Source organism: Hymenobacter qilianensis, from assembly GCF_014489555.1.
In the GTDB taxonomy this organism is placed as follows: Bacteria; Bacteroidota; Bacteroidia; order Cytophagales; family Hymenobacteraceae; genus Hymenobacter; species Hymenobacter qilianensis.
In genome coordinates this window covers 1-57,090 of sequence record NZ_CP060787.1, presented here as the reverse complement: position 1 = coordinate 57,090, position 57,090 = coordinate 1, and the positions used below count along the sequence as shown (strand labels likewise).

57 protein-coding genes and 2 pseudogenes (1 of these 59 only partly in view) are annotated in these 57,090 nt (G+C 55.4%); 32 read left to right on the top strand and 27 right to left on the bottom strand.

Features of this window, described 5'->3' with window-relative positions:
- From H9L05_RS22540 to H9L05_RS22490, 11 genes are all read left to right on the top strand, one after another.
- Positions 1 to 223 carry the 3' portion of a hypothetical protein gene (locus H9L05_RS22540; RefSeq protein WP_187734639.1) on the top strand. 167 nt of this gene lie to the left of the window's left edge, so only the last 223 of its 390 coding nucleotides appear in the window; the start codon falls outside the window, past its left edge; it ends in the stop codon at positions 221 to 223.
- Positions 175 to 822: an efflux RND transporter periplasmic adaptor subunit gene (locus tag H9L05_RS22535; RefSeq protein WP_262892738.1), complete on the top strand. Its 648-nt coding sequence runs from the start codon at positions 175 to 177 to the stop codon at positions 820 to 822. The genes H9L05_RS22540 and H9L05_RS22535 overlap by 49 nt, the downstream gene beginning before the upstream one ends.
- Positions 823 to 854: 32 nt before the next feature.
- Positions 855 to 1,031: a hypothetical protein gene (locus tag H9L05_RS22530; RefSeq protein ID WP_187734637.1), complete on the top strand. Its 177-nt coding sequence runs from the start codon at positions 855 to 857 to the stop codon at positions 1,029 to 1,031.
- Between the two features lie 63 nt (positions 1,032 to 1,094).
- Positions 1,095 to 1,400 (top strand): YnfA family protein, encoded by a 306-nt coding sequence (locus H9L05_RS22525; protein WP_187734636.1) that lies wholly within the window; start codon positions 1,095 to 1,097, stop codon positions 1,398 to 1,400.
- A gap of 51 nt (positions 1,401 to 1,451) precedes the next feature.
- Positions 1,452 to 1,934: a Fur family transcriptional regulator gene (locus H9L05_RS22520; protein ID WP_187734635.1), complete on the top strand. Its 483-nt coding sequence runs from the start codon at positions 1,452 to 1,454 to the stop codon at positions 1,932 to 1,934.
- 30 nt (positions 1,935 to 1,964) lie between these two features.
- Complete coding sequence (locus H9L05_RS22515; protein ID WP_187734634.1) at positions 1,965 to 2,579, top strand: hypothetical protein; 615 nt, start codon at positions 1,965 to 1,967, stop codon at positions 2,577 to 2,579.
- 50 nt (positions 2,580 to 2,629) lie between these two features.
- On the top strand, positions 2,630 to 4,822 hold the full coding sequence (locus H9L05_RS22510; protein ID WP_223285045.1) for a heavy metal translocating P-type ATPase: 2,193 nt from the start codon (positions 2,630 to 2,632) through the stop codon (positions 4,820 to 4,822).
- 108 nt (positions 4,823 to 4,930) lie between these two features.
- Complete coding sequence (locus tag H9L05_RS22505; protein WP_223285044.1) at positions 4,931 to 5,323, top strand: hypothetical protein; 393 nt, start codon at positions 4,931 to 4,933, stop codon at positions 5,321 to 5,323.
- Between the two features lie 57 nt (positions 5,324 to 5,380).
- Positions 5,381 to 6,277 (top strand): cation diffusion facilitator family transporter, encoded by an 897-nt coding sequence (locus H9L05_RS22500; protein WP_187734632.1) that lies wholly within the window; start codon positions 5,381 to 5,383, stop codon positions 6,275 to 6,277.
- Positions 6,278 to 6,323: 46 nt separating this feature from the next.
- Positions 6,324 to 7,745 carry a dihydrolipoyl dehydrogenase gene (gene lpdA, locus H9L05_RS22495; protein WP_187734631.1) on the top strand — a complete coding sequence of 474 codons (1,422 nt, stop codon included), beginning with the start codon at positions 6,324 to 6,326 and terminating at the stop codon, positions 7,743 to 7,745.
- Positions 7,746 to 7,851: 106 nt separating this feature from the next.
- On the top strand, positions 7,852 to 8,559 hold the full coding sequence (locus H9L05_RS22490; RefSeq protein WP_187734630.1) for a DUF305 domain-containing protein: 708 nt from the start codon (positions 7,852 to 7,854) through the stop codon (positions 8,557 to 8,559).
- 74 nt (positions 8,560 to 8,633) lie between these two features.
- On the opposite strand, the gene H9L05_RS22485 is transcribed toward H9L05_RS22490, so the two are convergent.
- Positions 8,634 to 9,020 (bottom strand): hypothetical protein, encoded by a 387-nt coding sequence (locus H9L05_RS22485; RefSeq protein ID WP_187734629.1) that lies wholly within the window; start codon positions 9,018 to 9,020, stop codon positions 8,634 to 8,636.
- A gap of 569 nt (positions 9,021 to 9,589) precedes the next feature.
- Between H9L05_RS22485 and H9L05_RS22480 the strand changes: the two genes are divergently transcribed.
- Both H9L05_RS22480 and H9L05_RS22475 read left to right on the top strand, forming a co-directional pair.
- Entirely contained in the window at positions 9,590 to 9,952 is a 363-nt protein-coding gene (locus tag H9L05_RS22480; protein WP_187734628.1) for a DUF3703 domain-containing protein, read from the top strand.
- A gap of 295 nt (positions 9,953 to 10,247) precedes the next feature.
- Positions 10,248 to 10,970 carry a porin family protein gene (locus H9L05_RS22475; protein ID WP_187734627.1) on the top strand — a complete coding sequence of 241 codons (723 nt, stop codon included), beginning with the start codon at positions 10,248 to 10,250 and terminating at the stop codon, positions 10,968 to 10,970.
- 235 nt (positions 10,971 to 11,205) lie between these two features.
- Here the strand turns inward: H9L05_RS22475 and H9L05_RS22470 are convergent, their stop codons facing one another.
- The 17 genes from H9L05_RS22470 to H9L05_RS22395 all read right to left on the bottom strand — a co-directional run bounded on the left by H9L05_RS22470 (position 11,206) and on the right by H9L05_RS22395 (position 22,982).
- Positions 11,206 to 11,760 carry a hypothetical protein gene (locus tag H9L05_RS22470; protein WP_187734626.1) on the bottom strand — a complete coding sequence of 185 codons (555 nt, stop codon included), beginning with the start codon at positions 11,758 to 11,760 and terminating at the stop codon, positions 11,206 to 11,208.
- A 313-nt stretch (positions 11,761 to 12,073) separates the two neighbouring features.
- Positions 12,074 to 12,379 (bottom strand): hypothetical protein, encoded by a 306-nt coding sequence (locus H9L05_RS22465; RefSeq protein WP_187734625.1) that lies wholly within the window; start codon positions 12,377 to 12,379, stop codon positions 12,074 to 12,076.
- Between the two features lie 214 nt (positions 12,380 to 12,593).
- Positions 12,594 to 12,848: a hypothetical protein gene (locus tag H9L05_RS22460; protein ID WP_187734624.1), complete on the bottom strand. Its 255-nt coding sequence runs from the start codon at positions 12,846 to 12,848 to the stop codon at positions 12,594 to 12,596.
- Positions 12,849 to 12,954: 106 nt separating this feature from the next.
- A complete protein-coding gene (locus H9L05_RS22455; protein ID WP_187734623.1) occupies positions 12,955 to 13,338 on the bottom strand; it encodes a hypothetical protein in 384 nt (127 codons plus the stop codon).
- Positions 13,335 to 13,844 carry a hypothetical protein gene (locus tag H9L05_RS22450; protein ID WP_187734622.1) on the bottom strand — a complete coding sequence of 170 codons (510 nt, stop codon included), beginning with the start codon at positions 13,842 to 13,844 and terminating at the stop codon, positions 13,335 to 13,337. Before H9L05_RS22450 ends, H9L05_RS22455 begins: the two co-directional genes overlap by 4 nt.
- 34 nt (positions 13,845 to 13,878) lie before the next feature.
- Positions 13,879 to 14,370 (bottom strand): conjugative transposon protein TraM, encoded by a 492-nt coding sequence (gene traM / locus H9L05_RS22445; protein ID WP_187734621.1) that lies wholly within the window; start codon positions 14,368 to 14,370, stop codon positions 13,879 to 13,881.
- A 53-nt stretch (positions 14,371 to 14,423) separates the two neighbouring features.
- Positions 14,424 to 15,317 (bottom strand): hypothetical protein, encoded by an 894-nt coding sequence (locus H9L05_RS22440; RefSeq protein WP_187734620.1) that lies wholly within the window; start codon positions 15,315 to 15,317, stop codon positions 14,424 to 14,426.
- A 14-nt stretch (positions 15,318 to 15,331) separates the two neighbouring features.
- Positions 15,332 to 16,033 (bottom strand): DUF4138 domain-containing protein, encoded by a 702-nt coding sequence (locus H9L05_RS22435; RefSeq protein ID WP_262892743.1) that lies wholly within the window; start codon positions 16,031 to 16,033, stop codon positions 15,332 to 15,334.
- Positions 16,034 to 16,118: 85 nt separating this feature from the next.
- Positions 16,119 to 16,961 (bottom strand): hypothetical protein, encoded by an 843-nt coding sequence (locus tag H9L05_RS24505; RefSeq protein ID WP_223285043.1) that lies wholly within the window; start codon positions 16,959 to 16,961, stop codon positions 16,119 to 16,121.
- 104 nt (positions 16,962 to 17,065) lie between these two features.
- Positions 17,066 to 17,266 (bottom strand): hypothetical protein, encoded by a 201-nt coding sequence (locus H9L05_RS22430; protein ID WP_187734618.1) that lies wholly within the window; start codon positions 17,264 to 17,266, stop codon positions 17,066 to 17,068.
- Positions 17,267 to 17,465: 199 nt separating this feature from the next.
- Positions 17,466 to 17,714 (bottom strand): hypothetical protein, encoded by a 249-nt coding sequence (locus H9L05_RS22425; RefSeq protein WP_187734617.1) that lies wholly within the window; start codon positions 17,712 to 17,714, stop codon positions 17,466 to 17,468.
- 18 nt (positions 17,715 to 17,732) lie between these two features.
- Entirely contained in the window at positions 17,733 to 18,530 is a 798-nt protein-coding gene (locus tag H9L05_RS22420; RefSeq protein ID WP_187734616.1) for a hypothetical protein, read from the bottom strand.
- Between the two features lie 23 nt (positions 18,531 to 18,553).
- A complete protein-coding gene (locus tag H9L05_RS22415) occupies positions 18,554 to 18,868 on the bottom strand; it encodes a hypothetical protein (protein ID WP_187734615.1) in 315 nt (104 codons plus the stop codon).
- Positions 18,865 to 21,474, bottom strand: a complete 2,610-nt coding sequence (locus H9L05_RS22410) for a TraG/VirB4 family ATPase (RefSeq protein WP_187734672.1) — start codon at positions 21,472 to 21,474, stop codon at positions 18,865 to 18,867. Before H9L05_RS22410 ends, H9L05_RS22415 begins: the two co-directional genes overlap by 4 nt.
- On the bottom strand, positions 21,446 to 21,766 hold the full coding sequence (locus H9L05_RS22405) for a hypothetical protein (protein WP_187734671.1): 321 nt from the start codon (positions 21,764 to 21,766) through the stop codon (positions 21,446 to 21,448). The genes H9L05_RS22410 and H9L05_RS22405 overlap by 29 nt, the downstream gene beginning before the upstream one ends.
- Before the next feature lie 15 nt (positions 21,767 to 21,781).
- Positions 21,782 to 22,156: a hypothetical protein gene (locus H9L05_RS22400; RefSeq protein ID WP_187734670.1), complete on the bottom strand. Its 375-nt coding sequence runs from the start codon at positions 22,154 to 22,156 to the stop codon at positions 21,782 to 21,784.
- A 151-nt stretch (positions 22,157 to 22,307) separates the two neighbouring features.
- Positions 22,308 to 22,982 (bottom strand): hypothetical protein, encoded by a 675-nt coding sequence (locus H9L05_RS22395; protein WP_187734669.1) that lies wholly within the window; start codon positions 22,980 to 22,982, stop codon positions 22,308 to 22,310.
- Between the two features lie 373 nt (positions 22,983 to 23,355).
- Between H9L05_RS22395 and H9L05_RS22390 the strand changes: the two genes are divergently transcribed.
- The 6 genes from H9L05_RS22390 to H9L05_RS22365 all read left to right on the top strand — a co-directional run bounded on the left by H9L05_RS22390 (position 23,356) and on the right by H9L05_RS22365 (position 28,502).
- Positions 23,356 to 23,751 carry a hypothetical protein gene (locus H9L05_RS22390; protein WP_187734668.1) on the top strand — a complete coding sequence of 132 codons (396 nt, stop codon included), beginning with the start codon at positions 23,356 to 23,358 and terminating at the stop codon, positions 23,749 to 23,751.
- A gap of 68 nt (positions 23,752 to 23,819) precedes the next feature.
- Positions 23,820 to 25,670, top strand: a complete 1,851-nt coding sequence (locus tag H9L05_RS22385; RefSeq protein WP_187734667.1) for a toprim domain-containing protein — start codon at positions 23,820 to 23,822, stop codon at positions 25,668 to 25,670.
- Positions 25,671 to 25,771: 101 nt separating this feature from the next.
- Positions 25,772 to 26,479 carry a hypothetical protein gene (locus tag H9L05_RS22380; protein WP_187734666.1) on the top strand — a complete coding sequence of 236 codons (708 nt, stop codon included), beginning with the start codon at positions 25,772 to 25,774 and terminating at the stop codon, positions 26,477 to 26,479.
- Positions 26,480 to 27,064: 585 nt separating this feature from the next.
- The gene (locus H9L05_RS22375) at positions 27,065 to 27,529 is read left to right on the top strand and encodes an ArdC-like ssDNA-binding domain-containing protein (RefSeq protein WP_187734665.1); all 465 of its coding nucleotides are present in this window, start codon (positions 27,065 to 27,067) and stop codon (positions 27,527 to 27,529) included.
- A 47-nt stretch (positions 27,530 to 27,576) separates the two neighbouring features.
- Entirely contained in the window at positions 27,577 to 28,086 is a 510-nt protein-coding gene (locus H9L05_RS22370; protein WP_187734664.1) for a zincin-like metallopeptidase domain-containing protein, read from the top strand.
- 110 nt (positions 28,087 to 28,196) lie between these two features.
- Positions 28,197 to 28,502 carry a hypothetical protein gene (locus H9L05_RS22365; RefSeq protein WP_187734663.1) on the top strand — a complete coding sequence of 102 codons (306 nt, stop codon included), beginning with the start codon at positions 28,197 to 28,199 and terminating at the stop codon, positions 28,500 to 28,502.
- A gap of 255 nt (positions 28,503 to 28,757) precedes the next feature.
- Here H9L05_RS22365 and H9L05_RS22360 read toward each other — a convergent pair whose 3' ends face one another.
- From H9L05_RS22360 to H9L05_RS22345, 4 genes are all read right to left on the bottom strand, one after another.
- A complete protein-coding gene (locus tag H9L05_RS22360; protein WP_223285049.1) occupies positions 28,758 to 29,702 on the bottom strand; it encodes a replication initiation protein in 945 nt (314 codons plus the stop codon).
- A 661-nt stretch (positions 29,703 to 30,363) separates the two neighbouring features.
- Positions 30,364 to 30,711 (bottom strand): hypothetical protein, encoded by a 348-nt coding sequence (locus H9L05_RS22355; protein WP_187734662.1) that lies wholly within the window; start codon positions 30,709 to 30,711, stop codon positions 30,364 to 30,366.
- Positions 30,712 to 30,751: 40 nt separating this feature from the next.
- Positions 30,752 to 31,045, bottom strand: coding sequence for a type II toxin-antitoxin system HigB family toxin (locus H9L05_RS22350; protein WP_187734661.1), 294 nt, complete (start codon positions 31,043 to 31,045; stop codon positions 30,752 to 30,754).
- 791 nt (positions 31,046 to 31,836) lie between these two features.
- Positions 31,837 to 32,625, bottom strand: coding sequence for a ParA family protein (locus H9L05_RS22345; RefSeq protein WP_187734660.1), 789 nt, complete (start codon positions 32,623 to 32,625; stop codon positions 31,837 to 31,839).
- Between the two features lie 945 nt (positions 32,626 to 33,570).
- On the opposite strand from H9L05_RS22345, the gene H9L05_RS22340 reads away from it, so the two are divergent.
- From H9L05_RS22340 to H9L05_RS22325, 4 genes are all read left to right on the top strand, one after another.
- Positions 33,571 to 34,035: a BfmA/BtgA family mobilization protein gene (locus tag H9L05_RS22340; protein ID WP_187734659.1), complete on the top strand. Its 465-nt coding sequence runs from the start codon at positions 33,571 to 33,573 to the stop codon at positions 34,033 to 34,035.
- A 10-nt stretch (positions 34,036 to 34,045) separates the two neighbouring features.
- Complete coding sequence (locus tag H9L05_RS22335) at positions 34,046 to 35,065, top strand: DUF5712 family protein (protein ID WP_187734658.1); 1,020 nt, start codon at positions 34,046 to 34,048, stop codon at positions 35,063 to 35,065.
- 93 nt (positions 35,066 to 35,158) lie between these two features.
- Complete coding sequence (locus H9L05_RS22330; protein WP_187734657.1) at positions 35,159 to 37,378, top strand: type IV secretory system conjugative DNA transfer family protein; 2,220 nt, start codon at positions 35,159 to 35,161, stop codon at positions 37,376 to 37,378.
- Between the two features lie 862 nt (positions 37,379 to 38,240).
- Complete coding sequence (locus tag H9L05_RS22325) at positions 38,241 to 38,714, top strand: hypothetical protein (RefSeq protein ID WP_187734656.1); 474 nt, start codon at positions 38,241 to 38,243, stop codon at positions 38,712 to 38,714.
- Here the strand turns inward: H9L05_RS22325 and H9L05_RS27135 are convergent.
- Positions 38,707 to 38,793: pseudogene (locus tag H9L05_RS27135) on the bottom strand (DUF4113 domain-containing protein); the annotation flags it as partial. The gene H9L05_RS22325 and the pseudogene H9L05_RS27135 overlap by 8 nt on opposite strands.
- A 178-nt stretch (positions 38,794 to 38,971) precedes the next feature.
- On the opposite strand from H9L05_RS27135, the gene H9L05_RS22315 reads away from it, so the two are divergent.
- From H9L05_RS22315 to H9L05_RS22295, 5 genes are all read left to right on the top strand, one after another.
- On the top strand, positions 38,972 to 42,322 hold the full coding sequence (locus H9L05_RS22315; protein ID WP_223285048.1) for a class I SAM-dependent DNA methyltransferase: 3,351 nt from the start codon (positions 38,972 to 38,974) through the stop codon (positions 42,320 to 42,322).
- Positions 42,323 to 42,345: 23 nt separating this feature from the next.
- Positions 42,346 to 42,705, top strand: a complete 360-nt coding sequence (locus tag H9L05_RS22310; RefSeq protein ID WP_187734655.1) for a hypothetical protein — start codon at positions 42,346 to 42,348, stop codon at positions 42,703 to 42,705.
- Positions 42,706 to 42,772: 67 nt separating this feature from the next.
- Entirely contained in the window at positions 42,773 to 44,671 is a 1,899-nt protein-coding gene (locus H9L05_RS22305; protein ID WP_187734654.1) for a Piwi domain-containing protein, read from the top strand.
- Between the two features lie 10 nt (positions 44,672 to 44,681).
- Positions 44,682 to 45,746 carry an SIR2 family protein gene (locus H9L05_RS22300; protein WP_187734653.1) on the top strand — a complete coding sequence of 355 codons (1,065 nt, stop codon included), beginning with the start codon at positions 44,682 to 44,684 and terminating at the stop codon, positions 45,744 to 45,746.
- 437 nt (positions 45,747 to 46,183) lie between these two features.
- Positions 46,184 to 46,912 carry a toll/interleukin-1 receptor domain-containing protein gene (locus tag H9L05_RS22295; RefSeq protein ID WP_187734652.1) on the top strand — a complete coding sequence of 243 codons (729 nt, stop codon included), beginning with the start codon at positions 46,184 to 46,186 and terminating at the stop codon, positions 46,910 to 46,912.
- A 538-nt stretch (positions 46,913 to 47,450) separates the two neighbouring features.
- Here the strand turns inward: H9L05_RS22295 and H9L05_RS22290 are convergent.
- The 4 genes from H9L05_RS22290 to H9L05_RS22275 all read right to left on the bottom strand — a co-directional run bounded on the left by H9L05_RS22290 (position 47,451) and on the right by H9L05_RS22275 (position 51,692).
- Positions 47,451 to 49,583 (bottom strand): hypothetical protein, encoded by a 2,133-nt coding sequence (locus tag H9L05_RS22290; RefSeq protein ID WP_187734651.1) that lies wholly within the window; start codon positions 49,581 to 49,583, stop codon positions 47,451 to 47,453.
- Between the two features lie 260 nt (positions 49,584 to 49,843).
- Entirely contained in the window at positions 49,844 to 50,488 is a 645-nt protein-coding gene (locus H9L05_RS22285; RefSeq protein ID WP_187734650.1) for a P63C domain-containing protein, read from the bottom strand.
- Positions 50,489 to 50,493: 5 nt separating this feature from the next.
- Positions 50,494 to 50,877, bottom strand: coding sequence for a hypothetical protein (locus H9L05_RS22280; protein WP_187734649.1), 384 nt, complete (start codon positions 50,875 to 50,877; stop codon positions 50,494 to 50,496).
- Positions 50,878 to 50,936: 59 nt separating this feature from the next.
- Positions 50,937 to 51,692, bottom strand: a complete 756-nt coding sequence (locus H9L05_RS22275) for a hypothetical protein (protein ID WP_187734648.1) — start codon at positions 51,690 to 51,692, stop codon at positions 50,937 to 50,939.
- Between the two features lie 422 nt (positions 51,693 to 52,114).
- Between H9L05_RS22275 and H9L05_RS22270 the strand changes: the two genes are divergently transcribed.
- The 4 genes and pseudogenes from H9L05_RS22270 (at position 52,115) to H9L05_RS24490 (ending at position 56,242) form a co-directional block, all read left to right on the top strand.
- Positions 52,115 to 52,522 (top strand): transposase, encoded by a 408-nt coding sequence (locus H9L05_RS22270; protein WP_187734647.1) that lies wholly within the window; start codon positions 52,115 to 52,117, stop codon positions 52,520 to 52,522.
- Positions 52,519 to 53,406, top strand: coding sequence for an IS3 family transposase (locus H9L05_RS22265; RefSeq protein ID WP_187734646.1), 888 nt, complete (start codon positions 52,519 to 52,521; stop codon positions 53,404 to 53,406). The genes H9L05_RS22270 and H9L05_RS22265 overlap by 4 nt, the downstream gene beginning before the upstream one ends.
- Before the next feature lie 247 nt (positions 53,407 to 53,653).
- Positions 53,654 to 54,243 (top strand): annotated as a pseudogene (locus H9L05_RS22260) (recombinase family protein); the annotation flags it as partial.
- 454 nt (positions 54,244 to 54,697) lie between these two features.
- Positions 54,698 to 56,242 (top strand): carboxypeptidase-like regulatory domain-containing protein, encoded by a 1,545-nt coding sequence (locus H9L05_RS24490; RefSeq protein WP_223285047.1) that lies wholly within the window; start codon positions 54,698 to 54,700, stop codon positions 56,240 to 56,242.
- Positions 56,243 to 57,090: the final 848 nt, after the last annotated feature.

Here is a 57,090-nt window from a genome sequence, read left to right as displayed (position 1 = left end):
TTCCACCGCCGAGCAGCAGGCTGGCGGGCTGAAAACCGGTCCCCTGGCCTCCCGCCCCATGGGCGCGGGCCTGGCCGTGAACGGCACGCTGGACGTGCCGCCGGAAAGTGCCGTCAACATCACGGCCCCCTGGGCGGCTTCGTGGACAATACCGAACTACTGCAGGGCGCCCGGGTGCGCAAGGGTGAAGTGCTGGCCACTATCCGCAACCCCGAGTTTGTGACCCTGCAGCAGGACTACCTGGAAACCCGCGCCCGCTTGGAGTATGCCCGCACCGAGCTGGCCCGCCAGAAGGAGCTCTACGAGCAGGAAGTAGCGCCCCAGAAAAACTACCAGCGCGCGCAGGCCGACTACCAGGCCCTGCAGGTGCAAACCAATGCCCAGGCGGCCCGACTGCGGCTGGCGGGCCTGCCGGTAGGAGGAAAGATAGTCACCACGGCTAGCGTCCGCGCCCCGCGGGCCGGCTTCGTGCGGGCCGTGAACGTGACGGTGGGCCAAGCCGTGACCGCCACCGATGCCCTGTTTGAAATCGTGGACCCCGAGCACCTGCACGTGGAGCTCACCGTGTTTGAGCGCGACGTGGCCCGGGTGCAGAACGGGCAGCTCATTCGCTTCACCCTGGCCAGCGACTCCACTGGCTCCCGCCGCGAGCGCACGGCCCGGGTATACCTGGTGGGCAAAGCCATCGGGGAGGACCGCACCGTGCGCGTGCACGGCCACCTCGACCAGGAAAACGACCCGGCCCTGCTGCCCGGCCTCTACGTGCGGGCCCTGATTGAAACGGGCCGCACCCAGGCCCCACCCTGCCCGACGCCGCCCTAGTACGCTTTGAGGGCCAGAGCTACGCCTTTGCCGTGGAAGCCTCCGGCCGCTACCGCCTGGTGCCCGTGACACTGGGGCGCAGCGAGGACGGCTACACCGAAGTCACCCTGCCGGAGACCGTGCCGGCCACCTCTACCTTCGTCACGGACGGCGCCTACTCGCTGCTAGCCAAGCTGAAAAACGCCGAGGAGGAAGGTGAGGGCCATTGAGGCCTTTCTCCTCCAGCAACCAACCTTCTTCCCGGAACCAGGCAGTACCTACAACCCCTGACCATGGTTATTCTGGCGGGACTCTACGAAATCGGGGGTAGCTCCCGCTTCTGGCAGTGGCTGAAGGCTGACCGACCCGGGTGGATGGGGCTCCTGGGCGCCATCCTGCTCGTACTCTACGGCTGGGTGGCGACGTGGCAACCCACTGCCTTCGGCAAAACCTACGCCGTCTACGGCGGCATTTTCGTGGTCATGTCCAGGGCGAGGGGCTGGTACTTTGATGGCTTCCGAGCGGACCGGTCCGACTTGCTGGGTGGAGCCATCCTGCTGCTGGGCCTGGCCGTAATCTTGTTTTGGCCCCGGTCCTGACCGGCCCTTTGGTAGTAGCTTAATCCTATTCCCCACCGCTGCGCTTTTACTATGGCTCATCCCCTCGAAGACACCCTGATCGCCAAGCAGATAACGCCCACGGCCATGCGCCTGCTGATCTTAGACGTGCTGGTCCAGCAGTCGGCGGCGCTGAGCTTGGCCGACGTGGAGGCGTTGCTCCAGCCCGCCGACCGCATCACCGTGCACCGCACCCTGAAAACCTTCACCGACAAAGGGCTGGTGCACCGCATCGAGGACGGCAGCGGCGCCGTCAAGTTCGCCCTGTGCGAGCCCCGCTGCACGCCCCAGCACCACCAGGACTTGCATGTGCATTTCTTCTGCACCCGCTGCCGGGAAACCGCCTGCCTGCCCGCGGTGGCCGTGCCGGTCATTGCCCTGCCCGAGGCCTACCAGGTGCAGGAAACCAGCCTGGTGATGAAAGGCCTCTGCCCCGCTGCGCGGGCGACTCGCCAACCGCTGCTTAAACAATGCAATAGCATTGCATCGCCCGGAGCCCGAGGTTTGTCCTCGTAACCGGCGGTGCCTCTTTCCTGACCGCTTCCCATGCTTGAACTACTTACCGGTGCCTTTGTGCTAAGCCTCCTCCACGCCGCCATTCCCAACCACTGGGCCCCGGTGCTGGCCGTGGCGCGGGCCGAAGGCTGGCCTTTGCGGCGGGCGGTGGGCGTGACGCTGGTGGCCGGGCTCGCCCACGTGCTCAGCACGGTAGGCATCGGGGTGGCGCTGGGTTTGCTGGGGTGGCGCCTCTCGGCCCGCTTCGAGCAATTTGCCAGTTGGATTGCGCCGCTACTGCTCATCGCCATCGGCCTACTCTACGCCTTTTCCGGCCCCGGTCATACCCACCCTGACCCGCGGCCCGTGCGCCGGCGCACCCCGCGCCGGCGCCTAGTAGTTGGGCTGGCCGCGACGATGTTTTTGGCCCCGTGCCTGGAGATTCAGACCTTCTTTTTAGCGGCCGGCACCCACGGCCCGGCGGCCCTGGCCCTGCTGATGAGCGTGTATTTGCTGGCCTCCGTGTCGGCCATGTGTACGCTGGTAGCGCTGGCCCATCGCAGCCTGCAGGGCCTCAACGTCGATGGACTGGCCCGGCACGAGCGGCAGCTGACGGGCGCGGTGCTCGTGCTGGTGGGCGTGGCCGGCTTTTTCGTGGACTGGTAGCCGCCGGCGGACCGCTCCCATATTTTTTTTAACCAGACGCTTCTTTTCCTATGCCTGATCCAACCTCCTCCAACACCGACGAAGAGCTCAACACCGCCAAGCAGGTGCAGCTCGAAAACGTGGGCGCCCTCACCCGCGAGCAGCTCACGCCCGACGCGGCCGCCAATCCCGAAGGCCACGACGTGCCCGGTCACGACCACACGGGCCACCACCACCCCGCCGGCAAAAAGATGGTGGACCTGGCCGGTAAGGCCGCCGACGAGCACGCCGGCCACGACCACGGCGACGGGGAACACGACCACGGCCCGGCGGGGGACAACCCCTACCTGTGGCCGGGCGTGAGCCTCGTGCTATTGCTCAGTGGCCTGGCGCTGGACTATTTCGACGTGGCCTGGTTTACCGACTACGTGCGCCTGGGCTGGTACGGGGTGGCCTTCCTGCTCGTGGGCTGGAAGGTTATCCGCTCGGCCCTGCAGAGCATCCCCTCGGGCAACATCTTCAATGAGTTTCTGCTCATGAGCATCGCCACGCTTGGGGCCTTTGCCATCGGCGAGTACCCCGAGGGCGTGGCCGTCATGCTGTTTTACACCGTGGGCGAGCTGTTCCAAGACGCGGCCGTAAACCGGGCCAAGCGCAGCATCCGGGCCCTGCTCGAGATTCAGGCCACCGAAGTCACCGTTATCCGCGATGGGCAAACGGTGGTCCTGGACCCCAAGCAGGTAGTGGTGGGGGACACCATCGAGGTCAAGCCGGGCGAGAAAGTAGCCCTGGACGGCACGCTGACCAAAGGGCCGGCTTCGTTCAACACGGCAGCCCTTACGGGCGAATCGGTGCCGCAGACCAAGCAGGCCGGCGAAGTCGTACTGGCCGGCATGGTCAACCTGGAGTCGCTGATTCAAGTGGCCGTGACGGCCACTTACCAGGATACCAAGCTGGCCAAGATTCTGGCTATGGTGCAGGACGCGGTGGGCCGCAAGGCCAAGACCCAGCAGTTCATCACCCGGTTTGCCAAGGTCTACACGCCCATCGTGGTGGCCCTAGCGGTGCTGCTGGTGCTGGTGCCCTACTTCGTGGTGGACGACTACGTGTTCCGCACCTGGCTCTACCGGGCCCTAGTATTCCTGGTCATTTCCTGCCCCTGCGCGCTGGTCATTAGCATTCCGCTGGGTTACTTCGGCGGCATCGGCGCCGCGTCCAAAAACGGCATCCTGTTCAAGGGCTCCAACTTCCTGGATTTGATGCGCGAGCTCGACACGGTGGTCATGGACAAGACCGGCACGCTTACCCAGGGCGTGTTTGCCGTGCAGCAGGTGCAGCCGGCCGCCGGCCTCGACGCCCCGCAGCTGCTGCGCCTGGTGGGCGCGCTGGAAACCAAGTCCACCCACCCCATTGCCAAGGCGGTCGTGCTGCATGTGGGCGCGGCGGCCACCGGGGTACCCGTCGAAAACGTGGAGGAAATCAGCGGCCACGGCATGCGCGGCCGCGTGGACGGGCGCGACGTACTGGCCGGCAATACCAAGCTGCTCACCAAGTTCAGCGTAGCCTACCCGCCCGAAGTCGATCAAATCGTTGACAGCATCGTGGTAGCGGCCGTGGACGGCCAGTACGCCGGCTACCTGACCGTGGCCGACGCGCCGAAGGAAGATGCCGTCCGCACGGTGCAGGAGCTGCGGGCCGACGGCATCACCAAAATCGTGATGCTCTCCGGCGACAAGGACAGCATCACCCAGCGCGTGGCCAAGGAGTTAGGCATTGACGAAGCGCACGGCGGCCTGTTGCCCGAAGACAAGGCGCGCTACGTGCAGCAGTACAAGGACGGGGGCCGCAAGCTGGCCTTCGTGGGTGACGGCGTGAACGACGCCCCCGTGGTGGCGCTGGCCGACGTCGGTATCGCCATGGGCGGCCTGGGCTCCGATGCCACCATCGAAACGGCCGATGTCGTCATTCAAACCGACCACCCGAGCAAGATTGCGACGGCCCGCCGCATTGCCCGCGCCACCCACGCGGTCGTGTGGCAGAACATCTGGCTGGCCTTTATTGTAAAGGGCATTGTCCTCATTCTCGGCGCCGGCGGCCTAGCCACCATGTGGGAAGCCGTCTTTGCCGACGTGGGCGTGGCCCTGCTGGCCATCCTCAACGCCGTACGCATCCAGCGCATGGACTACGCCACGCCGGGCACGGGCGGCACGCCCCGGGCGCGGCGCCCCCGGTGGCCGCCCTGCGCCCGGAAAACGAGTCGGTAATAGAAAAAATGCCGGAGGAGCTACGACAGGGCCCCCACCCCCGCTAAGCCCGTGCGCATCCACCGCTCGACACTGTTAGACTGCTCCTTGGAACAGGCCTGGCAGGCCGTGCTCCAGCCCCGGCTGCTGTTTTACGTGGCCTGGCCCGTGCTGCGCTTCCGTCCCGTCACGCCCCCGCAGCTGCCGGACACGTGGCAGGACGGCAACTACCTGGTGCGCCTGTACCTGGGCGGCTGGCTGCCCCTGGGCACCCAGTGGATGGTGATTTCGCAGGATGCCACGCGTTTCTGGCTACGCGACAACGGCCACGGCCCCCTGGCCCGCGGGTGGGACCACCACATTACGCTGCGGCCGACCGGCGCGGGGCAAACCTGGTATACCGACGAGGTTACCATCCACGCGGGCCTCTTGACGCCGCTGGTGACGGGCTTTGCCGCCGGGTTTTACTGGTGGCGCCAGCGGCGGTGGGTCCGACTCGTGCGCCGTGGGTTCGCCTTTTAATTTTTCGCGCAGCATCCGCTGCCTTAGTAAGTAATTCACTTTCCTACCCCACACCCCATGAGCAGTAGCCACGGCATGAGCGGCAGCGCCGCCGGACGCAACAAGCGCCAGTTGACCATCGTGTTTTTCCTGACCCTGGCCTACCTGGTCGCCGAAGTCGTGGGCGGTTACCTCACCGGGAGCCTGGCACTGCTGGCCGACGCGGGCCACATGCTCACCGACGTGGCCGGCGTGGGCCTGGCGTTGCTGGCCATCCGCTTTGCCGAGAAGCCCGCCACGCCCGAGCGCACCTACGGCTACTACCGCTTCGAGATTCTGGCGGCCCTCACCAACGCGGTGGTGCTCATCCTGATTTCGCTCTACATTCTCTACGAGGCCTATTTTCGCTTTCTCGACCCGCCCAAAGTGGAAAGCACCTCCATGCTCTGGGTCGCCAGCGTGGGCCTAATTATTAATCTGTACTGCATGTACCTGCTGCGCCAGGGCAAGAGCGAGAGCCTGAACATGAAGGGCGCCTACTTCGAGGTGCTCTCGGACATGCTCACCTCCATCGGCGTCATCGCGGCGGGTATCATCATGCTCACCACCGGCTGGTACTACGCCGACCCGCTGCTCTCGGCCTTCATCGGCCTGTTTATCCTGCCCCGCACCTGGACCCTGCTCAAGGAAGCTGTGGGCGTACTGCTGGAAGGCACCCCGGCCGACGTGAACCTGGAAGCCCTGCGCCAGGGCCTGCTGGCCGAGCCGGGCGTGGCCGCCGTGCACGACCTGCACGCCTGGTCGCTCACCTCCGGCGTCAATGCCCTCAGCGCCCACGTGGTGCTGGCCGACGGGGCCCTGCACGACGAGGTGCTGGCGCGGGCCCATGCCTACGTGACGGGGAAGCACGCCGTGCAGCACGCCACCATTCAGGTGGAGCGCGGCGACTTTGCCCGGCACGAAACCCACTTGTAAAAGTCCCCAGCTCCTTTCCCACCCTTCATTCGCTCCCACTCCGCTCATGCCCGCTACTTCCTACGACGTTCTCATCATCGGCTCCGGCCCCGGCGGCTACATCGCGGCCGTGCGCTGCGGGCAGCTGGGCCTGAAAACGGCCCTCATCGAAAAGTATCCCACCCTGGGCGGCACCTGCCTCAACGTGGGCTGCATCCCCAGCAAGGCGGTGCTCGAATCCACGGAGCTCTACCAGAAAGCCACCCACCAGTTCGCCGAGCACGGCATCGACGCCGATAACCTGCGCGCCGATTTGCCCCGCCTGATGGACCGTAAAGACAAAGTCGTGAGCAAGGTATGCGACGGGGTGGTGTACCTGATGAAGAAAAACAAGGTGGACGTCATTCACGGCGTGGCTTCCTTCGTGGACGCCACCACCGTGCAGGTCGTGCCCGCGGCAGGGAACGGTGGGGAAGCGCAGCAGCTCACGGCCAAAAACATCATCATCGCCACCGGCTCCAAGCCCAGCACCCTGCCCTTCATCACCCTGGACAAGGAGCGCGTCATCACCAGCACCGAGGCGCTAGCCCTGCGCGAGCTGCCCCGGCACCTGATTATCGTGGGCGGCGGCGTCATCGGCCTGGAGCTGGGCTCAGTGTACGCCCGCCTGGGCAGCCAGGTGTCGGTCGTGGAATACACCGACGCCATCATCCCCACCATGGACCGCACCCTGGGCAAGGAGTTGCTGCGCTCTTTGAAAAAGCAGGGCCTGGAATTCTACCTGTCCCACAAGGTCACGGCCGTGACGCGGGAAGGCGAAACGGTGAAGCTGACGGCCACCCCGGCCGCCGGCGGCGCCGACCTGCAGCTGGCGGGCGACTATTGCCTGGTCTCGGTGGGCCGCCGACCCTACACCGACGGCCTGAACCTGGCCGCGGCCGGCGTGGAAGTGGACGAGAAGGGCCGAGTGAACGTCAACGACGAGCTGCAAACCAACGTGCCCGGCATCTGGGCCCTGGGCGACGTGGTGCGCGGGGCCATGCTCGCGCACAAGGCCTCCGACGAGGGCGTGTTCGTGGCCGAGCGCATTGCTGGCCATGCCCCGCAAGTCAACTACCTGCTCATTCCGGGCGTGGTCTATACCTGGCCCGAGGTGGCCGGCGTGGGCTACACCGAGGAGCAGCTGAAAGACCAGGGCAAGGCCTACCAGGTGGGCACCTTCCCCTACTCGGCCTCGGGCCGGGCCGTGGCCGGGTCGGACACTGAAGGGCTGGTGAAGGTGCTAACCGACGCGCAGACCGACGAAATTCTGGGCGTGCACATGATCGGCGCGCGCATCGCCGACATCATCGCCGAAGCGGTAGCTGTGATGAGCTTCCGTGGGGCGGCGGAGGACGTGGGCCTGATGTCGCACGCCCACCCCACCTACGCCGAAGCCTTCAAGGAAGCCTGCCTCAACGCGGCGGGCATCGGGGCCCTCAATATGTAAGCTGCCCGCGTCCCTTCTCCCCCTCGCGCGCGCCGGCAGCCCCCGACGGGGTGTTGGCGGTTTTGGTTGTTCCCGTCGGCGTTCTCCTAACTAAGCCCTGTCATTCATGTTGCGCCTTCGCTTCGCTCCGCTTCCTTTCCTTTGTTTACTTTCCACGCTGGCCCTGAGCGGGTGTGACCAAAAGCCAGCACCCGAAGCCACGCCGCCCGCGCCCCTCCCGCCCCCGTCGCACGGGGACGCCCGCGAGCCGGTAACCCACTTCGATCCGCCGGGAGAACCGGCCACGGCCCGCCGCATTGTGGCGGCCCTGGGGGACGAGGTGCGCCACAACAACTCGGTGGAAAACTCCGACCACATCTTCCTCCACCTGCTGGAGGTGTACCACCACAGCGGCCTGGACCTGGCACAGGCGTACCTGCGCGGGGGTAAAAATGCGGCGCTGCGCCTGGCCGCGGATACCTTGCGCCACCGCAGCGAGCGCAATCTACAGGAGCTCGAAGCCCTACGCGTAAACCAGCACCGCCCGGGAACCGACTTCCGGGCGACGTCTCCTACCCAGGTGCGCGCCCTGCAACAGGCCCTGCAACGCGTTCACCGCCCGCTGGCAACGCCCGTGCCGGCGGGCACACCCGACGAGGAGTTTGCGGCCCTGGCGGCCTTGTTTTACCAAAGTGGCCTGGTGCTGGCCCAAACCGAGCTGCGCTACGGCCGGCAAGCCCAACCAAAAACCCTCGCCGCGCACTGGTTGGCCGCGCAGCAGCGGGAGCTGGAAGCCTTGACCGCCGGGCAACGGGCGGCCCGGCCCACGCCCTAGCGGCCCAGCCGGGGGTTAGCTTCGCGTAAAGACAATGAATTTCTGGCCCGGCAGCACCCCCATGAAGCGGGCTGTTACGGCTTGCCGGGGGCGTCGCCCCGGCTCACCTTCCACTGGGGCCACAGGCCGAGCCAGCTGTTTTTCCAGGCGGCCCCGGTTTTGGGAACCGACGCCAGGGCTTGGGCGTGCGCTTTTATCTGCGCATAGGCCGCCGGCGTCAGCCGGGCCGTGACCTGGTAGAGGTCGAAGGTTGGCTTCTCAAACGTGGCGGTTAACTGGAAACCGGGTCCCTGCGTGATGAGAAACTTGCGCCCCAGCCGATCAGGCTCTGGGCGGCTTGCGCGGACGAAGGGCTTGAGGCGACTGGCAACCAGCTTCTCCGGCACGTCCTTGCTTAGTAATAGCTCTACCAGCAGGTCAAAGAGCTGAACGGGTGACTTCTCGACGGGGGAACTGCTCATGGGGGCACGGTAAAGCGGGGGCGCGCAAGCTACGCACTGGCTCGTTTCCAGAAAACCACTGCCGCCCTCCACCATCCCCCGTCCGAGCACGCCCCCACCCGGGGGGGGGAACTATGAATACCCGCGTTACCGGAGCGCTCCCCCGACTTGTTTGTTGGGGGAGTAGCAGGTACTGCACAAGTCCCAGTCAGGGTTCTATTCGATGGCCGGTGAGCGGGGCTTGAGCTGCTCTGGTAGCTGACCATGTTTCGCCACCTTTACCGTCAGCTGCTCATCAACGGCTAAGGAGGTGACATCATACGGAAGAAACTGCCAGGCAACGGCTTCGAGTTGGCACGTAAACAACTGGCACCCCCTGTTGAGCATGGAGAAAGCTCCGTCGCGTCACTTGGCCGTGCCAGTCGTTTACGTGCCGCACAAACACAATTTGGCCCCCTTGAGACTCACGCTGTTGGTGACGGGCATTGCCGCCGGGTTCTACTGGTGGCGCCAGCGGCGGTGGCACCGGCTCGCGCACCAAGCCGGGTCGAAAAAGAATAAATTGCTACCTGATTTCTAAGCCTAAGCCCATGTTTTACCTTCGCCTCCCGGTCCGCTTACGGCCGCACTTCCAAGCCGAGTTGCACGCCGCCCGCCTGGCCACCGCCCGACAGGACCTGCCGACGGCTTTTAAGCACCTCGAGCGGGCCCACATCCTGGGGCAGCGCTGGGCCCTGCCGCACACATACACCCACCTGCTCATGCTGCGTCACGGCTGGCGCACCGGCGACCGGCGCGAAATCCTGGGGCAGCTGCCGCGCATTGTGTTCGGATTCTTCATGTCCTTATTCGGCCGCGTGCCCACCGGCAATACCGGCGGGGCCAACGTCTCGCCCGAGCAGCCCATGCCCCTTCCGGCCGACCTGCAGCACTTATTGAATGACTCAGTCTAAGCTTAAAACAACCCATTTTGACATAATGGCATTTATAAGAGCGATCTCGGAATAAAAACATTCTTCGCCTACTCGCCTACTCGCCTACTCGCCTACTCGCCTACTCGCCTACTCGCCTACTCGCCTACTCGCCTACTCGCCTACTCGCCTACTCGCCTGAGTGCCTGAGTGCCTGAGTGCCTGCAGTGTGGTAGTATTAGAGGAGAAGCCCAAGCCTCCCTTACTGCTGGGAGATGTGCAACCTTTTGGGGGCGCACCGGCTCCTCTGCTCACGGGTTATTCACCCGGGCTTCTTATGCGCTACGCTACTCTCCTGGTTGGCCTATTCGTGCTGGCCGCCACCCGCCCCTGCCGGGCGCAACAACTGCAACTAGGTCTGAAAGGAGGTCTAATGGCCAGCACTTCTAAACAACCCTCCTCTAGCACTGCCCGCCTGGGTGGGGTGGCCGGCGGCTGGCTGCGCTACCCCGTCGCAACGAGGGTAGGCTTGCAAACGGAATTAGTATATGAGCAGCGCGGGGTAAAGACCACGGAGGAAGGGCAGTTAGGCTGGGAAGGAAGCTCTGGGGCCTACACGCGCCGGGAACGTACCCGCCTTCACTATGTGAGTCTACCGCTGCTGGTGCGGGGGCAAGTCGGTAAGTTCTTCGGCTTGGTGGGGCCGCAGCTGAGCTACTTGGTGGCCGCGCGCCAGCAAGCGCGGACGGAATACATCTTGCGGCCAGGCACTAGCCCCGAGACCAGCCAAGAGTGGTTGCCTTACCCCGTCACGGAAACGGACCGGGGTACCGGCGACTTTCGGCGCTGGGAACTGGGCTATACGGCCGGCGTGGGTTATCAGCTCGGCGCGCGCCTCGGCCTAGAGGTCCGCTATGCAGCGGGGTTGACCAAGTTGCACCAGCCGTATACGTTTACTCCGGAGCGCTATGAGCCCGCTAGTCCGCTGACGTCCGCGCGCAATCGCACGTGGCAGGTGCAACTTAGCTATCAGCTGAGTGCTCTTAAGCTGGCGAAGTAGAGGGAGCACTACTTCTGCTACGTCGGATAACATATAGTAAAGGACCTTCTACAAGTTGTGAAAACGGCTGCATAGGGTCCGATAAGCCGGCCTTATCGTCCCTAAACTAGCTTCCTCGCTGCCCATTCATGGTCTTTTTACTTAGTGTCTAATGTGAGTGTTGTTAAATAAATAGGGAGAAGCTTCGACTCGGAGCTTCTCCCTATTTATTTAACAACACCCTGCTTATTCGTTGCTACTTAATAGCCGACCGATAGCCCAAGCGGTAGGCCCACAGGGTAAATGTGGGGGCGTAGTCCTGCGTAAAGCGGTAGCGGTTGTACGTTAACAAGGCAAAGCCCACCGGCACCAACCACGCCACCAGTACGCTGGTGGTTGGGACCGCATACAGAATAAGCAGATGCAGCAGCACCGCTGGCACCAGGCATACCACGGTTAGGCATACCGCAAAGGGCAGCAGCCATAAGCGGCCACCGCGCCGGCGCAGGGCAATAGCCACTCCTTTAAGCCAGTAAAGCAGGGCGAGGCCCGCGTAGGTTATAGCGGCGATGCTCAGCATTCGAACCTCACTATACCGCGACCCTAGAAAGTCTAGCGGGTAAGTAACAGCCAGGGCCAACAGGATAAATGGGACCGATACGATCGTTTCCATCAGCAGGCGCAGGGCCAATGGTACTAGGCGTACTACAGCCAGTGCACTGAGGCCCACTAGCACACCAGTTGCTTTCGCTGAGTGGCGGTTGCCGTGCGCGTTTTGGGCGGCTAGATAACCTTCTTCGTAATCAGCCATAGCACTGAAGTTGAAGGGTGGATAGAAGGCCCCCTTTACTTGTCGAACCCAAAGAGCCTGACGAAGTAGTTGCCCACGGCTGGAAAGTAGGAGCAGAGAATAAACGTAACGTAAAACGTGCCCCCGCGACAAGTAATGTCTTGAAGAGAACCGCGAGCAGCGATAGGAAACTACTAGAAAGCAGCATAAGATAAAAGGTTTGAGGAGATGAAATGTCCAAGCGGCTATTGCCCAATTACCCATACTGGCACCGCTTGCGCCCGGTCACCAGTGCCGGTTTCCTTCTTAACCTCTTTGCCATCCAGCAGGATAGCTACCGTGATGTTCGAGGCAGCCGTGCCCCGGCTGGGAGGCTGGCTAGTAGCGTAGCGCTATCCCCTTGTTTCATCGTGCGCGTGAAGCTGTAGCTAACGGGCAGCGCCACATTCGTAAGAGTAGTCGTCCCACCCGTAGCGTTAGTGTAGGAAATGTAGTCTGATACCAGGTTGCTAGTGGAGCTAACCCGGTACTCCACTGTATAGTCCTTAGGCCCGACAGGGGTGACGCCGTTATCATCTTTGGAGCAGCTGGTAGCCACGAGGGTAGCGCAGTTCAGCAGCAGGGTAGCAAGTCGTTTCATTGGTTAGAATTGATTGGATGGGTAAAAGGATTAGCGGAAGTGATACCGGACGCCGGCACTCAGATAACCGGGCCACTGGTCGATAGAAGACTGGTCGATCTGATAGCCTTTCGTGCCGGTAGCCACCAGGGAAAGGCGGTTCCCTAGAAATACGTCTGCTTCGGCCCCGCTTGCGGGCCAAAACTAAAGCGTTGGGGTTTGGTGCCATTGGGGGCTAGTTCCCTCGTTCCCCTTGATTCGTTCGCTCGTAGTGGCCACCAGCGCCCAGGAGCAGATGCACGTAGATTACTTCCCCGATTTGGAAGAGTTGGGGAGCTAGCAGGACGCGGCCCTGATAGGCGGCATAGTCACCCGCTTTCTTACCTAGGTTGCCCGCTTCGCGCAGGCCGCTAAGACGGATTCCCAGCCGGTCGGTGAGCAGGGAGTAGTAGCTAAGCTCGTAGTAGGTGCCTTGTTCGGAACGGCCCATATGTGCCCCCAGGCTGATATATGTTTGACGTGGCGTTGGGCCAGAGCGGGCGATAGGCCAGCCCCCACCGTAACGAGCGCCACTAGCAGCAGCTTTCTCATCGCAGTTACCGACGCGGCCGGGCGCGGTCCATTTTAAGTAGTGATTGCTGCACCAGCACATCCGCATACACCGCCTCGGCGGCCTGCTGGGAGGGACTGGCTTGCGAGGCTTCCGACAGCAGCCGGTCAGCTTCCAAGCGCAGCTGCATCGCCTTAATTAGATTCTCATTGGACGTATTAAGCGCCGCCATCCGTTCGCCTTCCGTCATCGCGTAGCGTCCCGGATTCTTCAACGTGGCATTCAATTCGACGCTTTGCTGCGTCATTTCATCCGCAATCTTGTAGTACCCAAACGCCGTATCAATCTTGCGCTTGTTGGCCATTTCTTGATAAGCAAACGAGGACACCGTAGATTCTTCGCGCTTCGCCTGGTATTGGGCCGACGTCATCCGGTTGCTGCCCCGGAAGAGGAGGAGCCAAAGCGGGAGAATACATCATACACCGTGTTCAGGTCCTGCTGCGGGTTGGTTAGTTGCAGCGCTTGCCGCAGCCGCGCTGCTTTCTGGTAGACGGGCATATACTGATTGCTTTGGGCCCGGCCATTCATAGCCAGGGCGCGCACAAACAGCTCCTGGGGGTTGGAAAGGCGCAAATCGGTAATGCTTTGCACTTTGCGCAAGTCAGCCTGCACCTGCCGCTGCAGCGCTAGCCCTTCCTGCGTCAGGTCCTTTACCTGACCGGTAATGTCCTTGGTTACGCCCGCAATCTGCTTGGCGTCGGCTACTACCTGATAGTTCTGCACGGTGCTGGACCACTGTTGCAGTTTCTTGGCGAATTCGCCAATCTGTACGCCCATGTGCAGCGGGTCATTTACCACCATCTGAGCGGATGCTTTCCTAGGGGGAGCTAGTACCAGCGCAACCGCTACGAAAGCGGGCAAAAAGAGCTTTTTCATTGTCGTAGGGGGTAAGATGAAGGAAAGGCGAGGATTAGCGACTACCGATAGAAGCCGAGGGGTCCAGCTGCCCCGCCGCCGCCGTCGTGATCAGAATGGGGTAGCCATCCGGCAATAACACGTCCCGGAGCCGGCTGCGGGTTTTCGGACGAGACAGGACGTTCGACACGATCCGGCCCCCGACGCCAACCACTGAATTCGCCGCGGAAGCCGAGCGATCGATAGCGGTGCTAAGTTCCTGCGTTGTTTGCCGTTGCAGGTCATTGCCAGCCATCATCGCGTCCTTTTGTATCTTTTTGGCCGGGTCTATCATAATGCCGGGCATATAGTTGAAGTCGTAGATTTGGGCTGCTACTCGCGTTGGCCCCAGACGATCTACTGTCAGGTTGACACTGTTGGTACCCACCTCAGCTACCGCCGCAAAGACCAGGTTCCTGGGGAAGGTTACGCCACTTATTACTGCATCTTCCAGGAGGCGCAGAATCACCACCGAGCCAGCGCGCACCTTCTGTTCGCCATGGATCACACACTTGAAAAACACGTCCGGGACGAGCGCTGGCTGCGGGCCACCTTGGGCCATCATCCGGGACGAGTTGTTACCCACTTTAACCGTGTTAAAGCCATCCGCACCCCGGCAGCGGTAGTGCGGGCTGCTATCTGTTGGGCGGCCAGGGCAGGGTCCCGATACCGCCTCCCCGTCATGCGCTCATACGAGGCGCGGGTTTCCGGGGGCGACGTGCTGAGCATGGCCAGCACGTCCGGGTCCGTTTCAAAAGGGGTACCGTCCGTATCGGTAGCCGGGAGCTGGCTCGTAGACCGACGAGCTCCACGAGCAGCACCGGAGCGCCGCGAAGGGGAGGCACCAGCGCTATACCGCCGCCGGGGTACTACCACCGTGCGAGCGGAGTAGGTGCCCGTTTGCGGGTCCTGCACGGTTGTTTCTATCGTATCCACGTCCTGAGCCGCGAGGCGCTGCTGCTCCCCTTGCCGGCGAGCGGCTGCCTGCGCCGCCGCCCGATTCTTTAGCCGCTGGCTGCGGCCGGCAGTATCGACGGCAAATACGGCTACTACGTCTTCCTCGGTGGGACGGGCAGGAGCCGCCGCCGCGTCCAGTTCCGCCCGCCGTTGCGCCTCTAGTTGCGCCGTCGGGGAGGCAACGCGAACCGGGGGCTTATCAGCTACCGAGCTGATCGCCGGCTCAATGTTAGCGGAAGCTGCCGCCACCGGTTCTGCCTGTTGGCGGGCGGCTTCCTTAGCAGACTGCAACCACAGAAATAAGCCACTAAAGAGCAGTACCACCAGCAATACGCTAAGCGGCACCCAGTTCTTTAACAACGTCTGACCAGGTGTGAGCGTAGCCGGAGCTGATTCTGGCTGGTGCTGTTGTGGCGGGATATTGTCCGTAGCGACAGCAGGTTCGGTATCCGGGCGGGGCGCGGCCTCGTGCCGGTCAGGGGGCATGATAGGTTCCATGCGATTGAGAGCTATTAAATGGGTGAGGCCCGATTGATAACCCGGGAAGGCACCGGCAGCACTAGTACCCGCGCGCCATTGAGTTCACGCAGGGTTACTTCCAGGTAGCCCCGTTCCGTGGCAGCATACAAGGGAATGGCATAGGTCAGGTAACCGGTCGTGCGGCCCGTAATCGTCTGATTAGCAGCCCCACCCGAAGGCGCCAAGGGGCGGCGCGCTTCATTCTTTTTCTTCGCCAGAAACTTCTTTTGGGCGTTTTCTACCAATTGGAAATCAGTGAAATCGACGTTGTAATCAATGGCGGAGTGATTGATAACCTTGAAGCGCAGATACGTGAATTCCTTGTCGTTGCGCACATTGGCCAGCGACAGTACCAGGTCATTATCGATCACGGCGACTGCCTGATGCTCTTCTTTTACTTTGCGCAGCTTGGTTAACTTCCCCTCCACGTCGCTTTTCAGTTCCTGCTCTTTGTCCATCGCCAGCTGATTCTCCGGAACCGAGCCAGCCGAGCTGCTATTGCTGAAGCCCAGCGCGCCATCTTTCTGGAAATCGTAGAGTTGAAGAACCGGCCGGTTACTATAGACCAACCGCCCCATCCAGTACTTGGAGCCGTAGCGAATGAGCAGGGGGGTAGGCGGCGCGTTTTTGCGCTTAGCGCGCACGAATACGGCGTTGGCTTCGATCTTAACCAGATAGTTGCCTGCCATGCCCACGTCTACCAAGGACACCGGGCCACCGAAAACGAGGTAGGTAGTAGAACTATCCGATACGGCCACGTCCAATAGGTTCTCGTTGGACTTAGCCGCCGATACGGGCCGTTGCGCCCGGATCGACTGTTGAGCAATCGGGCGCACGGTTTGCGCCGACGTAACCGAGACAGGTAGCAGGGGCAGCACCAGGCTCAGCAGCACCGCAGGGAGGAAGGAAGGACGCATGATGGAGACTGATTAGAGGGTTATTGAGCCGGAGCCGCAAGTGCAGGAGCAGAAACTGGAGCTTGTGCCCCCGTTGCGCTTCGAGGAGGCGGCGCTGGCGGTCGGCCTCCTGGGCTTCGAGTAGCTCCCTTTCCTGGCGGGATAGATTCGGCTGATAAGGGATATAGTCGAAGTTGGTAATTAGCAACCCGTAAGGGTTCTGATCCGAGCGGTTGGTTTCTTCCAGGTTAAACTTAGCGGCCAGGGGCAGCGGCTCTTTCTGTTCACCCCCAATGAAGATGCGCTGCTTGATGTACACGGAACCCGACCAAGGGCGGCGGCTCATATCGACCAGCACACTATCTACCGTTACCACGTTGCGGGCCGCGTACCGCTCATAGTTTTGGGGTACCTGGCCCCGCACAAAGCCATCGTAAATACGCCGGCCCCCGCGACCCTCAATAAGCGGCAGGGCAGCATCCAAGTTGGCCTTGAAAGTGTATTGGTCGTGGCCAAACATGGTTTGCATGAAGTTGCGCACCAGGTTACGGGCCTCATAGCTGCTATGCGATTCGGTAGCCGGAGCAGACAGCGCCGCCACCGAGCCAGTAGAGCTGACCACGTACACCCGTTGTCCGGCTTTCTCACTGATACAATAGACTATGTAGCCCGCGCCCAGAGCGACGAGCAGCAGCGCCAGGATACTTCCCATGGCGATATTCCGCATGGTAGAGAAGGAGGTACTAAGATTGGTTGCAGAGTCCATTTCACTTACTGGTTAGAAGGCAACAGTTGGTCAATTTGACAGCAGTCATTTCTTCCCCACCGCCCCTATTGCGGTAGGGAAAGAAAAGTCATTTTGCTCGGGTCAGCTACCCCACCCTTATTGCGATAGGGGTACACCACTAGGGCGGGCTTATTCTGGTTGTTCTGACCGGCGAAAGCGTACAGCACGCCCCGCACGGTGACGGGCTTGTTCGGTTCTATTTCCGATACCGTGTACTTCTCCTGACCCGGAATATTGTAGTTCATTCCACCTAGATTGTACCGTGCTAGGCTGTCCTTGCCGTTGGGGCATAGAGCGTCATGGTTGCAGGTACTTTTCCACTTCCATACCCTTTAGGCACCCACTGAATAACTGCCTCATAACTAATCCGGTAGCCAGGAGCCGTTCGCGGTGCTCCCGGTTCCAGGGAGCCCCACAGCGGTGGTAGAGCTACGGCTATTGGTTCTACTTTGAGCGTTTTAGCTGATACCGTTTCCAGGTATCCCTCAGGGGCAGCAGCTGCTCGACGGCGGGCCGTACGTCTAGGGCCGTAGTGGGCAGTGGGGCGGAAGAGTTGGCTTGGGAAGAAGTAGCGGCAGCAGCTGGTGCCGCCGCCGGAGCCTCAGTTCCTGCCGCTTGCTGGTCGCTCGACTGGCACCCACTAACTAGGCCCAGACCGAATAGCCACGCGAAAGTTTGGGATGGGATTTTCATAGGGAGGGGAGGAAGTTGTTAAGAAGTCCAGAGACCGGAGGGCCGTTGCCGGTAAGATGGATTCAGCGCATCGGACATGGTAATGGAGGGTAAGCCAGCCGCAGCCGAGCTACTAGAAGTTTCCCCAGTGCCAGCACTACTACCCCCGCCACCACTACTGCCGCTGCCACCGCCAGCACTTATGCCGCCACCGCCAGAGCCACCGTTGCCCATTGCCCGGCCAATAGCCGAAGACAACCCCCCACCACCCGGAGCCGCGACACCCGCTGCAAATGTGGCCGCGCCTACTGCTGAACCAATCATTTGCCCAGCGAAGCCTTGCGCGGCGGAGGAGCCGATAAACAAGGAGGTTAGCCAGGGCACCATTCCGTACAGCAGCACGAAGCCCACGGACATGAGCATAAACTTGGAATCCTTCACTGATTGGTCTAGCCCACCGCTGGCCAGGATACCGCCAGCTACTTGCTGCGTTTGAGCAAAGAAGCTATACATCGTATCCAGCAGCACGAACGTAAGGCCCCAGAGCTGCACCGCGAGGAAGTTTTGCAGCCACTTTATCGCTAGCTGTCCAAAAGCCGGAATGACGGAAAGGGTCATCGCAATTGGCCCGCAGACGTAGAGAAAGCCGAGAATGAATTGCTGCAAAAACAGCATCACCTCGCGGACAATCAGCACGGTTGTAGCCGTGAACAGCCGCGTCATTAGGCCGGAGAAAGTGAAGTTGCTGATGGATTCAACCACACTAGTCATCATCGCCGCAGCCCCCGTTACCACGTCACCCAGGCCTAAAGCATCACTCTTAGCCGCCGCCGCCACCGGGGCAGGCGTCGTAAGCGCGGTTAGCGCTTCAGCCGCGGATTGGTCGGTGGAGAAGAGAGCAGTAAAGGCAGAAAGGCCAGCCCCAGCGTATCGAGCAGGGTCTTGTAGAAGAACAGCAGAAAGAATATCCAGCACGCTTTCAGAATAGGCCCCCAATCCATTGCTAAGCCACTCCCGCTGATAAGCCCCCGGAAGATGGTATAGAGTAAGGCGATACTCATTAGCGCAGGCGTAATGAAGCGGCAGGCCATGAGCACAATTTCTAGGGTCTGGTCACAAGCGCGCAGAAACCCCGGGTCAACTCCGAAGGCTACCATTAGAAAGTTTCCCATCATTTCCCGCCGAGTTTACCGTTGCGCTTATCCTCGACAAACTGTTCTACTGCGTAGTCCAGCCGTTGTACTTTAACTTCTTCGTATTCCGGGGTGCCATCCGGGGCCAGCACCGGGCGACCGTCAGGGTCAATTTTGGGCCGCTTGTTGGTCTGCTGATAAAACTTAATCAGGCTATTCAAGTGGTTGCGCTCGAAGGGCTTAGACGTCAGGATAGCGTCTAGCTGAGGAGAGGCTTCCAAGGCAAACACTTTTCCTTTATCGCCCTGCTTGATAAAGAACTCCCGCAGGTGGTCAGTAGCGCGCACCGACTTAATCAGATCCATTTCGTGGCCAGTTAGACCGAGTGGTGCTTGCAGTTGCGCCAGCGAATCCGGGTTGATGTGCCGCAAAATGATTTTCGTGCCCGAGTTGGTAATGATAGCCGAGCCGATTTTGCTGTTTACAATTTCGTTGATACCCTGCGTGATGATCGTTACCGAACCGTTGGTTTTCCGAATCGTGCGGTACATACTTTCAATAAACTCCGAGAGGACACCGCTCAGCATCGTCCAGGCTTCATCCAAGGCGATGTACTTCACTGCTTCCGGGAACTTGCGGAACAGATCCAGGCTCAGCTCCGTGATGAGCATCGCGACCACCGGGTACAAGTCGGGGTCAGCTTGCACCTTGGCTAGGTCGAAGCAGATAAGCCGGTGTTCGCTCAGGTCTACATCACGCTTCGCATTCAGTACCTTCTCGTACCGGCCTCCCGTGATATATTGACTCATCACCAAGAAAAATTGGTGCATATCAATATACTTCATGTTCTTCTGGTAGGTCCGACGTGCCCCATCCAATGGGTCTGCTACGGCCCCTTCACCGGGAGCAGAAACAGGCTTTTGCATTTCAGCGTCGTAGCGTTCCACGAACTTGTAGAAGCTCTCCATACCGGGAAACTCCTCATCCGCTTGGCCTAGCTTATCCTCATTGTTCAGGTACTGGTAGTACTCAATCAGAAAGCGGGAAAGGATAGTACGCTCTGACTTATCCAGGCCGGAGGCTCCACCTTTCCAAAGCGCGGCAATTAGAGCGAGGTGGAAAACCGTTTTCTCATCATCATAAAGCCACTTTTGGGAAGCCTCATCCCGAGGTACCATGAAGGGGTTAAACTCGATGGGCCGCTGCGGGTCGTACTCGAAGTAGGTGTTCCCGAATTGCTCCCCGTTGAGCGACTGTATAACGTTACGGTACGTGCCGCCCACGTCCATAATGATTTGCCGTGCCCCCTTCTCGAACCGCTGCACAATCAGGTTGCCAAACGTGTAGCTTTTGCCCGTACCGGTAGGCCCAATCACCATCGCGTTCTGATTTTCCAGCTTGGTATTGAACAGGTTTACTTGTACCAGATTGCGGAAGCGGTCTACCAGGTATTCTCCTACCTGGTCCGTCTTGTAGGTGGACGTCCAGTGAGTGTAGCAAGCCGCCCGGTCAGTGGTACTGGTTAGCCAGCGGTCGGGAATCTGGTACGAGTTGCCAGGTAGCAAGCCGAAGAAAAGTGGCAGCGCCAAATAGCTTTCTACTACGCTTTCCGTGTTGAACATATACCGGAAGGCTGAAGCGGCTTTGTCCACGTTCTCACGGCGGCTGGTATCGTTGGTATCCCACAGCATGACCGAGAGGTGCAGGCCCACAATTTGCTTTTGACTGGCCCGTATTTCCGCGGTAAACTCCTCGACTTCCTTGGCGCGCAGCGCGTTGTCCTGACCAGCTAGAAAAGAGAGGGTGTTATTGATTTTGCGGTCATTGTCCAGGCTGCCTAGTTCGGACCGGCTATCCCGCACAATCATGGCTTGCGTCAGAATATGGGGGCACTGCAAAACGTGCGTCAGAGGGTAGAGCATGGGGGAGGTTACCCCGTAGCCGTTCCTGACCGCCGGGTAAGCATCCGTTCCCTGCCCCACCATGGACAGGATATTCACTTTGTGCTCCCCAACGGCCAGGGTACCTAGCTCATTCCCTATTTCGCGCTCTTGGCGGGTAGGCTGACCGTCGAAATTGAGGTTGAAGTATTGCAGGTACAGTTTGTGAATGTCTTGGCTGCTCAGGCGTTCGAAGGAAACGCCGCACAGGTTCTTGACCCCCTGGATAAACTCAATAGCGTTGCTTTCTGCCGCCTCCAAGGTTTGGACGAGCTGCGCGTAAGGGTTCTTCATAATCGCCTCACCAGCCCGAGCTACTAACACATTCAGGGCGTTAGTCTTGGGCGACTTCACGGCAACCGGCGCATACGAGAGGAATAGATAAGACTTTTGAAACAGCACCAGCCGTTCGTGAAAGTGCTTATTCATCTTCCCCTCAAAGTAGGTCTGTTGGGTTTTGTCCTGCCGATACGGACGGTCATAGTAGCCATCCGTTTTCTGCAACATCATACCTGCCGGCTGCGAGCGCATGGCACCCACCAGAGCTGAGTGGAAGGCTTCATACTCTTCCACGTTCCAGCTTTCCATTTCTGCTGGCTCAACCAGGAAACCCACCGCTACGCGGCCATCCTTAAAAACCACCTTGTCATCCTCATAGGAATGAACCGGCATCACGTCGTTAAACGCGCTTGTTTTTGGGTTTTTCATGAGGGGAAGGAAGTTGTCCCACAGCAATACGGCGGGGTTGGGAGAACTTGAAAGACACCCAGGCCAGCAGGAAGCCGGGCGGCTGGGTCTTGCTGAGGTAGCGAAACCCAAGGAGTAAGAGGACCTCTACCACTATCACGATTAGGTACACCAGGCGAGGTATCTTGACGATGATACCCAGGAAGCCGAGTAGCAGAACCGAGCCCATGAACAGGCCAACCAAAATGCCCAAATCCTGGAGGTTCATCCCCAGAACCTGAGCTGGTCGCTCAATTGATTTGTAAGAGCGCATGAGGGCACTACTTTCCTAGCGTACCCCACCTTGTCCCCCACCGACAGCCCCGACGAGGTCGTCTTTGAAGAGTTGGAAGCCAAACCAGAGGATAACGGCACCTACGAGCCAGCCCAGCGAACCCAGCGCATCCGGGGCACCACGCATGAACTTTAGCACCACAACGACCAGAAACACGATAAGACCGATAGCGAATACTACCTGCACGATACCCAGTACTGTTTCTTGCACTCCTTCTAGTGCGGCTTGCGCACCCTGTGCAAAGGCAGCCCGATTGGTCAGCGCCAGGGCTGATAGTAAAGCGAAAGCGCGGCGTTCCGCTTTAGAAGGTTGGTAGGCTTTACCAGCAACAGCCAGCTTGTTAGCCAAGGAAAGAGATTTGGTAAACATGGGAAGGAGAATTGGTGGTTAGTAGATGAAAACCGCAGGGTGCTTAACTCCCTATAAGCAGGTTAGAAAGGGGCGTATTCTTGACTTTTGAGTAAAGCCTTAGCAAAGAGTTATAGGATTGATAATCAGGGGGCTTATGTCCCGGGAAGCACTATTTTTTCTCCGCTAGCAGGGAGGTGAGAATATTCTTTTGCCCGGCTGATTGAAGTTGTCTGGCGGCACGTTGGCGCTTGCGTAACTCGACCTCAGCCGCCCGATTATTTGTATCGTTCTTGGTTGGGGCAGCCGCAGCCGCCCCCAGCGGATTATCATAAACTGCATCCGGAACTGCCTCATCTTCCGCAGCCGACGCCGTAGCAGGTACTATATCTGAATTGAGGGTGTCTAATACTGAATCTGTTGCATTCGCGGCTGGTGGGCGCCTACCGGGTGCTTTGGTTTCATCTATTGCTGCATTTGTAATGCTGGTAGTAGCTGCGGCAGGTCTAGTAGTTGGTTGTGTAGCAGCTTCGGCCAATTCACGCCGTTCAGCTTCTTCGGCTTCCAGGCGTTCAACTTCTTCTTGAATCTCCTTTTGTTGTTTTTGTAAGAAATCCTCTTCCGGCATCAGCTGAGAAAGAGCGCCACTTTCAGTTAGTGGGGAAGCAACAGGAGTAGGTAAGGACGGCGCAGGGCGATAATGGAAGTTCTTTATTGACTTATGATTGCTAGTAGCTGTGAAAACCTCTTTTTTCTCTTTTTGAGCGCTTTTAAAGCGCCATACTAGTAGCCCAATAAGAGCAACAGCAGGGGCCAGAACCAGCGCTACAAATAAGACAGGTGACATAATAGGCTGCTAACGGCCTTAGTTCACCTAAACTTATAAAATAATTATAAACAAATTATAAAGAAAGTATAAAATTATTTTCTTCGTTGAAAGAGTGCAATAGTAAGTTATACAATAGTTGTTAAAAGCTTATAATTTTATTTTCATTTTTTAATCGGACTAAATCTACTGGGATTATATATTTGCTCTCACCCAGCTTTCTCAACGAAAGTTTTGCCTGGTATTTTAGGTTGTATTATAGCGGGATAGGTTGACAAGCAGGGTATGCTTGGTTTGGAGGACAAGCAAGGGATTCGTGTATTTGTAAATTCAGTATATACAATATCACGCCCTAAAGGCCCACTTTTACGGCCTGCAAACACACCTCCCAGCCATGTACTCAGAAGACAACACCATTCCCCCTTTAGGAGAGCCTGATCTAGACCTAACCATTACTTATGAGGATGGACTACGATACGCCGCCTACCGACTAAAAATGTTTGGTAGAGGAGAACTGAAACCGTTTTGTGACGCGCGGGGCTTGCCTTACACCACCCTTGTAAACCTTAAAAACGGCAACCTTAAAACTGAAGAAATACGCCTTGTCCTACGCTTGCTTCGCCACCTTGATGTTCCGGTTGAACTCACTAGGATAGCACCGGATAGCAACATTCACCGCTTCGTATTCCCGAACCGGGAGCTCCTCGACAAATTCCAAGCAACCCTCAAATGCTTTGATGGGGGCGTTTCTCCGCTGGAAAAGAGCAAGCACGAACAATCTAAATCTTGACCGGATAGCTCCCGCGTGTCCTTCGTTCAGAGCTACTGGTTTACATCTCACCAGTCAGCTGCCTACCTATGAACGCTCCAAGAGGGAATGACCCCAACGAGCTTGACCAATTCAAGCGCGACATTGACTTAGTTGACTACGCCCAGCGCCACGGGTACCAAGTACAGAAGGAAGGAAGGAGAGGCGATTGGCACCAGTTGGAGAAGGAAGGAGAGGTATTAATTATTAGTCGAAAAGGTGACCATCAGGTGTACCTCAATACCGGCGACGACCGTGACAAAGGCAGCGTAATTGATTTTGCCAAAACCAGAGGAGGTGATGGGCACGGCTTGAACTTAGGCCAGGTGCGGCTGGAGCTACGCGAGTACCTAAATGATGGAGCCGCACTGGCCCGCCAATATGCCCCCGCGCCCACAGTAGCGCGGCTTAATGCCTTGCCAGTGAGCGACCCCAACCACGAGCGTCAGGTGGAGGAGGATCGCAAAACACGCCTGATTGCGGAAGTTTTAGGAGTAAAAAAAGAGCTAACCGACCGTAGCTATCTGCATGGCCGGGGTATCGAAGATAAGACCCTCGATAACCCGGCCTTTCAGGGCCGCATCTTCACGGCGCAACAAAATGGGCATAAGAACACGGCGTTTCCTCTTTACAACGAGCAGGGATTAGCCAGTGTCGAGCAGAAGAACGAGAACTATAAAAACTTGCTCCCATTGCCTAAAAACGGCGTTTGGGTTTCCCATCCGACAGAGGGCAAGGATACCAAAGTAGAGCGAATAGTAGTAAGTGAATCAGCCATTGATTCGCTTTCCCATTATCAGCTCAAACACGAGCAAGACCAGAAAAACACCATGTACATTGCGACCAGTGGCACCCCTACGGAAGCACAGGTAGCCTTGATTCAGCGGGTCATTGACAAGCAGGAACCCAAGGAGATAGTACTGGCCAACGACCGCGACGCGGGAGGCCGACAATTCAACATGAACTACCTGAACGAGCTGCACCCAGCCCGTCCCTTAGCACCTATTGCTGACCAGGAAGCCTACAAAGAGGCCAGCCGCCCGGTAGAGTGGCACGCGACCAGTGACAAATACCACACGGCCCTGAAAGTGACGTATCATCACGACAGCACTGAGCAGGGCGCCCCCCAGGTGCAGCAACTCACCGACCGGATAGCCAGGATGAACAGCGTCCAGGAAAGCGGACCGACAATCGATCTGGAGGTGCAGCGCAGCACCGAGCGCGAGACAGTACTACGCTTGTCAGTGGCTAAGGCGGATACCGCACAACTCGAGGTAATCAGCCACGAGCTATACCGGCAGCGGGAGCAGCTACGGCCTGAGCAGGAGCGCCAGCAAGAACCATTCATCCGGGTAGACTATCCGCTGGCCAAGGATTATAACCGCGATGTAGAATTGACCCTTCAAGGGCTAAACGCGGAACAAATCCGCGCCCAGGGCCAGCGGGAGGAACTGGAACGCGCCGCCGAGCGTCAGCAGCGCCAGGAGCAAGAGCAGCAGCAGCGCCTAGAGCAGCAACGCTTGCAGGCCGAGCACCAGGCCGAGCAAAACCGCCATGATATTGACGAGAAACAGCGTCAGCAAAAAGATTGGCAAGAAAAGGAGCGCCAGGAGAATACTCCCGAAGCCCAGCAGCGCCGCCAAGAGCAAGACCGCCAGCTCAGCGAGGCAATAGCAGCATCAGCGGTAACTAGTGCCGCCACCGAGCAGTCAGGCGCCGCGTTCCGCTCCTACCGCACCGAGCAGGAAGCCGCCGAGCATACCGCGCAGTTTGTAGCGGCCAAGGATGCCGGCTTGATATTGCTCAAGGAGTACATTAACGATAACCCCCGCCAACGGGCCGTAAGGTTGATGAAGCGGAGGTACAGGAAATCCGGGACCGGGCCAAGTTCGCTGCGATAAGCCCCGCCCCTACCCTACCTGTAGGGGAGGAGAAAACGGCAACGTGGAAGATTGATGAGCTGGTAGCTAATACCACCGGACGCGCTGAGGCCTGGAAGCAAGTGCTCGACCAGTCGGGCTACTCGATGCAGACCAGCGAAATCCGCAGCACGGTTGATGCGCAGGGCATACGTCGGGCTGAATTCGATATGAACTACCGGAACGACCAGCCCGATATTGCCATCATTCACGCCGTCATAACTAATACCAATGCGCGAGCTGAGGGCGGGCAGGAAATGTATATTGGAGTTAAGATTGTGGAATCTGAGGCCGACCGCGCTACTCGTCAAGTAGCCGCCGAAGCCGCCGCCATTCAGCCGCACAACCGCGATCGCAGCCAGGACATAGCCGCCAAACCCGCAGCAGCTGTTACTCTCGAAGTTGCCCGCACTGAACGGGCTGAAACCCCACCCCGTGCCGTAGTAGATGGGGTGGAAAAACAAGCTATTGTGAAGGTTGAGGAAGTAGAGCCAAAGGCCGGCGTACGTGGCCAAGCCGAAGCGGTAAAAAGTGCTATTAATGCCAGTGGCGCTAAAACGGGCGAGATTCTAAGTATTATCGACGAGCAAGGTATCAGGCACTCTGAAATGAAGGTGTCGTACCGTACCGATCAGCCCGAAATTGCTAAGGTGAGCAACACGCTTGACGCGGTGGCTAGACAGAGTGGTAACCATGTGATAGAGCATAGCAGCGACCGCGCCGAGCGCCGCGAAATCGGCAAGGGCTACGAAATGGCCCAGCCCCAACACAGTCAAGAAATCACCCGGTAGTCGGACGCTTCGCACCCGACTACCGCGCCGGAAACGGCGTTACCCATGACGCTAAATAAAAAGCCGCCCCGGAATCCGGGGCGGCTTTTTATTGTGGTTAGACAGAGACCAGAGACATCTTTTTCCCCACTGCCCTCTTTTTGCTGTTTTCAGACCCGTAAGGGTACATTTTTAAGAGCAGCAGCTGTCCCAAAGACAGCAAAAAAGCAATAGTGGAAGCTAAATAAGAGGTTTTATTAGTCAATAAATCGGTGGAGTACCCAGTTGGGCGTGCTCCCAGGGCCGCTGTTTAGGGCTATGGCTTCGGTCCTCGGGAACAAACTCCTACCCTCCTTCTCGCGACGTTCAGGCCGAAAGCAAGCCTGCTGACTCACTTTAATATAGTTCGATTACAGGCTTGCTTTCAGCTACAAACACCGATTGGGGCAGTGGGGAAGAAAGTCTGGTAGAATGGGGCAAGGGCCTAATAAAAGACAGTAAAAATAAATGTATTTTATACAAACATAAATGTAAAAAATGCAACAACGAATGAGCTTTTTACGTTTAATAGATATAGTCAATAAACAGATATACAGGCTCTTAGCTATGAAAAAGAACAGTAAGACTGCCACTACGAAAGCAACTGCCAAAGCTGCTACTACCAACCATCCCGACGTGTACCAGATTGTAACTGATCGGATTATCGCAGCCCTTGAAGGCGGTATTATTCCGTGGCGCAAGCCGTGGAACGCTGTTTACGGGTTGCCCCGTAACTATGCCACCGGCCGCGTTTACAGTGGTATCAACCTGTTTTTGCTGCATTTCAGTGGTGCCTTACCCTTCTTTATGACGTTTAAGCAGGCGCTTGCGTTGGGCGGCAATGTTCGCAAGGGTGCCAAAGGTCACCATGTAATCTACTACAGCATTGCCAAGCGCGAAAACAAGGAAACCGGAAAAGAGGAAAAAATGCCCTTTTTGAAGTATTACACCGTGTTTTCGGTGGAAGATATAGAAGGCATTGAGTTTAAGCTGCCCGAAGTAAAGACCTACGGTTTTACCCCAGCGAGGTAGCCGAGGGCATTGTAGGAGCATGGGAGAGCAAGCCTGCCATTCAGCACTTGCACCAGCGCGCCTACTACTCGCCCATGATGGATATTGTGAATATGCCAAAGCCGGAGACGTTCACCACGTCGGAAGGTTACTATCAAACCTTATTCCACGAGCTGACCCACAGCACCGGCCACAAGTCCCGCCTTGACCGCGCCGAACTGACCGCTGGCGAAGGCAAGCAGAGCACCAGCTACGCCCGTGAGGAGCTAATCGCCGAAATGGGTGCATCATTCCTGAGCGCCGCCGCAGGCATTGCCACCGAGCAGACCGAGCAGAACGCGGTAGCTTATATTCAAAACTGGCTGGATCTGCTTAAAAACGACAAAAAGCTAGTAGTACAGGCCGCCAGCAAAGCCCAGCGCGCCGCTGAGATGATACTAGGCCACACTGAGGAGCCGGAAGATGAGGAGCAGCCCCCAACCGCCACCGAGCGGCCCGCAGCCGAACTGGCCGCGCCGGAGCTGGACGACACCGACCGCGAATTTATGGCAGCAGAAAAAAGCTGGTTGGCTGAGTAGCCACCGGCTAGGGGGTAGCAGCTCACGAGCTACTACCCCCTAGTCCTAGATTGCCCCTAACGTCTTAAAACGCTACTTTAGCACCTACCTACACTCCTAGTTCTTTCGATATGTCAGCCGCCCCAGCCACCGCCGCCGTTTCTTTTACCATCCAGCAGGGGAAAGGCACCTTGACGATTGAAGCAGCTACGCTGGCCGAGTTGGTAGACGCGGCCCCACTAACGAAGAAGGAGTTAGGTAAGAAGCTCAAGCTGAACCCGCGTACGTTCGACACACGCCGGCAGCAGCCAGGCACCCTAACCCAAGACGAGCTACATGCACTGGCCAACGCGCTAGGAGTGCCGTACCTTGATATTGCCCGGCTGATTTACGAGCAGCGAGAGTCCGAGCGGGCGCAGGAACCGGCATCAGAGTAGCCCCAGCAGGCCGGAAAGGGCATTATTGAACAAATAGGGGAAGCCTCCGACTTTGCTGTTTAAACAAAGGGTTTATACTCACCTGATCGGCAGCGGGGTACACGTTAGCCTAGTTATGGAAATACTAGGTCAACCTGGGTCTGTAGCTATTAGCGGAAAGTTTCCACCTTCAGATGAACTGCTAATGCTCTGATTTTCAATATATCTTTGGTCGTTTCCCCAAACGAATTAAGGTCCCCATTCAAGCTTTGCACATCACCGCAGGCCGCAGATTTTCAAAAATAGCCCACCGGGGTTTTTGGTCGCCTTCACCTTCTCCGTTTTGAGCTGATAGGTGAACTTGAAAAGCTGGTCCAGATGCTTGGTGTCTCCGAGGATGGTGGCCACCAGATGCGGCTGGGTGATGCCCAGTGTTTCCAGATGCTGACGCGCGGTGAAGGCGCGGGCATCCTCGGCCGGTTGCTCGAAGGGAATAGGCAGCTGCTGGGGCTGCTGGCGGGCAATGGTGAAGCGTACCGCGTCATAGGCCCTCCCCTTCTTGAGCAGTTGGTAGTCAATCTTGAGGTCGGTATGCTCGCTGACTTGGCGTACGGCGATGTCGAGCACCCGGGCCTTGAGCTGGCTGATGTTTTGAAACAGTTCCGGCTCCTTGCCCTTGGGGTCCTTCAGGTGCAGCATCTGCTTGAGCTCGTCCAGCGGGTAGGTGCGCGTGGTGGCCTTGTCTTTCCACTGGCTAACGAGCTGGTAAATGCGCTTGGCGTACTTGCTGCTTAACTTTAGGGCCGAGTGCAGCTGGTAGGAGGTGAAGTTTTCCTTGAGGTTGAACAGAAAAGGTCGGATGGGGGCGGCCAACTGAATCTGCAGGCAACCTTTACCCTTGATGTACTCTACCCGCTGAAACATCCACAGCTGCTGGTAGGTCCGCTCGTTTTCTACCTCGAACATGCGCGAGCCCATATCGGCCGTAGCTTCACGCAACTGCTGGTAATTCCACTGCCGCCCGGTCAGGGCTTCTACGTCCTTGACGTAAATCGTGTACTCCTGATCCGGCGCGTCATCCCGCCGCAGGCGGGAGAGCAGGTAGAAGAAGATGTCCAGTTGGCAGGCCGTGTAGTCGTAGCGCGCCTGGGTGATAGCGTTGTGCTGGCGCACAACGGGGGTGGGCTCCACCACGGTTAAGGCAGTTACAACAGGCTCCATAGACTCGGGGTACGTAGCAAGATATAAAGCAAATGTAGTTAACCAAGTATTAAAAAACCACAGTGGTAGTTATACGTGGTTTTTAACTTATAAAACGTGAGAGTTTAACTTATAAAACGTGGTTTTGAACTTATAAAAAGTGGTTTAAAAGGTATAAAACGTGGTTTTTCGCTTATAAAACGTGGTTTTATACCTTTATATACTATTGATTATCAGCGAGTTATGAACCCTACAAATAGACAAGTAATAACAAATACTCACAAACTTGTTGATACCCACTCTAAAAAAAGCTTTTAGAGTAGTGGTTCGAGCTGGGCGGTGGGGCAAACAAAAAACAACAAAAAGAAAGCACAAAATAAGCCTAACCACAGGGATTGCACTTTACCATGTAGAAGTTATGCTTTACTTATTTAAAACCACGTTTTATAAGTTGTCTCAGTTTCTCTAGCATCTCCGGTAATCAGCAGTGGCAAAACACTTTTTATACTCCCAGTAGACTTATTAACGGTGATCAAACAGCGTTTGCTGACTTTATACAAGAGTGAAAAACCACGTTTTATAAGTCGCTAGCCCCACCTTTATCTCCCAACTAGCACGTTTTATAAGCAAAAAATCGGCGCGACAGTGGCAGTAAAAGGGCCTTTCTGCCTAGTCTAAGCCGTTAAGCGGCTTCCAGGATAAAGTCAGCGGGGATGCCCAAGCGCTTGTAGAGGCGCTTAGCCAAGTCCAGATTGATGCGCCGGCCCTGGAGCACGTCGCTCAGGCGTGAGGCCGGGATATCCAGCAGGGCCGCTAAGTTTTTCTTGTTGAGCTTGCGCCGGTACATCTCCAGTTCCAGGCGGCCCACTAGGGTTTGAGGCTCGGGCAGTTCGTAGCCCTGGGTCTTCTCGTAGGCACTGATGGCGTCGCGCAACGCGAGCATGGGTGCCAGATCGGTGGGTTCCTTGTCCATCCAGGCCGTGAACTGGTCCAGGGCCTGGTGGTAGTCGGCTTGGGAGCGAATGTCCATGAGGAGGAAGCTTATAAAACGTGAGAGAAACGGTGCGAGCTCAAACGGTGTCGGCGTCGATGCGGTCGTACTGCTGGTGGGTGCCCACAAAGCGGATGAACACGGTACGGGTCGCGAAGTGCAGCCGCGCCACCAAGCGGTAATTATTGCCCCGGATGTTGAACACGTAGCGCCCGTCCCGGGTGTACTCGGCCGTGTTATAATCTCGAATCACGTCCGCGTGCCGGGCCCAGTCGCTTTCCTGCACAAAGGCGTACCAGGCACTGAGCGCCTCTTTCGCATCGGGGTGCTGTTCCCAAAACTCCCGTAGCGGCTTCTGGGAAATGATGACCATGCCCAAAGATATGGGCAGAATTCTGAAATTGATAATTTTCTCCTAGAATCTGTAATTGCTTATTTTAGAAATTAGTTCACCAGATAGGTCGCCTCTCCCCTACCCTATCGCCGTTAAGCGCAAAAGCAGCTCCGGAAGGAGCTGCCCTTGGTTTGGCGCGTTGTAGCGCCGAATTAAAAATAAGTTGTGTCGGCGACCAAACCGACCCTACTTCTAACCAGTGCTGCAAATTACATGCTTTGTGTTATTTGCTTGGTAGTTTTCCCTGTTTTCGTAAGTGCGCTTCGTAGTGATGATGAGCTGCTTCTATGTACGTCTGAATGTTATGGGGCACATCCTGTATACCCGCAAGTTGAGCCACTACTAGCTTAATCTCAAGCCAACTTGGTTCGGGCACTTTTAGTGAACGGAGCGCGACCGGAGCCGTCGCAGTGGGAACCGCAGGCTTGCGACCACGCCGACTAGGAGCAGTCGGGGCCGCTTGTTGAGGAGTTGACTCAATCGAGGCCACGGCAGGTTCTACCGCTGTCGGTTCGGTAGGCGCAAGAGTAGTGACTACCGTCGGCGCAGTTGCAGCCTCAGACGCAGTAGGTTGGGTTGGAGCAGCGGCAGACTCTGACTCTGTGGCCAACGGAGTTGCTGGCTGGGTTAAGGTCGCAGCGGGCGCTAAAGGTTCGCTGGCTTGTTTGGTTTTTTCACCATCCATACCAGCGCGGGCGGCGGCTCTATCCGCCTCAGAAACAGGAATACGCCCACGAGGAGCTTTTGGGACGAAGGGAGCGGGCATGGCCTTATTCAGTTACAGTGGTAGATGATACGCCGCGTTCGTCAGTTTCTGTAGCAATAGCCACCGAAGCTGCTTTGTGATTCGGTAAGTCCAGGCGTTCTATCAGCTCGTCACACACACGGCGTATTTCGTCGGAGCTTTCCTTGGTCCCACCAGCATAAGCGCGGAAGCCAGGGGTAAGCAGACTGTGCAAAGTAGATGCCCGCGAGTAGGCCACGCGGTTACTTAGAAAGGAGTTAAAGCGTGAGAGGCTCAGCCCGTCTATATACTCATCCATTTCTTTTTCTTCTCTACGGCCCGCAATCCGCTTCGTAGCTAAGCCGAAGTAATCAAAGGGAAGGCCCGCATCGTTCGCTGCTTTCTTGATGCTAGCCAGAATCGTCATAAACTCGGCAGTAGAAGCACGGTCTAGCTGATCTGACACGAGTGGCACAATAACAGCGTCACAGCCAGTGAGAGCATTAAAAACATCGTCTCCATCAGCGCGGCCCGGTACGTCAATGATGATTAAGTCGTAGTCGTTTTCCGGGTTGTCGGTGAAATCAAAGATTTTATCCAGTGGCAGGGCGAACACATCATAAGGATATTTGGCCGATGGATCTGCCTGTTGCATAGCAGCCAAGCTAGGGGCATCAATCTGGTTCCGGGTTTTGACAATGCTTTGCTGATAGTCACAATCCAGAATAGCGATTTTCAAGCCGTACTCAGTAGCCAAAGGAGCAGCCAAGACAAGGGCCAAAGTCGACTTACCGGAACCACCTTTTTGGGTAGCGAAGCTGATAATTTTTGACATAGTTTCTACTGATTAGAAGGGTTGGGTAAACACTCCTGACTGGTCAGGTAGAGGGTGAGCCAAATGTAAGTAGAAAAAGATAAAAGTAGCATAGAGTAAAAAGGTAAAATAATAAAAGTAGAAATTTATAAAAACATAATTATATAATAATAGAAAAGTAGAAATTATAATATTGAGTTCAGGGGAATCACTAGTATAAAAAGGGAAAAGTAGAATAAAGGAATTGTAGAATAGTAGAAACATAAGTACAAGTAATGTTAGTCATTCAAACCCGTATAAGTAGAAAAAGAGAAAAGTAGAAACAATTAGTAAGCAATTAAGGAAAGGTAGAAAAGTAGAAAAAGGGAAATTAGAAGGACGATAACTCTAATAAGCTTTAACGTTTGAAGGTAGAAAAGTAGAAAAAGGGAAATCTATTTAGTGAAGATAGTATTGATTCGTAAGCGAACTTGAGTAGTAGAAAAGTAGAAAAAAATAAAATAAATATAATGCGGTACATACAGGTAGGTAGGATCAATCTATATAGAGTAAGAACAATGCTACAGGAGTGTATTTATAGGGTTTAAGAGGGGTAGTTGAAGTTAGAAGAAGATTGATAGGGGAGGCACAATGGGAGTTAATTTTAATTATAAATTAGTTATAAATTAGTTAATATTCGTAGTTTCAGCTCTAGGACACTAACCTTACAACCACAGCCGACTAACCCTATCCCCAACCGCTATAAAGACAGATAGAAACTTCTTAGCAAGAAGAGTAACACAATATCAAGACTAAAGTATTGACATTGTGTTACTTAAATTTCAGCATAGCTGAAATCTGTATAATAAACATCATAATCTATTGATTAACAGGATAGTTTTAACCTAATAACGACTGAACGAACGATCCATGCCAACAAACCCCGGAATTAAGAGTGTCGCTATTCCCAATGCGGCACACCACCTAATGAGTAAGGAGGCCAAGCGGTTGAAGTTGAGCCAAGCTGATTATACCGCCGCAGCCGTTAGCTACTTTGCACAGCGCGGTCTCAATCCTGCCGAGACGGAGAGTCGGGAAGGTCAGCTAATCATGCAGCAAGTGAAGAAGCTAGGCGACCGAGTATTTAGCTATATGCAGGTACAGGAACGGAGTGTATTAATTCCGATGCTCGATGAAATGCTACGCAGCCGGATAACACTTGAGCGCGTGCTACGCATGAATGAGATACTGGTAAATAACCTAAGTACCGGACTGCAACAGCTTAGCGAAGCCCAACTAAAACAGCAGCGCGAGGCACTATTGAAACTGCGGAAGCAGAACGAGGAGATGATAGAAGCGCAGGTGCGGGAGGCAGTAGCGAGCAGTAAAATACAGCAGGGGCAGACACAGCAAGCGGGGGCAGTTGGGGAGAAAAGCGCCGCAAACTACTAGCAAAAGAGCCATGTACGTTAAGCTAATTAATCCCGTCACGCACGGAAAAGCAGCTTACAATAACACCGGCAGCAGTGCGCAAACACTGAATTACTTGAAGCAAGAAGCAGAGAAAGAAGGGCAGGAAGCTTCGTTTTTCGGTGCTGAGAAAGACGCTCAAACAGCCGCCGAAGTGATGCAGGATATTGATAATAATGTGAAGGGACTGCGCGCTACGGAGGCCAAATTTTACTCGTTAGTTATCAGCCCCAGCACCGATGAGCTATCCCACATTGGTAACAGCGAGAAGAAATTGAAGGAGTACACCCGCGAGGTGATGGAGCAATACGCTAGCAATTTCAAGCTGAAAGATGGACGCACTTTGGACAGTGAGAATCTTGTTTGGGCGGCGACCATCCACCATGATAGGAGCTACCGAGGCACTGACCCAGAGGTGGAAGCAGGGAGCGCCAAAGTAGGGGAGAAGCGACCCGGTTTACAGACCCACGTTCACATCATTGTTAGTGCCCGCGATACCGAGCAAAAGATAACTCTGAACCCAGGTGGCAGGCGGGACAGATTTAACCTGACGGAGTGGCAAAAAGAGGCAGGCAAACAGTTTGAAAAACAGTTTGGCTACACCGCCCAGGAGCGCGAAAAAGTGCAAACCAAGTTGAGGGATAGCAGCCGCGATACAGCCCGCGCCGCCAAGATTATGGAGCGAGTGGACCGCATCAATCTACTAGTGCCCAAAGAGCAGAAGCTAGACCCGCAGCGCGTACAGCAGCTAGCCGAGAAGCGCGAGTATGATAAGACGTTTTACCGATCGATAGCCACGGTAGAACGCCGGGCGGAGGCTGGAATACCGATTGATAACGCCTACCATCTACTGACCACGGGCAGAGAGCAGCCCCAGCCGCAGCAAGTCACTACAGCTGCTTTACGAGCCGTGCAGCAGGCCCTACGGTCGGGCCAAGGGCAGGACGAGAAGACCGAGACTATAGCTGAGAAGAAGGGCCGTAACCGCGATGAATTGGATATTGAAATGTAGTGATATGCCCCACCATAGCCTACCCTCAACATGATTAGTCAATCCACTAAACCAGCCAGCGGCCCGGTTAACGTCGGGCAACTCTTTGCCCTTTTGATTCTGCTTCTTATAGGAGGAGAGTATTATACCTTGCTTAAGAGCGATGAGGTAGCCGCCGCCAGGGCCGTGCAGCTCACGCCGGCTAGCGAGGTAGCTGAACTGACCCCCAAGGAGAAGTTAGCCGCCCGGATAGCTGTTATTAAGGAGAGGCAGCGCCAGCGCAAACTTGCCAAAGCGCAGATGCAAGCTGAGGCAGCAGGAACGCCTAGTATTCCTACCCATGCTACGGAGCAGACGCTTACTACTAGGGTATCCAGCGCGCAGGCCGTAACCAAGGCCGGACAGAGCATCAAGGGTAAGCTATTAGTCAGGGCCGCGAAGTTCTACGGCTCAGCCGGCATCCTCTTACGCGGGCTATTGGTAGTAGCCAGCCTTGTACTCGTATTCGTGCAGAAAACGCCCGCAGAGGAACCGGGAACACCGAAGCATAAGAAGATAGACCCCAAAGCGCGGCAAGTCATTACAGCGATTTGCTTGGGTATGCTGCTACTCGGAGCGTACCTGCTACTCACTATCCATACGTTCACTCCGGGCTTTATTACGTTTGGTTATCCAGCTGCCGCTGCCGCCGTGCTGGCCAGTGGTGGTATAGCTGGTTTCCTGTGGGCTGGTGCCAAGCGGCCTGCCTTCGGGCTGACGACAGAGCGTAAAAAAGTAGTTAAAGAAGATGCTGTTTATCTTCCTACCAGTGATGGCGGCTGGATTACCATAGCCAACCCGTACCGGGGCGTTATGGTACTGGGTGGCGCAGGAGCCGGCAAGACCTACTCGATAGGGGAGCCCTTGATCATCCAGTTTGCTAAGCGTAACTTTTCGGGCCTCATCTATGACTTTAAGTTTCCAGTGCTGGCAGAGGTTGCCCAGAAAGCTATCGTAGTGGCTGACCGTTACAAACAGGCTGAGAAGGAGAAAGCGGCCAAGCTAGCGGCTAGCCCATGGGGCAAGCTGCAAGCGAAGCTATACGCGAAGGAGCCAGTAAGGGAGGAGCCACCCGTACAGCTACACATCATCAACTTCCGTGACCTTACGCGCAGTGAGCGCGTGAATCCGATACGCGCACTCGATATGCCCGTGGTTGCGTTTGCCGAGGAGTACAGCCGGGCCATTATCAATAATCTAAATCCATCCAGCATTAAAAAGATGGAGTTCTTTGATACCAGCGCCGTAGCTTATTTAACGGCCATTATGTGGTTTTACAAGAAGCACTATCCAGCGTATTGCACCATTCCCCACGTCGTAGCTACAGCTATGCATAAGGACTACCGCCACGTCCTGAGTATGCTGGAAACCGACCTAGAAAGCGGTGATCAGGCCCGTAGCCTTATTTCAGCGGTAGAAACCAAAGCGGACAAACAAGTGGGAGCGATACTGGGCACCTTGCAGGTAAACCTAACCCGCATCAATAGCCCCGAAGTGGTTTGGGTACTGACACCGGATGAAGAAAACGGGGAAGGTTTCTCGTTGGATCTAAATAACCGGGTGGCGCCGAAGCTACTTTGCATTGGCAACGACCCGACCCTAAAAGAAACGTTTTCCCCGGTCGTAAGCTGCCTTATCACCGTGGCGATTAAGCTTATGAATCAGCAGGACAAGCACCGCTCCTACGTGTTCCTGGATGAAGCGGCCACGATGTACGTGCCTGGTCTGGAAACGCTGCCGGCGACAGCGCGAAGCAATAAGGTTGCTACTATCTACATGACACAGGGTTTCCCGCAGATGACGGATCTGTACGGCAAGGATAAAATGAATGTGATGGTAGACAACCTGAACAATCAGTTTTATGGCAAGACAAACTCGCTGGAAACGGCTAAGTTTATTTCCGAGCTGGTCGGGCGAGAGGACCGGGAAATGACCAGCACCAGCACCGGCACCAGCCAGGGCGGCAGCGGCCACCGCAACCGATCAACCAACCAGAATACCAGCCTTCAGGAGCGCCACTTGGTTCGGGTGCAGGATACCGTAGGATTGCAGCAGGGAGAGTTTATTGGTCAAACCGTGGAAACCGCGCAGACTTTCTTTAAAGGAACTATTGCCCGGAACGACGTAACAGCAGAGCGTTTTCCTTTGCATCCGTTTGCAACATTTAGTGCCGAAGGGTTAGACCCCGCCGCCGCCCTAAGTCAGACGGTGATGGAGAACTTTCTACGGGTGCGCAAGGAGGCCAACGACATAATTGCCACCTATCCCAATACCTTCGCCGGAGCCAACCAATAAAGTATTTTACGCGCACATTTTCACCTCGCAGCCCATTCAGGCCGGAGGGCTAGTGATACAGGGCTTGAATGAAAACGGTGAGGAATTAAATGCAATTCGCTGGCAGGGAATAGCCAAGTATAGTAACGTATCCCCCCATATTGACGGTATTAATCTGGATAACGTTGACAAGGTTCCTATACGGCAGACCGCGTGTTTAACCTGAGCAGCAATAAGACGTTAGGCGAGCTAGAGGTTGCAGCTGATAAACTTTCGGAACTGGCCTACTCAGTAGCGAAACCATATAGATGTAGGCAATGACAGTAGCGGCATAGAACGCTATCCATCATCTAACAGTAAAACCCATGCAAAAAGACGAGCTAGCTTTCCTAGAAGATATGTTTGCTGCCACGGAGCTGCTAGAGTGCGCGACGTGTGGTGAGGCAACATTACACGCCCACGAGGAAGTATTAGAAGTGTACACAGTCGGCACGAAACTAAGAATGCAGTGTACCTGCTGTCAAACGTCCCGGTCATGGATAGATTGGACGCCACCACAGACTAAGGCCAACCTCCACTAACACCAGAAACCCCGCCAGCATCGGGGTTTTTATTCGCCTAACCGACCACGCAGCTAACAAAAGGCCCCTGTTAATCTTAAAGGCCCATGCAAGTGCGAAGCAGAACGTTTTAAGGTGTATCTACTAGTTATTGGGATGCATTAGAGCTTTCCATGATCATAAGAAGCAGAGTCCTAGCAGATATACACTTTACTTGCAGCCTTGATTTCTATATGAGCCTTATTTACCCTAGCCTATTAAGGCCAAATTCGACCGAAGCCTTAACCATCAGCGGCCATATTTTAACGGTTCCTAAAGTTGAATTGCAGCTTCGACGTTGGGAGGGAACCCCCCTAAGCAACACGTTCGGCAATAAGCCCCTCATCTATTTTGGGGGCCAGCCTGTTTTTGCCGAGGTATGCATCTATGAGTTACTACGTCTTTCCGGTTGGCAGGCCCGATGGGTAGAAACCTACGGAGCTGGGGCAATGACACCCAATCATTTTACCCGCTGGGCTGATGCCGGTTTGGCCGGGCAGCAGCACGAGCCCATTACCGACCCTACGATGCTGACCTTATTGCATCAGATTGCCCAGGCCAACGGCAATACCTATGCGGGCTGTTGGGATGTAGTTGGCTGGCAGGGGGAGACTGTTTTATTTGCCGAATTGAAACGCCATAAAAAAGACCGTATCCGGCCGACTCAGCCGCGCTGGCTGGAAGCGGGCTTGCAGTTGGGCTTGCAGCCCGATAACTTTCTGCTAGTGGAGTGGGATTTTACGATACTTCCTAGTTAACCAACATCAACTCTTCTAGCCGGGTAGTGAACGCAGGCGAGCGCCATTGGGCTTTCCCCTGCCAGGGAGGAGGCATTTTACCGCTCGTAGTAGCCTAGTAGTTAGGAACCGGAACCGTCGTAACAATTTGCACCGTTCCGCGCCCGAAACGCTGATTTAAAGCGTCGAGGCTGGGCATTAGCCCGGCCGCATAGAAACCTTTGGCGGTACTGTTGACAAAATATGCCCCGCTACTTGGAAAGGGCTTATTTTGCATCGTGCATTATACCGACTTTGAAACCCGCTGGCTGAAATCAGGCGGCGCGGAGCGGGCTAACTACGGCCTGTTTCTGCAAGACCTCTGCGACTTACTCGGCGTACCGCGCCCCGATCCTACTACTGATAACCCTGCCCAAGATGCGTACGTGTTGGAGCGGGCTGTGACGTTTGAGGACGGGGGGGGCAAGCAGACCACCGGCCGAATAGACTTGTATAAGCGAGGCTGTTTCGTGTTGGAAACCAAACAGGGCACGAACAGCCCCGACGAGCAGGCCGCCGCTGAGAAAGCGCAGCTAGGCTTGCCCGCCGAGAAGCGCCGCAAAGGCCACGCCGTGCGCGGCACGGCCAAATGGGAGCAGATGATGAAGGCGGCCCAGCAGCAGGCGCTGCGCTACGTCCGGGCCCTGCCGGCCTCGGAGCCACGCCCACCGTTCGTGGTCGTGGTGGACGTGGGGCACTGCGTGGACGTGTACAGCAACTTTGCCGGCGTGGGGGATACCTACGTGCCCTTTCCGGATGCCGCGCATTCCCGCTTCTACCTGCCAGCGCTGGCCCAGCCCGCGCTCCGGGCGCAGCTGCAGCTGCTCTTTACGGATCCGCAGCAGCTCGACCCCGGCCGCCGCGCCGCCCAGGTGACGCGCCAACTCGCCGGCTACCTGGCCGGGCTGAGCACCCAGCTGGAAAAAGCGGGTCACCCCTCCGACGTGGTGGCGCAGTTTCTGATGCGCTGCCTGTTCACCATGTTTGCCGAGGACGTGCAGCTGATTCCCGCCGATTCATTCAAAGGGCTGCTGGCCACGTACGCGGAAACCGAAGAATCGCGGGGCTACCTGCCCGACGCGCTGCAAGGCTTGTGGACTGTGATGGACAAAGGCGGCTTTTCCCCCGAGCTACGGACCAAGCTCCGGCGCTTTAACGGCCACCTATTCCACGATGCGAAGGCATTGCCCCTGAACGCGGACCAAATAAAATTGCTGGAACTCGCCGCTGAGGCTAACTGGACGGAAGTGGAGCCGGCCATCTTCGGCACCCTGCTGGAGCGGGCCCTAGACCCGTCCGAGCGCCATAGCTTGGGCGCACACTATACGCCCCGGCGCTACGTCGAGAGGTTGGTATTGCCCACTGTCATTGAACCGCTCCGCCGCGAGTGGGCCGCCGCGCAGGCGGCCAGCGCCACCCGTTTGGACGAAGGCAAGGGCAACAAGGCCGTGGCTGACGCCCGCGAGGAAGTGCTGAAATTCCTGCGCCGGCTCACATCGGTGAAGATTCTGGACCCGGCGTGTGGGTCAGGCAACTTCCTGTACGTGACGCTGGAGCATCTCAAGCGCCTGGAAGGCGAGGTGCTGACGACGCTGGCGAAGCTTGGCGGCTCTGGGCGCTTAGATTTGGGCGACGGCACTACCGTTAGCCCCCGGCAGCTGCTCGGAATGGAATTGAACCCCCGCGCTGCGGCCATTGCCGACGTGGTATTGCGCATCGGCTACTTGCAGTGGCACTTGCGGTCCCACGGTCTCACGCAACTGGCGGAGCCATTACTTGATAACTATCAGAATATCAAGCAGCAGGATGCCGTGTTAGGGCACAACGAGGATTACAGCATGACGTGGCCCGCTGAGTGGCCCGCGGCGGACTTTATTGTGGGTAACCCACCGTTTGTGGGTGACAAGGCCATGCGGCGGGCGCTGGGTGACGGTTACGTAGATGCCTTGCGGAAGACCTACAAAGGCAAAGTAGACGAATCGGCCGACCTAGTCATGTATTGGTGGGAACGGGCGGCCGATGTGACCCGCCTGGGCCACACGGAAGCGTTTGGATTTATTACCACCAACTCCATCACTCAAACGTTCAACCGCCGCCTTATTCAGCGACACCTGGCGGCCTCGCCGCCGCTGTCGCTCACTTTTGCCATTCCCGACCACCCGTGGGTCGATAGCGCCGACGGTGCGGCCGTGCGCATTGCCATGAGCGTAGGACGTGCCGGTACGCACACGGGCAAGGTCGCGTCGGTGATGCGTGAAACTGCAACAAAAGATGACGATGCTCCCACGGTGGAACTGGCGGAAGCCGATGGGGTCATCAACGCGGATTTCACGACCGGAGCCGATGTGGCGGCGGCACAGGCCCTCAAATCTAATGAAGGTATTTCCAGCAACGGCATGATGCTGGCAGGTGCTGGCTTCATTGTCACCGAGACCCAGGCTCACGCATTGGGGTTGGGCACAGTCTCCGGTCTGGAAACGCGAATTCGGCCGTACCGCAACGGTAAAGACCTTACCGCCCGGCCCCGGGGCGTGTACTTGGTAGACTTATTCGGCCTTACTGAAGCCGAGGCAATTCGCGAATATCCGGCGGTGTACCAGCACTTATATATCCACGTCAAGCCTGAACGCGACCATAACAACCGCAAGAAGCTCAAAGAAATCTGGTGGCAATTTGGTGAGACCCGCAAGGGTCTACGTTTGGCCTTGCACGGACTACCGCGCTACATTGCCACGGCCGAAACAGCGAAGCACCGCATTTTTCAATTCTTGGATGCTGGCATAGCACCTGACCACATGCTTGTAGCACTGGCCCTCGACGATGCTTTCCATTTGGGTGTGTTATCAAGCAGAATGCACCGCACCTGGGCTTTGGCTGCCGGGGGAAGGATGGGGATGGGTAATGACCCTCGCTATAACAGCTCCCGTTGCCTACTGCCTTTCCCGTTCCCCACGGCAACGGACGCCCAAAAAGCCCACATTCGCGAATTAGCCGAGGACCTTGATACCCACCGAAAGCGCCAGCAGGCACAATACCCTAACCTTGCGCTCACCGACCTCTACAACGTGATGGAAAAACTGCGGAGTGGCCAGGCACTCACGGCTAAAGAGCAGACGACCCACGAGCAGGGCTTGGCGGCCGTGGTGCTCAGTCTGCATCAGCAGCTTGATGCTGCCGTAGCTGATGCCTACGGCTGGCCCGCAACACTAAGCGACGCTGAGCTTCTGACGCGCTTGGTACAATTGAATCAGCAGCGGGCGGCCGAAGAAGCGGATGGTACTGTGCGATACTTGAGGCCCGAATACCAGGCGCCCGGCCAGCTACAGAGCACTATGGCCTTACCGACTATGGTAGTAGCTGCAGCCGATGTAGTCACAGGTGAGACACAACCGTGGCCAACTGAATTGGCACAGCAGATGTTCGCCGTGCGTGCCATCGTCCAGCAAGCAGCTGGCGAGGCCCTGAGCAGCGCCCAGGTAGCGGCCCGGTTTCGGCGCACCAAGGCCGACAAGGTGAAGCCCCTACTCGACACGCTGGCCATGATGTCGCTAGTGCGCCACTTGGAACCGGAAGATACATACGCTGCTTAAATCAACCCTTTCGCTTGACTACAATGGAAGACCACATTTCCCCCATGAGCTACGAAGCATTCATCAGGCGTGCCCACGGTTGTGAGCGTAACCAAAAAGGTGCTTCGTGCGATTATTTCCGCAACCTGCAAAACACCGAATCCGGCCAGTTAAAACTACGGGGTTTGGGGACTGCTGAAAAGCAGCTAGCTGCCGTGAAAGGTCATCTTACCAAAGCTATCCAGGCTTTTTTGAAACCTAGAAGGGGTCGTAAGCTCACTTCCGACGAAGCGGCTCAACTGGAAGGGTTGCAACTCTCTATTGAGCGTAGCTACGGTTCCGCTGACCTTATTCCGTTAGTCAAGCGGGGCCTCGACATCACGCAGCCTTATAAAGAGGCCTAAGCAGCTATTCTCGTTCGTTGCCTTCTGCCAGGACATTCTTGGTGGTCACTTTATCGCCGTTCCGTTTATGACCGACATTCTACTAAGTTTTCTAGCTATTCGGGAGCAGCCGTTTGCATTTACGGTGTATCGAAAACTCTATGACGGCGCGCAAAAGACGGAGGACAGCTTGTGGATATACCCCTTGCCTGAAGAGCCGGGCGACGATGAATTCAAGCGCTATTACGTGGCTTTTGAGCCTATTCCGGGTTTTGTTGCCTATGAATGTCCAGCCCGCGCCAACCGCAATCTAACGTGCCGGGTGCTCACGCTCATGGTGCAGCAGCGAGCGGAGGCGGCTGGTATCGACCATTCCACCAAGCTACGGGGATTTCATAATTCTATTGACCTATACACCGAAAGCTTCACCAAGGGCAAGCGGGCCCTCGTGCTAGAGCCCTACTACTTGGAGAGCAAGCGGCAATTCGGCTTCTTAGTGGATGTGCGCTTCCGAGCGAATAAGAGCTATCCAAAGGGCGATGCAGAAACGCTACAATTGAGCTTCAGTAACAGTCGTAACGGTGGTGTAAACAAAAATTTTTACGGTGACAAGTACAACTACGTGACCGCGCAGCTCAGTCGGCTCTTGCCCCAACTCGGTCCGCTGGTTTGGCAGGACCTGCAGTTATCGCTGGTCGAAGCATTTTCCACCGTTACCGCGACGACGCTGGCCAAAAAACAATATATCTTCAAAAACGACAATTACGATTACAATCAATTTAGCGGTATCCGTCGCTACGGTCCGTACCGGCCGGGTCCGTCGGATTGCACGTTTGTCTTCCTTCTCGAAGAGCGGTACCGAGCCTTCGCCAACAAGCTGTTTTTAAGCCTTACCGGCAAGCGCAACCCAGATACTTTCAAGGGCATGCACGAAATGTTTCAAGTAGATATTGGCAAGAACAACATCGTGCAAATACCGCTTCTTGACACCAGCGAGCCGCACTTAGCTGGCGCCGTAGAGCAAGTACGACAGCTGCAGACCGAACGCCCAAACGAGCACCTGATAACCATCTTTGTAGAAGAAAACAACCACGCTGACGAGCCGGGCGTTTCGGAAACCTACTATTACCTCAAGTACCACTTAACCAAGCTGCAAATTCCCTTGCAGGTGCTCAGCCACGAGAAAATTAGTGTGGACAGTACGCTGAAGTGGTCCACATCCAATATCGGCTTGGCCTTATTTGCCAAGCTGGGCGGCATTCCCTGGATAGTGAAGCCGAGCATTTCCAACTGCCTGATTTTAGGCATTGGCAGTGCCCACAAATTCAATGACCAAGGCCAGATTGAGCGGTTCTTTGCGTATTCCGTTTGCCTGGATTCTTCCGGGATTTACCGAAAGCTCGAAGTGCTAGCCGATGACCATTCCGAAGAATCGTATCTGAGTGCCTTGCAGCGCAACCTAGTGAGCTTGTTGGGAAGCCCGGAGTTTGCCGGTTACACCAAGTGCGCCCTGCACCTGCCTTTCAAAATCAAGCACCGGGAAATTGATTCCATCAAAGCCGCCATTGAGAAAGTGCGCAGCATGGAATTCAAGGTGCTTAAAATCAATGTAAAGAATAAGTTTTTTGGCTATAGTAACCACAACACCAAAACCCCTTATGCCAGCACGTTAGTTGAGCTAAACCCGCATGAGTTTTTGGTATGGTTTGAAGGCTTGCAGCAAGGGAAAGAAGTGCTTAATGAGCGTATTAGCCCCCCGGTGCATATTGAGTTTTTGCACTCGGCTCATACTTCGCGTGAATCAGTTTATCCTTACCTCCAGGATGCCATCAACCTAACCGGTACCAACTGGCGGGGCTTCAATGCCAAGGTGAAAGTCATCTCCATTTATTACTCCTCCATTATCACGGATTACTGCACCCACTTCGAGCAATTCCCGGATTTTCGAAAGGATATGCTGTCGCTGCATTCACCCTGGTTTCTGTAAGCTAGTATTTATGAGCATTGAGCGCGACAACGTCTTGTTTTTGCTGGGAGCTGGTTGCAGTCGTGACGCCGGCATACCCGTGTCGGCGGAGATGGTAAACAACGTGCACCGCCTCGTGAACGAAGACACCGCCTGGAAGCCGTACAAAGACCTTTACTACTACCTGCGTAGCTCCATTCAATTCGCGGATGGCATTTTCGGCAACTTTCAAGCTTCTTTCAATATCGAAAAGCTCATCATCGTGATGTCTGAAATCGAGAAGAAGGAGCGTAACCTTATTTATCCATTCATAGGGGCTTGGGACAACCGCCTGTTGGACTTGGCCGGTCCCGAATTTAGTCACCTAACAGAGTTCAAACGCCTAATAACAAACGAGCTGGTTAGCGACTGGGTGAAGCCCTCCCTGTACAAGGATGCCGCGTACTACGGCGGGTTCAAGGACTTGATGTTCGGCAACAACGGCATTGGCATCAACATCAAGGTGTTTAGCTTAAACTATGACCTCTGCTTTGAGAAGGTCGTGGGCAAAGACAACATCGAACTGGGGTTTGACGAGAACACTCGTGAGTGGAGCTATAATAGCTTCACGCGAGGCGATGAAAAGAACTTCACCTTGTACAAACTACACGGCTCGCTGGACTGGTACACTGACCCCAAAACGCATAAGCTGATGCAGGCGGAAGACCCGTCCCGCGACCCAGTCCTAATTTTTGGAACGAGCAACAAGCTGCGCGCCATTGACCCGTACCTTTTCTATATCTATGAGTTTCGGCGGCTCTGCTTCCTGACTGACTTGCGGCTCATTGTGTGCATCGGTTACAGCTTTGCCGACGACCACATTAACGACATAATCGCCCAGGCGCTGAAAAGCAATGCCCAAGCCTGCGTTCTGGCCACGGTTTGGAATGCTGCCGATGATTATAAGGACTACGTTCGCAAATCACTAGGCTTAGCATCTGGCAGCAATCAGGTGCTTTTTGAAGAAAGCAAAGCCAAGGATTTCTTGGGAGCTATGGTGTCCAAAGAGTACCTCGAATCCAAATTCCTGCCCGATGAGTTGCCCTTTTCGGTCTGACGCCGAAGTTGCTACTACTCATTGGTCCAACCACTAAACGCCAGCATGAGAACTAAAGTAGAAGAATATGACGGCCAACTTGTTCGGGTTAGTTTTTTTCCTGAATCAGAGGCGGAAAGAACTGTGCTGTTGTCCGTTCGCAACGGCCTACCTAGCGACAGCGCTGAATTAAACGTAATGGACTGGGTTAACTCAGCTATGAAGCGAGAAGGCTTAGGTCCACACGAAATATTGGGTTTTGAGGACGTGTTTAACAATGTGTACTATGTCTTTCGAGTCCAACGCTCCCCAAGAGGTATTGGGTATTGAGATGGGATTGTGGCTAGGTTTCAGTGTCCCGTAATGTATAACAGTACCACCAGTAATACTGGTAATATTCTTTTAACTGTATACAGCAGCCCATAAGCTGCCACTGTTTCACCACGTATCCCCACTCCATGCCTGCATCCACACGAACCAGCGTTTTTATTAGCTACAGCCACGCCGATGAAAGATGGCGGAAACTCGTTGAAAAGCACCTGGCTCCGCTCGGGCGTGACCATAGCTTACGGGTGTGGAGTGACCAGAACTTAAAGGCTGGCGAGCCTTGGCTGGCCCGAATACGCCGCGAATTGGCGACGGCCCGGGTAGGAATAATGTTGGTCAGTCACAACTTCATGGCGTCGGACTTTATTCATTCCGATGAGTTGCCGCCGCTGCTTCTAGCAGCCAAGAAAGAAGGGGTGACCCTGTTGACCGTAGTGGTCGGGCATTGCCATTTTGCCAACTCGCCACTTAGTAAGCTGCAGGCGTTTAACAAGCCGGATAAGCCGCTGGAGGCGCTGACCATTCCGCAACGGAACAAGGAAATGGCGCGGCTCTGTGCCATGGTGATGAAGATTTTTGGGTTGAAGCCCGGGGCCGCGAAACCTGACGCAGCTAAACCAGCAGTTTTGAAAAAATCTACTGCTCCCGCCTCACCCAAGCGGTTAACCCCGTCTGCTGCTAAAGTAGCCCCGACCCCTGAGGCTACTGCCAAATCCAAAGCTATTGCCAAATCTAAGGCCATAGCTAAAAACAAAGCGGCAGGAGCCAAGCCTAAGCCAGCCGCAAAGCCGACTACCAAACCGGCTGCGAAGACGGTGCCCAAACCAGCTAAAAAGGCCGCACCTCATAGCAAGAAATGATTCGCTCTCCCACGCCCTTGTATCGGCGAAGGGATAGCACTGCTTCTTTTACATACTGTAAAAACTTCCTAATCGATACCTATTGTCTATAGGAAAGGCCACTTTTTACAGTGGCCTTTCAGTAAACTGGGTTTTTGCTATTGATACTGGTTTGGGTTTGCTCGTCGCTATGCCGGGTAGCTCGTTCCACGCTTCTAGGTCAACGCATGACATGCTAGGAAGACCTGTTCCAAGAATGTCACACGCTGCACTACCTTAGCCGAGCGTTCTTAATTAAAGCGCCTGGTTCATGCTCTACGTTGCGTATCACCGGGTGAGTACTGCTCGCCAAGGCCAGTCTGGTTTAGGGATAGAAGCCCAGCAAGCGGCCGTGCTCGCGTTTGCCAAAGATCGCCACCTGAGTTTGTGGCGAGCGGGGCGTCTCAGCAAACGACCACTACCCAAGGCCTTCTGGTTTTTATAGCCCTAAGAATTAGCTACCCGAACTGCGGCACTTTGCGTAAGCCTACGGCTTGGTCATAGATTATTCGGTTGCTAGCTACATCAGCTTAACTGACCACAAATTATTGGAAGCAACTTGTTTGAATTCTGCCGCTGCTGCCTGTTCATACTGTGCTCGCGTGGCTGCGGAGTGGTACATATCTGACCGCCGAACTTTGGTTAGATATAACCATTGCCAAAAGCGCTTCATTAGCCCCATTTTAGCCGAAAAGAATAAATCAATCAGCTTTAAACTAATCACAATGCCTACGCCTGCTAAGAGTACACCGGTATGGACTTGATCTTTTATTAATACTCCCCCTACTGCACAAGCTATACCTAGACTCGCTTCAACTAATCGTGCAATGCGCAGGCTGTTACGCAAGTGTCGATGAGTACTGGCTAGAATGGCCGAGCTCAGAGTTTCGGTCGCAACATCACGCTCAGTGGCTGCTGCTTGCCGCTCATTAGCCGCTACCGTGAGTTGCTGTTGGTTATATGCCTCCTGCTCTAGACGAGCATCTTCACTGCGTATTTTCTCTAGCGCACGCTCCTGCTCAGCTTCCTCGGCCTTGCGTTGCGCAACTTCCAGTTGAGTTTCTAGCTCGGTGCGGGCAAATTCACTGAATGTAGGTAGCGTCAATTCAGCTTCATAATTACGAGCGTTGGTATAGCGCTTGTCTGAATACGCTTTAAGTAGCGTGGATATTGCCTTAGGGTCTGTTGTGAAGCTACTGACCTGATTGACGTATCGTACTATTTCCACACCAGTGAACTCTTGGCCGACTATGCTCTTTTTAAGAAATTTGGTGAAGGTGATGTAATCCGCTTCCTTGACATTAGCCGACAAAGAGGCATGCAGCAAAAATGCTTGTGCCGGAAATAGCACTTCACTAACTCCTTGATCGCTTGATTCTATAGCCAAAATTTCCGCTAGCATTCGGTCAGTGCTCAGATAAAAGCATTTCACATCCGAAAAGCTGGTATTATTAAAAGCGCGTGCACCCCTTACGTACAAGATGTTGTAGGCGTCAACTTGCGCTGCACTACCGGTATAGCGTAGTACCCGACGGGCTTTTTTCCCCTCAAACAGTTCTTGGCTTAAGCCTTCTACTTCCCGTTTGGTCACCTCCACATCTCGGGTGACGGGACGAAGCTTGTAGATATCTTCAAATCGACGAAAATCGGCCATTAATTTTAACTCGTACTGCTCAGGAGTAGCGACTACCCCAACTTTCTTGTAGCGATAATATTGGTTAGCAAAGCCTTCTTGGATAGCTAAATCACCACCTATAAGAGTGTCTTCCACAAGTTGAGTGGCTTGGTTATTAAAGCGCTTTAGCATAGCCACGGCCTGTTCCCGCTTGCGCTTTAACTCTTCGTATGTTTGAGCTGTGTAGCGAAACTCCACGCCTTGGTGCAGGCAAGCTGTTACCAACTCCTCCATATTAGCCTGCTCCTGTACGCCATCAATTCCCATAAGGCGGAAAATGACATTGGCATCAAGCAAGTACACTTTGCCCTTAAACAGGTTGGCGGTAAAATCTTTCACGCCTTTACCTGATGTAACTATCGCAAACTCTAACGCTTTATAAAAGAGCCGAAAAATAGCGTTGTCTTTGGCCCGATTCTCATATTCAAGAAATCTGTTAAATACTTTTATGTTTTCAACCGGAAACTTGCCTTTTATTTCTTCGGCAAGCAAGGCTTTTACATTAGCCCCCGCTAGACCTTGGATGTTTTCGTAAATCGACTGGTGAATCATCTCCACCAAGATTTCAGCTAACTCTTCAGGTAGCGCTTCCTGCCGTAGGAAGCGGCGAGCGTGCTGCTCAATAGAGTTCGCGTCTGAAGTATGACACAGGTTGTCATACAAGCCTACTTCTAGAGATAGGAGTACATCGTTTTTTAATGGTTCGGTGCGTACGTAATCTACTTTTGACAACACATTTTTAAGATGTTGTCGGGAGGTGGGTATGCCAATCTCATGCACTACGTAGTCCAAGCATTCGCTAAGCGAAGTGCGCTCATTATTGCGTTGGTATATGTAATCACAAACAACTGAGACTAACACTTTATTGAATTTAGCCCCATCCATATCATCAAGCATGCAGCTCAAGCGGAAGAGGTTAAATTTAGCCATGTCAGTCGCGACAACTTGTTTATTTACAGTTTGTAAACGTTCTATCATTATGAAATAACTATTGGCCTACTGTGATGCTACACCTGCGTAATAACCAGCTAGGCACTAAAAAATGAGCGATAGTATTGCACTATATTCAGACAATCTGACCTAATGAAAAACCAAAAGCAAACAGGTAGGAGAGAGAAGGAGAGAGCAAATAGATCCTAGCATCTAGAATTATAGAAGCTAGAGGTAAATAGTCTTGCATTCGTGCTCGAAACATGATTTTACTTAGGTCTTTCAGAATGTAAGCTTATCGTATCAGCTTACTGTGCAAACAGTTCAACTTGATAGGGCACGCTGTGTACTACGAAAAGCTTGGCGCGAAACTCGTACCAGGTAGAGCAAGTCTGCATCAGGGCAATGGCTTCGTCTCGGTACTGCTCCAGTTCCGCTTGACCTTCGGCGTTCAGAAATTGAAAATGTTTATAGGCTCGACTGCCCCCAAATCTTTTTGGATTAAACACACGCAGCGTTGGCAATACCTCTTGTGAAAAACGATTGTAGATCAATTCATTAATCCACACGGCTACCACGGCAGGCTTGATATAGCTTGCTGGGTCTAGGTCATGCCAGCCGTTCAAACGGTAAATTTCCGAGAAGAACGGTATTGATCGGGGAAACCGAGGCTCGTAAGGTTGACGCTTCGATGCAATTAAAGCTTTGAGGGCGCCGAGCGAGGTAGTACCACCACCGATTAGCTCGATCACTTCTTGGTCTCGCTGCTTTTTTAGCTCCTGCTGTTTCCGGTTAAGATCTTCGGTTTGTTGCAGCAGTAAGCCAGAAAGCAACGAGCGTTCCAGCTTCTCCTCTTGGCTTATTTCAACGTGACGAATGTTTTCGATCGGAAAGCCAGGCGAGGCTAAACTCTCTTGCTCTGCGGGGGCGTTTGTCTTTTTAGATTTCTTCATGACTGCTACGCGTACACTTTGGATTTGATTTTTTGAATTTTCTCTTCAACCATCTCCTGACCGTGGCAAGTCATGTCAATGAGGTCAACAGCACGGTTGACGTCGGGAGAGTTAGCTCGCGCCCGAGCCCAAGCCGTTCGATTGTTTGATTCGAACGCCGTGAAAACATAAGGGAAACTAGGATGAACGTGGTTCTCCGCTGCAAACTCGGCGACATATTCTGGATCATTAATGAATCGGCGCACTTGGTCAGTTTTCTCTTTCGAGAATAAGTACCCTCGCGCAAACGCATCTGCCTCCTTTTCCCGCTCGCGAACGGACAATTGCTCGTTGGAATCGTCCGTTAGATGATATTTACTAGCCTTAATTTCGTCCCAGTCAAAGAGCACATGGTACAACTCGTGAATGAGGGCAAACCAGACAGTGGAGTAGAAGCCGACGTAATTGGTTAGCGCGATACACGGCTTGTTATTAACGTTGAACGTCGCCCCCGCAGCTGCAAGGTCTGCAGTGATTGCTGGAAGATGACGGTAATGCCGACTTTATATAACTGCTTAACTACATCAACTAGGCCTTGGTCTACGTTGGTGGTATACCAGCGCAGCTGTGGGAATAACTTGATCAGTTCATCCCGGCTGTACGGGTAAGGATTATCTATTTCTTTGAAAGCAACCGTGGCGGCGTTAATCCAATAAGACCGCGTCAGGTTATTTTCTGCCTTGAAGTTCCCGGAACTGAAGGCGATGTCCATGCTCGGTTTGCGGTATTCGAAGATGGACTTCAGTCCCAAGCGGGCGGTAAGCCGTTTCTCGATGTGGGCGAAATCAGTGATATTATCGATCAGGCCCGCTTTGCGCAACACCGCCAAGTCAAAGTTTTCCTTAATGAAGTGGATTTTGTCAGGTGTAATTGTGTCAGTTGGAAAGTTCTCTTCCACTACATCCAAGTACAGCTTTAGCAACTGCTCCTTAGGTAGCTGTAGGAAATTGGCCAGCTTGGCGAGGTTAGTAACGTCAACTAATTTTTGGGAACCGCTCAAAATGCCCTTTAGCGTGCGAGGCTGGATGTCCATGAGCTTGCACGCATTCGTTAAGGCCATATCTAATTCCAGAAGCTTTTTATCAAAAAGCGCCTGAAGTGTCTGCTTGTCAGGCTTCATGAGGCCACTGAGCAGAGCATCTATATCGCTGAACTTATCAATCATAGTTGGGTGAAACGGAAAAAATGCGCCGTTACATCAGCAAATATATTGCTTTATATGCCTTTGTAATACGTTTTGACAAATAAAATGCATGATTGCATTAATATTTTTGTCAAAATGAGCAGCTTGTAGAATGCTTTGCCCAGCAAGGCCTCTATTATCTAGTACGACAACATAGCCTGACGCGGTGCCCACACAGAGTAGCAGGCAGACGTAAGAACTGTTATCCAATAAATCTAGACTTAGGTAGACGCAGTGGCTGTAAGTCGGCATGGTCAACTTATTTAAGGACGACACAGTTTTCAGGACGACACACTACAAACCGCCGGTGCCGGTGAGCCCAGAATAAACTAAATTTAGGATTACCACGAAAGTTGTCTTGTCCGGAAATAAGTTGACAGTTTTTCACCCTTAAAACTGTCCTTATGCAAGACCACATTCAGGATTTACTGACTCGCTTTCAGTATAGCGAACAACTCCGAGAAACAGCCGTGTTTCGTATTCTCTTTGGCGGCGAGGAGCCTAGCCAAGTCATGGCCGATTTGGATATCCATAACAGCTACACATTGCGGAACTGGGTGAGTCTGTACCAGCGCAAGATCCAAACAGGGCTGCTTACCTTACCTGCCATGACGACCACGCAAAAGCAGGACATGCAGGCCTTGAAGCAGCGCAATACCGAACTTGAGCAGGCTTTGAAACAAGCAAACTTGCTGATTCTGGCGCTGAACACCATGATTGAGGTAGCGGAAAAAGAACTCAAGATCCCGATCCGAAAAAAGTCTGGTACCAAACAGTACAAAAGCTCCGTTACAACGAGATTGCCAAGGTGAGCGTCGGCCGCCTTTGCCAACTGTTTGGTGTGAGCCGACAAGCTTTTCATCAACGTGAACACTACACCCAACATGCCCACAGCCAATCCATGCTCGTCTTGGACCTGGTCGTGGCCCTACGCAAAGAGATTCCTGGGCTAGGAACCCGCAAGCTCTACTGGCTACTGCAAGAGCCTTTCGCACAAAGTGGGATTCGAATGGGCCGGGATAAGCTGCACAGTTTGCTGCAAGCTCATGGGCTTACGCTCCGGCACAAACGGTCAGCACCAAAAACTACGAACTCAGCGCATGGCTTGCAGAAGTATCCCAATCTGCTCGCCGATCAGCTGATTTCGGCACCCCAGCAAGTCTGGGTGTGCGACATCACGTATCTCTGTATCGGGTTGGGCTTTGGCTATTTATCCTTGATTACGGATGCTTACTCCAAGCTGATTGTGGGTTACTGCCTGCACCCGTTGCTGACCAGCGAAGGATGCTTGCGAGCGCTGGAGATGGCCTTGCACCAGGAACGACCACAGGCAACGACGCTGATTCATCATTCGGATCGGGGAAGCCAGTACTGCAGCTTCCTCTACATCCGCAAACTGAAAGAAGCGGGCATTGCCATCAGCATGAGCCAATACGGTGACCCCTATGAAAATGCCATTGCTGAACGAGTGAATGGCATTCTGAAGACCGACTTTCGACTGAATCAGGTCTTCACTAGTTTTGAGGAAGCGGCTCGGGCAGTGGAGAGAAGTATCCGGAACTACAACCATTTGCGGCCTCACATGAGCTGTGACTACCTGACACCGGCAGTAGCTCATGGCAGTGAACAACCACTGAAAAAGCGTTGGAAGCCCAAGCGCTATAATGCCTCGAAAGAACCCACCGAATCACACTAATTCATGTGATACTTCGTAGTCAAAACCGTCAACAAAATTCCAGGATCGGACAACGGTCAACTTATTTTAGGACGACACAAGTCGCTTGGTTTGTTCACTGAAACGAACGTATAACTGAACAAACCGGCCTAGCGCCTACGACCCGAGGAACCGAAGCCAAAACCAGTCGATTTGGTTCACAAAACTTGTTCAGCAATCAAAGTACAAATAAGGGTACCTTCGGCACGGATAAACTGTACTTTGCCCCATGAACATCGGCTACGCCCGCGTCTCCACCCGTGACCAGAACCTGGAACTGCAACTCGATGCCCTCCACAAGGCCGGCTGCGAAACCATCTACCAGGAAAAGGTGTCCGGGGCCAGCGCCAGCCGCCCGGAGTTGGAGCGGCTGCTCACGCAACTGCGCCGCGGCGACACGGTCATCATCTACAAACTCGACCGCCTGGGGCGATCGCTCAAGCACCTGCTGCAGGTGGTGGGCGACTTGCAGCAGCGGGGGTGGGACTAGTTTCCCTGACCGATGCCATCAACACGACCTCCGCCCAAGGCCGGCTCGTGTTTAACCTGTTCGCCTCCCTGGCCGAGTTCGAGCGGGAGCTGATTCGCGAGCGTACCCATGCCGGGCTGGCCTCGGCCCGGGCGCGGGGCCGGGTGGGCGGCCGCCAGCGGGGACTATCCGAAGAAGCCGAGCGCACGGCCATCATTGCCGAAACGCTCTACCGGGAGCAGCAACTGGGCGTCAACGAGATTGCCCAGCGCTTGCGCATTTCCAAAGTTACCCTCTACAAATATTTGCGCCACCGTAAGGTCATCATCCACGCCCACCGCAAATCAGCCCCGGCCAACCCACCCGTTTAACCTTCGGACTAAGGGGTCGGTAGCGCCTGGTATGTGCGTACCCAGCGGTAGAGCTTCCAATCCTGCTACCGCACCTTGGAGGATGCGCTGGTGAAGTTTTCCGAAAGAAAAACGTAATCCATCCTTCTAATTGAAATTGATAGGCTTCTTCGAACCTTCCCCGGCGCGCCCTCTTCAATATAGGGTGGGCGAAGTCATTTTGTACAGCTAATTAATTTATATTTAATCTAAATAGGCTAGGAAATAGTACCCATCCACTTTAAGTTTGCGGCAGTTTAAACAAATTCTAAATAAGCAAATCATCGCTGACACTAGGCCTATATATGCCTTTGCCCCCGTGCTAGGTAGTATGAGAGCCACAAGCCCCTCCCCAAAGGTGTTTGAGTAGCGCAGAGACTACCGGTTTGCTACGCTGCATTTTTCGTTCGCTGCCGTGACGTACTCCTACCTTTCTTTCTTTCTTAGCTCATCGCTTGTCCAGCGCACGGCGCGGGTAATTCCCGTCCTGCTGCTAACGGCTACTTCGGCCTGGAGCCAGCAGCGCACGGTAACGGGCACCGTGCTGGAGCAGACCTCCGGCAATGCCCTACCAGGCGTGACCGTTGTGGTCAAGGAAACATCCACTGGTACGGCCACCGACGCGGAGGGGCGATTTAGTTTGCCCGCCCAGCCCGGTCAGGTGCTGCTATTCTCCTTTATTGGCTACAGCCCGCGCGAGGTAACGGTGAATACCAGCACCGAGCTGGTCACCGTATCTTTAAGCGAAAGCGTCACGGAATTGGCGGAGGTCGTCGTGACCGGCGCCCTAGGCATTAAGCGCTCGGCGCGGGAGCTGGGCGGGGGCAACCAGCAGATCGAGACGGACCGCCTGAACCAGGGCCGGGTGGTGAATCCATTGCTGGGCTTGTCGGGCAAAGTGGCCGGTTTGCGCATTAACCTCGTGGACAGCAAGGTGGACCCGCAGGTGCAGGTGCTTTTGCGCGGGGCGCGTTCCATCAGCGGCAACAATGCCCCCCTGTACGTGGTGGACGGCGTACCGGTGCCCAACATCAACCGCCTCAACCCCAACGACATCGAAAGCATCAACGTGCTGAAAGGGGCCAACGCCGCCGCCCTCTACGGCTCGGAGGGCGTGAATGGCGCCCTGCTGGTGACCACCAAAACCGGGCAGCGGGGCCAGTCGCGGGTGTCGTACACCAACACCAGCACCTTCGGGCAAGTATACTTGCTGCCCCCCACCCAGAACGAGTTCGGCATGGGCGTCGATGGCGTGTACAATCCCACCCAGTTTGAATCCTGGGGGCCGCGCTTCGACGGCGAAACTCGCCCGGTGGGGTCCGCCCTGGCCGACGGCACCCGCTGGGAGCTGCCGTACGCCCCGGTCGATAACCTCAAGGAAGACCTGTTTCAAACTACCACCACCCAGCAAAACGACCTCTCATTTTCGGGCGGCGACGAGCGAAGCACCTATTTTTTCTCCTTGCAGGATGTAAACACCAAGGGCATCATTCCCGGCGACAAAACCCGCCGCACGGGGGGCGTTTTAACGGCTCGCGCACCTTCGGCAAGCTCGCCACCAGCTACAACTTCAACTACGTGCAGAGCAAAACCGAAACCACCCCCGACGGCCCCTGGATTACCGCCTACCAGATGCCGGCCAACGTGCCGTTTCACGAGCTGCAAGATTTGGCTAACCCCCTGGCCAATCCATCGGGCTTCTTCACCGACATGCAGCAGAACCCTTATTTCCAGATTGCCAACAACCGCCAGCTCAGCGAGCAACAGACCCTCAATGGCAAGGTGGAGTTCAACTATCAGCTGCGGCCCTGGCTGCGCGCTGTCTACCGCGTCGGCCTGTTCAACACCAGCACTGACTCGCGTAGCACCGTGGGCAAGTTTGTGGGCACCGGCCGGCGCAACATCGCCGGCAGCGTCAGCGACGGCAGCGAAACCTTCCGCCGCCTCAACAGCGACCTGATTCTGAACGCGGAAAAGACCTTTGGCGACTTCAACTTCCGCCTACTCGCCGGCCAGAACCTGCGCACCGATAACACCAAATCCACCGGCCTGGCCGCCTCGGCCCTGGTCGTGCCAGACTTATTCAACCCCGAAAACCGGGTGGGCGAGCTCACGGGCAGCGCGGCCATCACCGAATACCGGCAGGTGGCCGGCTACGGTGAGCTGACGGCCGGCTTCCGCAACTTCCTGTTCCTGACTTTCACCGGGCGGCAGGAATGGGTGTCGGTGCTGAGCGAAGAGAACCGCTCCTACTTCTACCCCGGCGTAAGCACTTCCTTCGTCTTCAACGAGGCCATTCCGGCTTTGCGCGACAGCCGGGTGCTGTCCTTCGGCAAGCTGTTCGCTTCTTATAACAAGACCGGCAACGTGAATTTGGCCCCCTACTCTTTGCAAAACGTGTACAGCCAGGGCAACGGCTTCCCCTTCGGCGGCCTGGCCGGCTACCTGCCCGGCACGGTGTACCCCAACCCCGACATTCGACCCGAATTTGTGACTTCCTACGAGGCGGGCTTTCAGGTCGGGCTGTTTGAGGATAGGCTGAACCTGGAGGCCGGCTACGTGTACTCCGACTCGCGCGACCAGATTTTCACGGCCACCACCTCGGCCGCCACCGGCTACCGCTCGGCCCGGGTGAATGCCGCCCGCCTGACTAACAACATCATCGAGGCCACCCTCAGCGGGGACGTGGTGCGCAGCGCTAACCTGCGCTGGAACGTGGGCTTCAACTTTGCCCACATCGACAACCAGGTCAAGGAGCTCTACGGCGACCTGACGTCGGTAAATAAATTCCGCCAGGCCTACGCCATT

Bases quoted from the DNA above. Each gene is read 5' to 3' on its own strand.
- H9L05_RS22525 (WP_187734636.1), top strand. From the start codon at position 1,095: ATGGTTATTCTGGCGGGACTCTACGAAATCGGGGGTAGCTCCCGCTTC.
- H9L05_RS22520 (WP_187734635.1), top strand. From the start codon at position 1,452: ATGGCTCATCCCCTCGAAGACACCCTGATCGCCAAGCAGATAACGCCC.
- H9L05_RS22515 (WP_187734634.1), top strand. From the start codon at position 1,965: ATGCTTGAACTACTTACCGGTGCCTTTGTGCTAAGCCTCCTCCACGCC.
- H9L05_RS22510 (WP_223285045.1), top strand. From the start codon at position 2,630: ATGCCTGATCCAACCTCCTCCAACACCGACGAAGAGCTCAACACCGCC.
- H9L05_RS22500 (WP_187734632.1), top strand. From the start codon at position 5,381: ATGAGCAGTAGCCACGGCATGAGCGGCAGCGCCGCCGGACGCAACAAG.
- lpdA (WP_187734631.1), top strand. From the start codon at position 6,324: ATGCCCGCTACTTCCTACGACGTTCTCATCATCGGCTCCGGCCCCGGC.
- H9L05_RS22490 (WP_187734630.1), top strand. From the start codon at position 7,852: ATGTTGCGCCTTCGCTTCGCTCCGCTTCCTTTCCTTTGTTTACTTTCC.
- H9L05_RS22485 (WP_187734629.1), bottom strand. From the start codon at position 9,020: ATGAGCAGTTCCCCCGTCGAGAAGTCACCCGTTCAGCTCTTTGACCTG.
- H9L05_RS22480 (WP_187734628.1), top strand. From the start codon at position 9,590: ATGTTTTACCTTCGCCTCCCGGTCCGCTTACGGCCGCACTTCCAAGCC.
- H9L05_RS22475 (WP_187734627.1), top strand. From the start codon at position 10,248: ATGCGCTACGCTACTCTCCTGGTTGGCCTATTCGTGCTGGCCGCCACC.
- H9L05_RS22470 (WP_187734626.1), bottom strand. From the start codon at position 11,760: ATGGCTGATTACGAAGAAGGTTATCTAGCCGCCCAAAACGCGCACGGC.
- H9L05_RS22465 (WP_187734625.1), bottom strand. From the start codon at position 12,379: ATGAAACGACTTGCTACCCTGCTGCTGAACTGCGCTACCCTCGTGGCT.
- H9L05_RS22460 (WP_187734624.1), bottom strand. From the start codon at position 12,848: ATGGGCCGTTCCGAACAAGGCACCTACTACGAGCTTAGCTACTACTCC.
- H9L05_RS22455 (WP_187734623.1), bottom strand. From the start codon at position 13,338: ATGACGTCGGCCCAATACCAGGCGAAGCGCGAAGAATCTACGGTGTCC.
- H9L05_RS22450 (WP_187734622.1), bottom strand. From the start codon at position 13,844: ATGAAAAAGCTCTTTTTGCCCGCTTTCGTAGCGGTTGCGCTGGTACTA.
- H9L05_RS22440 (WP_187734620.1), bottom strand. From the start codon at position 15,317: ATGGAACCTATCATGCCCCCTGACCGGCACGAGGCCGCGCCCCGCCCG.
- H9L05_RS24505 (WP_223285043.1), bottom strand. From the start codon at position 16,961: ATGCGGAATATCGCCATGGGAAGTATCCTGGCGCTGCTGCTCGTCGCT.
- H9L05_RS22430 (WP_187734618.1), bottom strand. From the start codon at position 17,266: ATGAACTACAATATTCCGGGTCAGGAGAAGTACACGGTATCGGAAATA.
- H9L05_RS22425 (WP_187734617.1), bottom strand. From the start codon at position 17,714: ATGAAAATCCCATCCCAAACTTTCGCGTGGCTATTCGGTCTGGGCCTA.
- H9L05_RS22415 (WP_187734615.1), bottom strand. From the start codon at position 18,868: ATGATGGGAAACTTTCTAATGGTAGCCTTCGGAGTTGACCCGGGGTTT.
- H9L05_RS22410 (WP_187734672.1), bottom strand. From the start codon at position 21,474: ATGAAAAACCCAAAAACAAGCGCGTTTAACGACGTGATGCCGGTTCAT.
- H9L05_RS22405 (WP_187734671.1), bottom strand. From the start codon at position 21,766: ATGCGCTCTTACAAATCAATTGAGCGACCAGCTCAGGTTCTGGGGATG.
- H9L05_RS22400 (WP_187734670.1), bottom strand. From the start codon at position 22,156: ATGTTTACCAAATCTCTTTCCTTGGCTAACAAGCTGGCTGTTGCTGGT.
- H9L05_RS22395 (WP_187734669.1), bottom strand. From the start codon at position 22,982: ATGTCACCTGTCTTATTTGTAGCGCTGGTTCTGGCCCCTGCTGTTGCT.
- H9L05_RS22390 (WP_187734668.1), top strand. From the start codon at position 23,356: ATGTACTCAGAAGACAACACCATTCCCCCTTTAGGAGAGCCTGATCTA.
- H9L05_RS22385 (WP_187734667.1), top strand. From the start codon at position 23,820: ATGAACGCTCCAAGAGGGAATGACCCCAACGAGCTTGACCAATTCAAG.
- H9L05_RS22375 (WP_187734665.1), top strand. From the start codon at position 27,065: ATGAAAAAGAACAGTAAGACTGCCACTACGAAAGCAACTGCCAAAGCT.
- H9L05_RS22365 (WP_187734663.1), top strand. From the start codon at position 28,197: ATGTCAGCCGCCCCAGCCACCGCCGCCGTTTCTTTTACCATCCAGCAG.
- H9L05_RS22360 (WP_223285049.1), bottom strand. From the start codon at position 29,702: ATGGAGCCTGTTGTAACTGCCTTAACCGTGGTGGAGCCCACCCCCGTT.
- H9L05_RS22355 (WP_187734662.1), bottom strand. From the start codon at position 30,711: ATGGACATTCGCTCCCAAGCCGACTACCACCAGGCCCTGGACCAGTTC.
- H9L05_RS22350 (WP_187734661.1), bottom strand. From the start codon at position 31,045: ATGGTCATCATTTCCCAGAAGCCGCTACGGGAGTTTTGGGAACAGCAC.
- H9L05_RS22345 (WP_187734660.1), bottom strand. From the start codon at position 32,625: ATGTCAAAAATTATCAGCTTCGCTACCCAAAAAGGTGGTTCCGGTAAG.
- H9L05_RS22340 (WP_187734659.1), top strand. From the start codon at position 33,571: ATGAGTAAGGAGGCCAAGCGGTTGAAGTTGAGCCAAGCTGATTATACC.
- H9L05_RS22335 (WP_187734658.1), top strand. From the start codon at position 34,046: ATGTACGTTAAGCTAATTAATCCCGTCACGCACGGAAAAGCAGCTTAC.
- H9L05_RS22310 (WP_187734655.1), top strand. From the start codon at position 42,346: ATGGAAGACCACATTTCCCCCATGAGCTACGAAGCATTCATCAGGCGT.
- H9L05_RS22305 (WP_187734654.1), top strand. From the start codon at position 42,773: ATGACCGACATTCTACTAAGTTTTCTAGCTATTCGGGAGCAGCCGTTT.
- H9L05_RS22300 (WP_187734653.1), top strand. From the start codon at position 44,682: ATGAGCATTGAGCGCGACAACGTCTTGTTTTTGCTGGGAGCTGGTTGC.
- H9L05_RS22295 (WP_187734652.1), top strand. From the start codon at position 46,184: ATGCCTGCATCCACACGAACCAGCGTTTTTATTAGCTACAGCCACGCC.
- H9L05_RS22290 (WP_187734651.1), bottom strand. From the start codon at position 49,583: ATGATAGAACGTTTACAAACTGTAAATAAACAAGTTGTCGCGACTGAC.
- H9L05_RS22285 (WP_187734650.1), bottom strand. From the start codon at position 50,488: ATGAAGAAATCTAAAAAGACAAACGCCCCCGCAGAGCAAGAGAGTTTA.
- H9L05_RS22275 (WP_187734648.1), bottom strand. From the start codon at position 51,692: ATGATTGATAAGTTCAGCGATATAGATGCTCTGCTCAGTGGCCTCATG.
- H9L05_RS22270 (WP_187734647.1), top strand. From the start codon at position 52,115: ATGCAAGACCACATTCAGGATTTACTGACTCGCTTTCAGTATAGCGAA.